The organism is Devosia sp. LjRoot16, assembly GCF_964252795.1.
Lineage (GTDB): Bacteria > Pseudomonadota > Alphaproteobacteria > Rhizobiales > Devosiaceae > Devosia_A.
Genome location: NZ_CAXUPH020000005.1, coordinates 105,912 through 161,491, shown reverse-complemented (window position 1 = coordinate 161,491; position 55,580 = coordinate 105,912). Strand labels below are relative to the sequence as shown.

The 55,580-nt window shown below is 65.4% G+C and carries 55 protein-coding genes (1 of these 55 only partly in view); 21 read left to right on the top strand and 34 right to left on the bottom strand.

The window, feature by feature from the left end; genetic code table 11:
• Both ACSQ23_RS22150 and cls read right to left on the bottom strand, forming a co-directional pair.
• Positions 1 to 1,531: the 5' portion of an alpha/beta hydrolase gene (locus tag ACSQ23_RS22150; RefSeq protein ID WP_436092155.1), read on the bottom strand. It extends 107 nt beyond the left edge of the window; 1,531 of the gene's 1,638 nt are visible here — the first part of the coding sequence; its start codon is at positions 1,529 to 1,531; its stop codon lies beyond the left edge, outside the window.
• A gap of 166 nt (positions 1,532 to 1,697) precedes the next feature.
• Complete coding sequence (gene cls / locus ACSQ23_RS22145; protein ID WP_436091935.1) at positions 1,698 to 3,134, bottom strand: cardiolipin synthase; 1,437 nt, start codon at positions 3,132 to 3,134, stop codon at positions 1,698 to 1,700.
• Positions 3,135 to 3,314: 180 nt separating this feature from the next.
• On the opposite strand from cls, the gene ACSQ23_RS22140 reads away from it, so the two are divergent.
• Positions 3,315 to 4,844 (top strand): alpha/beta hydrolase, encoded by a 1,530-nt coding sequence (locus ACSQ23_RS22140; RefSeq protein WP_436091934.1) that lies wholly within the window; start codon positions 3,315 to 3,317, stop codon positions 4,842 to 4,844.
• A gap of 278 nt (positions 4,845 to 5,122) precedes the next feature.
• On the opposite strand, the gene clpB is transcribed toward ACSQ23_RS22140, so the two are convergent.
• Positions 5,123 to 7,744, bottom strand: coding sequence for an ATP-dependent chaperone ClpB (gene clpB / locus ACSQ23_RS22135; protein WP_436091933.1), 2,622 nt, complete (start codon positions 7,742 to 7,744; stop codon positions 5,123 to 5,125).
• 251 nt (positions 7,745 to 7,995) lie between these two features.
• Here clpB and ACSQ23_RS22130 point away from each other — a divergent pair, with 251 nt between their 5' ends.
• Positions 7,996 to 8,742 (top strand): DUF6058 family natural product biosynthesis protein, encoded by a 747-nt coding sequence (locus ACSQ23_RS22130; RefSeq protein WP_436091932.1) that lies wholly within the window; start codon positions 7,996 to 7,998, stop codon positions 8,740 to 8,742.
• A 54-nt stretch (positions 8,743 to 8,796) separates the two neighbouring features.
• Here the strand turns inward: ACSQ23_RS22130 and ACSQ23_RS22125 are convergent, their stop codons facing one another.
• The 5 genes from ACSQ23_RS22125 to ACSQ23_RS22105 form a co-directional block, all read right to left on the bottom strand.
• Positions 8,797 to 9,459, bottom strand: a complete 663-nt coding sequence (locus ACSQ23_RS22125; protein ID WP_436091931.1) for a DUF4167 domain-containing protein — start codon at positions 9,457 to 9,459, stop codon at positions 8,797 to 8,799.
• 314 nt (positions 9,460 to 9,773) lie between these two features.
• Positions 9,774 to 10,625: a peptide chain release factor N(5)-glutamine methyltransferase gene (prmC, locus tag ACSQ23_RS22120; protein WP_436091930.1), complete on the bottom strand. Its 852-nt coding sequence runs from the start codon at positions 10,623 to 10,625 to the stop codon at positions 9,774 to 9,776.
• 8 nt (positions 10,626 to 10,633) lie between these two features.
• The gene (gene prfA, locus ACSQ23_RS22115) at positions 10,634 to 11,710 is read right to left on the bottom strand and encodes a peptide chain release factor 1 (protein ID WP_055886280.1); all 1,077 of its coding nucleotides are present in this window, start codon (positions 11,708 to 11,710) and stop codon (positions 10,634 to 10,636) included.
• Positions 11,711 to 11,716: 6 nt separating this feature from the next.
• Positions 11,717 to 13,981: a phosphoenolpyruvate--protein phosphotransferase gene (ptsP, locus tag ACSQ23_RS22110; RefSeq protein WP_055886283.1), complete on the bottom strand. Its 2,265-nt coding sequence runs from the start codon at positions 13,979 to 13,981 to the stop codon at positions 11,717 to 11,719.
• Positions 13,982 to 14,046: 65 nt separating this feature from the next.
• Positions 14,047 to 15,318: an aspartate kinase gene (locus tag ACSQ23_RS22105; RefSeq protein ID WP_055886287.1), complete on the bottom strand. Its 1,272-nt coding sequence runs from the start codon at positions 15,316 to 15,318 to the stop codon at positions 14,047 to 14,049.
• 133 nt (positions 15,319 to 15,451) lie between these two features.
• Here ACSQ23_RS22105 and ACSQ23_RS22100 point away from each other — a divergent pair, with 133 nt between their 5' ends.
• Positions 15,452 to 15,829 (top strand): nuclear transport factor 2 family protein, encoded by a 378-nt coding sequence (locus ACSQ23_RS22100; RefSeq protein ID WP_436091929.1) that lies wholly within the window; start codon positions 15,452 to 15,454, stop codon positions 15,827 to 15,829.
• A 45-nt stretch (positions 15,830 to 15,874) separates the two neighbouring features.
• Positions 15,875 to 16,621 (top strand): bifunctional 2-polyprenyl-6-hydroxyphenol methylase/3-demethylubiquinol 3-O-methyltransferase UbiG, encoded by a 747-nt coding sequence (gene ubiG / locus ACSQ23_RS22095; RefSeq protein ID WP_436092154.1) that lies wholly within the window; start codon positions 15,875 to 15,877, stop codon positions 16,619 to 16,621.
• An 86-nt stretch (positions 16,622 to 16,707) separates the two neighbouring features.
• On the opposite strand, the gene ACSQ23_RS22090 is transcribed toward ubiG, so the two are convergent.
• From ACSQ23_RS22090 to ACSQ23_RS22065, 6 genes are all read right to left on the bottom strand, one after another.
• Positions 16,708 to 16,953, bottom strand: a complete 246-nt coding sequence (locus tag ACSQ23_RS22090; protein WP_436091928.1) for a hypothetical protein — start codon at positions 16,951 to 16,953, stop codon at positions 16,708 to 16,710.
• Positions 16,954 to 17,066: 113 nt separating this feature from the next.
• Positions 17,067 to 17,918 (bottom strand): aldo/keto reductase, encoded by an 852-nt coding sequence (locus ACSQ23_RS22085; protein ID WP_436091927.1) that lies wholly within the window; start codon positions 17,916 to 17,918, stop codon positions 17,067 to 17,069.
• Positions 17,919 to 18,056: 138 nt separating this feature from the next.
• Positions 18,057 to 18,482, bottom strand: coding sequence for a DUF1178 family protein (locus ACSQ23_RS22080; RefSeq protein ID WP_436091926.1), 426 nt, complete (start codon positions 18,480 to 18,482; stop codon positions 18,057 to 18,059).
• Positions 18,479 to 19,342, bottom strand: coding sequence for a carbon-nitrogen hydrolase family protein (locus tag ACSQ23_RS22075; protein ID WP_436091925.1), 864 nt, complete (start codon positions 19,340 to 19,342; stop codon positions 18,479 to 18,481). Before ACSQ23_RS22075 ends, ACSQ23_RS22080 begins: the two co-directional genes overlap by 4 nt.
• A gap of 10 nt (positions 19,343 to 19,352) precedes the next feature.
• Positions 19,353 to 19,607: a glutaredoxin 3 gene (gene grxC / locus ACSQ23_RS22070; RefSeq protein WP_055886312.1), complete on the bottom strand. Its 255-nt coding sequence runs from the start codon at positions 19,605 to 19,607 to the stop codon at positions 19,353 to 19,355.
• A gap of 33 nt (positions 19,608 to 19,640) precedes the next feature.
• A complete protein-coding gene (locus ACSQ23_RS22065; RefSeq protein ID WP_436091924.1) occupies positions 19,641 to 20,378 on the bottom strand; it encodes a ComF family protein in 738 nt (245 codons plus the stop codon).
• 138 nt (positions 20,379 to 20,516) lie between these two features.
• On the opposite strand from ACSQ23_RS22065, the gene ACSQ23_RS22060 reads away from it, so the two are divergent.
• The gene (locus ACSQ23_RS22060; protein WP_436091923.1) at positions 20,517 to 21,371 is read left to right on the top strand and encodes an SAM-dependent methyltransferase; all 855 of its coding nucleotides are present in this window, start codon (positions 20,517 to 20,519) and stop codon (positions 21,369 to 21,371) included.
• Between the two features lie 12 nt (positions 21,372 to 21,383).
• Here the strand turns inward: ACSQ23_RS22060 and ACSQ23_RS22055 are convergent, their stop codons facing one another.
• From ACSQ23_RS22055 to ACSQ23_RS22035, 5 genes are all read right to left on the bottom strand, one after another.
• On the bottom strand, positions 21,384 to 21,584 hold the full coding sequence (locus ACSQ23_RS22055) for a Flp family type IVb pilin (RefSeq protein ID WP_436091922.1): 201 nt from the start codon (positions 21,582 to 21,584) through the stop codon (positions 21,384 to 21,386).
• Between the two features lie 9 nt (positions 21,585 to 21,593).
• The gene (locus ACSQ23_RS22050) at positions 21,594 to 21,992 is read right to left on the bottom strand and encodes a (deoxy)nucleoside triphosphate pyrophosphohydrolase (protein WP_436091921.1); all 399 of its coding nucleotides are present in this window, start codon (positions 21,990 to 21,992) and stop codon (positions 21,594 to 21,596) included.
• Positions 21,989 to 22,753, bottom strand: a complete 765-nt coding sequence (locus tag ACSQ23_RS22045) for a GNAT family N-acetyltransferase (protein ID WP_055886326.1) — start codon at positions 22,751 to 22,753, stop codon at positions 21,989 to 21,991. Before ACSQ23_RS22045 ends, ACSQ23_RS22050 begins: the two co-directional genes overlap by 4 nt.
• A complete protein-coding gene (gene argJ, locus ACSQ23_RS22040; RefSeq protein ID WP_436091920.1) occupies positions 22,753 to 23,985 on the bottom strand; it encodes a bifunctional glutamate N-acetyltransferase/amino-acid acetyltransferase ArgJ in 1,233 nt (410 codons plus the stop codon). The genes ACSQ23_RS22045 and argJ overlap by 1 nt, the downstream gene beginning before the upstream one ends.
• A 148-nt stretch (positions 23,986 to 24,133) precedes the next feature.
• Positions 24,134 to 24,430 carry a hypothetical protein gene (locus ACSQ23_RS22035; protein ID WP_436091919.1) on the bottom strand — a complete coding sequence of 99 codons (297 nt, stop codon included), beginning with the start codon at positions 24,428 to 24,430 and terminating at the stop codon, positions 24,134 to 24,136.
• A gap of 125 nt (positions 24,431 to 24,555) precedes the next feature.
• Between ACSQ23_RS22035 and ACSQ23_RS22030 the strand changes: the two genes are divergently transcribed.
• Positions 24,556 to 25,149: a TetR/AcrR family transcriptional regulator gene (locus ACSQ23_RS22030; protein WP_436091918.1), complete on the top strand. Its 594-nt coding sequence runs from the start codon at positions 24,556 to 24,558 to the stop codon at positions 25,147 to 25,149.
• Positions 25,150 to 25,202: 53 nt separating this feature from the next.
• Here the strand turns inward: ACSQ23_RS22030 and ACSQ23_RS22025 are convergent, their stop codons facing one another.
• Complete coding sequence (locus ACSQ23_RS22025) at positions 25,203 to 26,144, bottom strand: peptidylprolyl isomerase (RefSeq protein WP_436091917.1); 942 nt, start codon at positions 26,142 to 26,144, stop codon at positions 25,203 to 25,205.
• Positions 26,145 to 26,347: 203 nt separating this feature from the next.
• On the opposite strand from ACSQ23_RS22025, the gene secA reads away from it, so the two are divergent.
• The 3 genes from secA to ACSQ23_RS22010 all read left to right on the top strand — a co-directional run bounded on the left by secA (position 26,348) and on the right by ACSQ23_RS22010 (position 32,418).
• The gene (secA, locus tag ACSQ23_RS22020) at positions 26,348 to 29,122 is read left to right on the top strand and encodes a preprotein translocase subunit SecA (RefSeq protein WP_436091916.1); all 2,775 of its coding nucleotides are present in this window, start codon (positions 26,348 to 26,350) and stop codon (positions 29,120 to 29,122) included.
• A 194-nt stretch (positions 29,123 to 29,316) separates the two neighbouring features.
• The gene (locus tag ACSQ23_RS22015; protein ID WP_436091915.1) at positions 29,317 to 30,762 is read left to right on the top strand and encodes a hypothetical protein; all 1,446 of its coding nucleotides are present in this window, start codon (positions 29,317 to 29,319) and stop codon (positions 30,760 to 30,762) included.
• Positions 30,763 to 30,777: 15 nt separating this feature from the next.
• Positions 30,778 to 32,418, top strand: a complete 1,641-nt coding sequence (locus ACSQ23_RS22010; RefSeq protein ID WP_436091914.1) for a hypothetical protein — start codon at positions 30,778 to 30,780, stop codon at positions 32,416 to 32,418.
• A 221-nt stretch (positions 32,419 to 32,639) separates the two neighbouring features.
• Here the strand turns inward: ACSQ23_RS22010 and ACSQ23_RS22005 are convergent, their stop codons facing one another.
• On the bottom strand, positions 32,640 to 33,284 hold the full coding sequence (locus ACSQ23_RS22005; protein ID WP_436091913.1) for a Vgb family protein: 645 nt from the start codon (positions 33,282 to 33,284) through the stop codon (positions 32,640 to 32,642).
• 35 nt (positions 33,285 to 33,319) lie between these two features.
• Positions 33,320 to 34,540 (bottom strand): helix-turn-helix domain-containing protein, encoded by a 1,221-nt coding sequence (locus ACSQ23_RS22000; protein WP_436091912.1) that lies wholly within the window; start codon positions 34,538 to 34,540, stop codon positions 33,320 to 33,322.
• A gap of 101 nt (positions 34,541 to 34,641) precedes the next feature.
• On the opposite strand from ACSQ23_RS22000, the gene ACSQ23_RS21995 reads away from it, so the two are divergent.
• Together ACSQ23_RS21995 and ACSQ23_RS21990 are read left to right on the top strand one after the other, a co-directional pair.
• Positions 34,642 to 34,890, top strand: a complete 249-nt coding sequence (locus ACSQ23_RS21995) for a DUF1127 domain-containing protein (RefSeq protein WP_436091911.1) — start codon at positions 34,642 to 34,644, stop codon at positions 34,888 to 34,890.
• Positions 34,891 to 34,917: 27 nt separating this feature from the next.
• On the top strand, positions 34,918 to 35,868 hold the full coding sequence (locus ACSQ23_RS21990; RefSeq protein WP_436091910.1) for an SRPBCC family protein: 951 nt from the start codon (positions 34,918 to 34,920) through the stop codon (positions 35,866 to 35,868).
• Between the two features lie 200 nt (positions 35,869 to 36,068).
• On the opposite strand, the gene ACSQ23_RS21985 is transcribed toward ACSQ23_RS21990, so the two are convergent.
• The 5 genes from ACSQ23_RS21985 to ACSQ23_RS21965 form a co-directional block, all read right to left on the bottom strand.
• Complete coding sequence (locus tag ACSQ23_RS21985) at positions 36,069 to 36,974, bottom strand: DMT family transporter (protein WP_436091909.1); 906 nt, start codon at positions 36,972 to 36,974, stop codon at positions 36,069 to 36,071.
• 240 nt (positions 36,975 to 37,214) lie between these two features.
• On the bottom strand, positions 37,215 to 37,820 hold the full coding sequence (locus tag ACSQ23_RS21980) for a hypothetical protein (RefSeq protein WP_055886363.1): 606 nt from the start codon (positions 37,818 to 37,820) through the stop codon (positions 37,215 to 37,217).
• A complete protein-coding gene (locus ACSQ23_RS21975; protein ID WP_056003272.1) occupies positions 37,793 to 38,548 on the bottom strand; it encodes a murein L,D-transpeptidase in 756 nt (251 codons plus the stop codon). Before ACSQ23_RS21975 ends, ACSQ23_RS21980 begins: the two co-directional genes overlap by 28 nt.
• Before the next feature lie 41 nt (positions 38,549 to 38,589).
• Positions 38,590 to 39,618, bottom strand: a complete 1,029-nt coding sequence (locus tag ACSQ23_RS21970) for a L,D-transpeptidase family protein (protein ID WP_055886370.1) — start codon at positions 39,616 to 39,618, stop codon at positions 38,590 to 38,592.
• 126 nt (positions 39,619 to 39,744) lie between these two features.
• Positions 39,745 to 40,704: an acetyl-CoA carboxylase carboxyltransferase subunit alpha gene (locus tag ACSQ23_RS21965; protein ID WP_055886383.1), complete on the bottom strand. Its 960-nt coding sequence runs from the start codon at positions 40,702 to 40,704 to the stop codon at positions 39,745 to 39,747.
• 191 nt (positions 40,705 to 40,895) lie between these two features.
• On the opposite strand from ACSQ23_RS21965, the gene ACSQ23_RS21960 reads away from it, so the two are divergent.
• Positions 40,896 to 41,225 (top strand): hypothetical protein, encoded by a 330-nt coding sequence (locus ACSQ23_RS21960; RefSeq protein ID WP_056003277.1) that lies wholly within the window; start codon positions 40,896 to 40,898, stop codon positions 41,223 to 41,225.
• 3 nt (positions 41,226 to 41,228) lie between these two features.
• Here ACSQ23_RS21960 and ACSQ23_RS21955 read toward each other — a convergent pair whose 3' ends face one another.
• From ACSQ23_RS21955 to ACSQ23_RS21945, 3 genes are read right to left on the bottom strand one after another with little or no spacing between them, the layout of a single operon-like run.
• Positions 41,229 to 41,795 carry a YdcF family protein gene (locus tag ACSQ23_RS21955; RefSeq protein ID WP_436091908.1) on the bottom strand — a complete coding sequence of 189 codons (567 nt, stop codon included), beginning with the start codon at positions 41,793 to 41,795 and terminating at the stop codon, positions 41,229 to 41,231.
• Between the two features lie 21 nt (positions 41,796 to 41,816).
• Complete coding sequence (locus tag ACSQ23_RS21950) at positions 41,817 to 42,728, bottom strand: site-specific tyrosine recombinase XerD (protein WP_056003283.1); 912 nt, start codon at positions 42,726 to 42,728, stop codon at positions 41,817 to 41,819.
• The gene (locus ACSQ23_RS21945; protein WP_082528489.1) at positions 42,725 to 43,036 is read right to left on the bottom strand and encodes a hypothetical protein; all 312 of its coding nucleotides are present in this window, start codon (positions 43,034 to 43,036) and stop codon (positions 42,725 to 42,727) included. The genes ACSQ23_RS21950 and ACSQ23_RS21945 overlap by 4 nt, the downstream gene beginning before the upstream one ends.
• 145 nt (positions 43,037 to 43,181) lie before the next feature.
• Between ACSQ23_RS21945 and ACSQ23_RS21940 the strand changes: the two genes are divergently transcribed.
• Together ACSQ23_RS21940 and aroB are read left to right on the top strand one after the other, a co-directional pair.
• Entirely contained in the window at positions 43,182 to 43,775 is a 594-nt protein-coding gene (locus ACSQ23_RS21940; protein ID WP_055886404.1) for a shikimate kinase, read from the top strand.
• Positions 43,768 to 44,886, top strand: a complete 1,119-nt coding sequence (gene aroB, locus ACSQ23_RS21935; RefSeq protein ID WP_436091907.1) for a 3-dehydroquinate synthase — start codon at positions 43,768 to 43,770, stop codon at positions 44,884 to 44,886. The genes ACSQ23_RS21940 and aroB overlap by 8 nt, the downstream gene beginning before the upstream one ends.
• On the opposite strand, the gene ACSQ23_RS21930 is transcribed toward aroB, so the two are convergent.
• Positions 44,870 to 46,381 carry an FAD-dependent monooxygenase gene (locus ACSQ23_RS21930; RefSeq protein ID WP_436091906.1) on the bottom strand — a complete coding sequence of 504 codons (1,512 nt, stop codon included), beginning with the start codon at positions 46,379 to 46,381 and terminating at the stop codon, positions 44,870 to 44,872. The genes aroB and ACSQ23_RS21930 overlap by 17 nt on opposite strands.
• Before the next feature lie 207 nt (positions 46,382 to 46,588).
• On the opposite strand from ACSQ23_RS21930, the gene ACSQ23_RS21925 reads away from it, so the two are divergent.
• Positions 46,589 to 47,431, top strand: coding sequence for a 5'-3' exonuclease (locus ACSQ23_RS21925; RefSeq protein ID WP_436091905.1), 843 nt, complete (start codon positions 46,589 to 46,591; stop codon positions 47,429 to 47,431).
• A 3-nt stretch (positions 47,432 to 47,434) separates the two neighbouring features.
• Here ACSQ23_RS21925 and ACSQ23_RS21920 read toward each other — a convergent pair whose 3' ends face one another.
• A complete protein-coding gene (locus ACSQ23_RS21920; protein WP_056003300.1) occupies positions 47,435 to 48,475 on the bottom strand; it encodes an OmpA family protein in 1,041 nt (346 codons plus the stop codon).
• A gap of 173 nt (positions 48,476 to 48,648) precedes the next feature.
• Positions 48,649 to 48,915, bottom strand: a complete 267-nt coding sequence (locus ACSQ23_RS21915; protein ID WP_436091904.1) for a BolA family protein — start codon at positions 48,913 to 48,915, stop codon at positions 48,649 to 48,651.
• Between the two features lie 51 nt (positions 48,916 to 48,966).
• Between ACSQ23_RS21915 and ACSQ23_RS21910 the strand changes: the two genes are divergently transcribed.
• The 6 genes from ACSQ23_RS21910 to ACSQ23_RS21885 all read left to right on the top strand — a co-directional run bounded on the left by ACSQ23_RS21910 (position 48,967) and on the right by ACSQ23_RS21885 (position 54,870).
• Positions 48,967 to 49,608: a J domain-containing protein gene (locus ACSQ23_RS21910; protein WP_436091903.1), complete on the top strand. Its 642-nt coding sequence runs from the start codon at positions 48,967 to 48,969 to the stop codon at positions 49,606 to 49,608.
• A 221-nt stretch (positions 49,609 to 49,829) separates the two neighbouring features.
• Positions 49,830 to 50,807, top strand: a complete 978-nt coding sequence (gene cobS, locus ACSQ23_RS21905; RefSeq protein WP_055886431.1) for a cobaltochelatase subunit CobS — start codon at positions 49,830 to 49,832, stop codon at positions 50,805 to 50,807.
• Between the two features lie 14 nt (positions 50,808 to 50,821).
• Positions 50,822 to 51,571, top strand: a complete 750-nt coding sequence (locus ACSQ23_RS21900) for a class I SAM-dependent methyltransferase (RefSeq protein WP_436091902.1) — start codon at positions 50,822 to 50,824, stop codon at positions 51,569 to 51,571.
• A complete protein-coding gene (gene cobT, locus ACSQ23_RS21895; RefSeq protein WP_436091901.1) occupies positions 51,571 to 53,460 on the top strand; it encodes a cobaltochelatase subunit CobT in 1,890 nt (629 codons plus the stop codon). Before ACSQ23_RS21900 ends, cobT begins: the two co-directional genes overlap by 1 nt.
• A complete protein-coding gene (locus ACSQ23_RS21890; RefSeq protein ID WP_436091900.1) occupies positions 53,457 to 54,488 on the top strand; it encodes an esterase-like activity of phytase family protein in 1,032 nt (343 codons plus the stop codon). Before cobT ends, ACSQ23_RS21890 begins: the two co-directional genes overlap by 4 nt.
• A 10-nt stretch (positions 54,489 to 54,498) precedes the next feature.
• Positions 54,499 to 54,870: a YybH family protein gene (locus ACSQ23_RS21885; protein ID WP_436091899.1), complete on the top strand. Its 372-nt coding sequence runs from the start codon at positions 54,499 to 54,501 to the stop codon at positions 54,868 to 54,870.
• A gap of 13 nt (positions 54,871 to 54,883) precedes the next feature.
• On the opposite strand, the gene ACSQ23_RS21880 is transcribed toward ACSQ23_RS21885, so the two are convergent.
• Positions 54,884 to 55,570, bottom strand: coding sequence for a queuosine precursor transporter (locus tag ACSQ23_RS21880; protein ID WP_436091898.1), 687 nt, complete (start codon positions 55,568 to 55,570; stop codon positions 54,884 to 54,886).
• Positions 55,571 to 55,580 lie beyond the last annotated feature (10 nt).

Here is a 55,580-nt window from a genome sequence, read left to right as displayed (position 1 = left end):
CCCGCCAGGCATCGATGTAATCGGCTGGCGCATAGTCGTGGCCATGCCCCGGCGGCGGCTCGAGCGCCAGCGCCATGTCCATGCCGAGCTGCAGGAATGTGACGACCGGATACCAGTTGAGGATCGGCGAAACGTCCGGCCCGCGTTCGCCCTTCAGCCAGTCCGGCTCGCGATGCAGCGACGTGTAGCTGAAGAACACGATCGGATCGCTGGCATGCTGCAGGAAGGCGATGCGCATCGGCCCCCACGGCACCCCGGGAACATCGAGACCGCCACCCTGGTTGGTGAAGCGGATGGTGGTCTGGTTGCCGAATTTCGGCAGCCACTCGGGCGTGCCCGCCTGCCGGTTGCTGGTGGCCCAGCGCCAGATGCCGCTGGTAAAGGGCGGGCCAACCCACAGCGCCCCCTGGAACGGATCCTGCAGCACATCGAAGAACTGCGTCGAGGCCTGCGAGGCGTGGGCGCCGAGGCTGAGGCCGTTGAGATAGAGTTTCGGTCGCTTGTCGTGCGGCAGCTTGGTCCAGTAGCCATAGACCACGTTGAAAAGCGCCTGCGCTGCCTCGGTGCCGTATTCCGGCTCGACCACCAGCGACAGCGGGCTGAGAAGGTACGAGTATTGCAGCGACACCGAAGCGATGTCGCCCGCCATCAGGTATTCGAGCGTATCCATGCCGGCCGGATCGACCCAGCCGGTGCCAACCGGCGTCACGATCAGCAGCACCGAGCGATCGAAGGCGCCGATCCGCAGCATCTCCTCCAGCGCCAGCCGCGCCCGCGCCTCAGTGGTTTCGGCTGAACGGAGCCCAACCGAAACCCGCAATGGCTCGAGCGCCGGGCGACCGATCACCGCTTCGATCTCGGTCTTGCTCGGCCCGGAATCGGCATAGATGCGCCCGTCGCGCCCGATCGTGCTCCACTCGATCAGCGATTGGGCACTGCCCGATCTCAGCGAATCGGTCGGCGGCGTGCCGAACTGGCCCGCAACACCGTCGAGCTGGAGGAAGAACGCATCGGCGGCGCGCAGCGCCCCGCGCAGCAATACGCCGTTGAACAGCGTGGTCGCGAGGATGCCGACGACAACCAGGCTCCCCACCAGCGCAACGCGCTGCGGCACGTAGCGCACCAGCCAGCGCGAGAAGAAGCCGACCCCGTATGCAAGGAGCTTGCCGGTGTAGATGAGGATGGCCGCCGGCAGCAGCGCGATCAACAGGACTGAGATCGGCAGGCCCGCTTCGACCGGCTGCATGCCCATGATCTGGCGCACCGAGTTCTGCCAGCCGGTGGTCTGGTAGAGGCAGGCGGCCATCAGCACGAGGCAGCCGGCGGTCACGGCGATCTTCAGCCAGTGGGTGTATTTCGACACCGGGAGTTTGAGGCCCATGTAGCTCCACAACCACTCGAGCGCGACGCCGATACCGTAGCCGATGCCGAAGGCACAGCCCGACAGCAATCCCTGGATCAGCGCTTCACGCGGCAGCAGCGACGGCGTCAGCGCCAGCGAGAACAGGATCGAGCCGACCACCAGCCCCATCTCGGAGAAGCCATCGAGCAGCCGCTTCAAGGACGCCGGTACCTGCACATCACGCCTCCTGCCGCCGCCCGGTCGCCCGGGTCATGGCTCTCGCTGAACTTGCCGCTGCGCTACCGCCAACCGATCAACATTGGGCCCGCAATTTAGTACGATTGCCGGTGACTGCTCAGAGCACCGGCCCAAGCATCGCCACGGTATTGTTCCAGATCCGCCGCGTGCCGCCCCATGCTTCCACTTCCGCGGCATGCACCAGCACAGACGCCTCGATATAGCTCTGCTGGCGTTGCCGCAGCGCCGCGGTGAGCGCTGTGTCGGCGATCAGCATGTTGTTCTCGAAGTTCAATTCGAAACTGCGCCGGTCCATATTGGCCGAGCCAATCAGCGCCAGCTCGCCATCGACCGTGATGGTCTTGGAATGTAACAGCCCGCCCCGGTATTCGCGGATGATCACGCCGGCCTCGAGCAGCTCGGCGTAATAGCTGTGGCTGGCGGCTGCCACGACCCAGGAATCGTTGCGCTCGGGCACGATGAAGGTGGTCTCGACGCCGCGATAGGCGCTGGCGCAGAGCGCCGCCTGGATGGTTTCGTCGGGCACGTAGTAAGGCGTGGTGATTACCAGCTCGCGCCGCGCCGCATTCATCACCGAAACGAAGATTTCCGGCATCGCCGAGGGGCGGACGGTGGCGCCGGTGCCGATCACCTGGGCAACGAAGCCGGGCGCGGCTGGCGGCAGCGGGCGCTGCAGCAACTGGGTCAGGTCGTCCTCGCCATGCCCCATCCAGTCCGACGCGAACAAATGCTGGTTCTGCCGGGCAATCGGTCCTTCGAGCCGCACCATCACATCGACCCATGGCGCGAACTTCGCCTTGGGGGCGAAGGCGGCATCGGCGCAGTTCTGGCTACCGCAATAGGTGACGGCATTGTCGACGACGACGATCTTCCTGTGGTTGCGCATATCGAGCCGCCCCCAGATCGCGCCGATCAGCGGGTTGCCGATCGGCATGGCGCGGGCAAGCTGTACGCCGGCCGCCTGCATGGCGCGCCAGTGCTCGGAGCGGATCATCGTGCGCGAGCCGACATCGTCGGCCATCGCCCGGCAGGCGACGCCGCGCAGCGCCGCCCGCTGCAGCGCTGCGACGATCTTGAGCCCATTGGTGTCGGGCAGCCAGATATAGAACAACAGGTGCACGTGGTCGGTGGCAGTGTCGATATCGGCGACCATCGCCTCGATCGCCGCGTCCGAACTCTCGAGCAGTTGCGCCCTGTTGCCGGCAACCGGCGGATAGCCACTGACCGAAGTGCCGGCGCGAAACAGCGGCAGTGTCCCCTCCGGCAGTTGCGCCTCGACACCGGGCGTGCCGAACGGTGGTGGCAGCGTCTCGAAGGCCTTACGAAGCCGTGCGGTGCGGGTGCGTCCGATATTGGTTTCGCCCACCAGCACATAAGCGATCATCCCGACCAATGGCGCGATGACGATGATCATCACCCAGGCGAGACGCGACACCGGTTCGCGATAGGGCCTGAGCAAGGCGCGGCCGACGAAGAACAGCTGCAGGCCGATTTCCAGCGCCAGCAGCAGCAACGCGACCGTCGATCCCTCCATGCGCCTGCCCCCTTGCTCACCACCTCACGGAGACAATGGAATGATCAAGCTCAGAAAGTCGACAGGTGAGCTGCCGCAGTCGACTAAAATCGTCGTCAATCGGCATTAGGCAAGTTTAGACGGCCCCGCTGATACTGTGCTTTTGTAGTTCGGCCAGCCAATGAGGGGTCGCAGCAAGCAATGAGCGAGCAACATCGCCGTACGCCTCCGCCGCGCCATGGCGGCTGGGCCGTCATCGCCGGCCTCGCCTTCGCCATCGTCGCGCTGCTGTCGGTGCCGCTTTCCGGCGTCGCCATCAACGAGCTCGTGGCCAGCCCGCAAGGCAGCGTCAGCTGGCTGACCCTGTTCGTCGGCGTCGGGCTGACCGGCGCAGTGTTCTGGTGGCTGCTGCTGATCCGGCCGCGCCGCTACACCCTGTTGCGTGGCGCCATCGCCGGCGTGCTGGTGGCGTTCTTTTCCTATCCGGTGGTGCTGACACTGGCCGATCTGCTGCGCCGCGGCAGCCTCGATCCCGAGACCTATGCCAGTCGCGGCAACAACCTGCTGCTGCGCACCATCATCACCCAGCTGACCACCGGCTTTGCCTCGACGCTGGCGCTCGCCTTCGTCGGCATCGTGCTGGTGCTGGCATTGCACCGCCGGCATCCGGAGACGATTCCGCAGCGCGACCGGCGTGGCTTCTGGCGCAGCGTGCCCAAGCTGGCGGCAGGCCTCGCCTTGTTCCTGGTGGTTGCACTGGTCGGCGCCTTCGCGGTGCTGACACTGCTGCCACTCGATACCGAGAGCCTCAGGGCCAACGCCGCAGCGAGCACCCCGGCCACCAGCTACGACGAAGCGGTGGCGAAAGTCGAAGCGGTGCGGGCCGAGGAAAAACAGCTGCCGCTCAATCCGCGCTGCCTTTCGAACCTCCTGACACACGGCCGCAAGGTCGAGCGTGTCGTGGTGTTCTTCCACGGCCTGACCAACTGCCCGGCGCAGGCCGAACAGCTCGGCACCAAGCTCTTCGCGCTCGGCTACAATGTCTACCTGCCGCGCATCCCGCAGCATGGCGACGCCGACCAGATGAGCCTGGTGCTCGCCAATCTGACGGCTGAAGAGCTGGTCGCCGTCGGCAACCAGGCGACTGACATCGCCCAAGGCCTCGGCGACGAGGTAGTCGTCACTGGACTATCGGCCGGCGGCATTATTGCCGGCTGGATCGGCCAGCATCGCGCCGATGCCGACCAGTCGATCGCCATCGCGCCGTTCCTCAGCCCCAACCTGGTGCCCGGCTGGGCCAACCACGCAGCAACCGCCCTGTTGCTCAACGCCCCCAACGCCATGGTGTGGTGGGACCCGGCGACCCGCGACAACCCACCGGGCATGACCTACGCCTATCCGCGCTACGCCACCCACGGCCTGGCGCAGGCGCTCCGCCTCAGCATCGCACTGATGGACACCGCCGCCGCGAAAGCCCCGCTGTCGCCGGGGCTGGGCATGCTGATCAACGAGGCCGATGACGCGGTGAGCAAGGCCAAGATCGAGGAGTTGGTGCTCCACTGGCAGGACCACGGCGCCGAGGTGAACGTCGTGCGGCTGCCGCTGGCGCTGGAGCTCGGGCACGACCTGATCGACCCGCACCAGCCCACCGGCGATCCGGATCTCGTCTACCAGGTGATGGTCGACATGATGAACGGGGTGACGCCGGCGGTTCCCGAGAATGTTCAGTAGGTAGAGCGTTGCACGATTGGGCTGCGCCGGCGATCGTGGGTGGCGCGACTCTTGCCCCAGACACCGGCTGTCATCCCAGCGAAAGCTGGGACCCATTTCGCCACCCGCGCGACAGGGGAGTTGGGTCCCAGCTTTCGCTGGGATGACACCGTAGGCGGGGTGATTGCAGTGGGTCAGCAGGTTCAGGACCGAGCCCAACTGCCGTGCCGGTGCGGTGAAAGTGCCAAAAGCCCACCACCCAATGAGAAAGGGCCGGTCACTGGACCGGCCCTCATGCGTTACGCCGCGGCGTCGATTCCCGGCGCTTCGGCGGCGCCGCTGCCGAGCCGCAGTCCGCGCTCGCCGGCATCGATCACCACGCTCTGCCCGTCGCTGACCCGGCCCGCGAGGATTTCCTCGGCCAACCGGTCCTGCACTTCGCGCTGGATCACCCGCTTCAGCGGGCGGGCGCCATAGGCGGGGTCATAGCCTTCATTGGCCAGCCACTCGCGGGCCGCCTCGGTGAGCTCGAGCGAGATGTCGCGCTCCTTGAGCAGCCCACGCAGGCGCCCGAGTTGGATGTCGACGATCGCCCCCATATGGTCGCGCTGCAAGCGGTGGAAGACGATGATGTCGTCGATCCGGTTGAGGAATTCCGGCCGGAACGAGGCCTTCACCACATCCAGCACCTTGCCGCGCACCAGTTCGACCGATTCGCCGTCCTTGAGGTTGACCAGATACTCCGACCCCAGGTTGGAGGTCATGATGATCAGCGTGTTGCGGAAATCCACCGTCCGCCCCTGCCCGTCGGTCAGTCGCCCATCGTCGAGCACCTGCAGCAGGATGTTGAAGACATCCGGATGCGCCTTCTCGATCTCGTCGAACAACACGACCTGGTAGGGCCGGCGGCGCACCGCCTCGGTCAGTACCCCGCCCTCGTCATAGCCGACATAGCCCGGAGGGGCGCCGATCAGCCGGGCGACCGAGTGCTTTTCCATGAACTCGCTCATGTCGAGCCGCACCAGCGCATGTTCGTCGTCGAACAGGAACTGCGCGAGGCTCTTGGTGAGCTCGGTCTTGCCGACGCCGGTTGGCCCGAGGAACATGAACGAGCCGATCGGCCGGTTCGGATCCTGCAGGCCCGCCCGGGCGCGTCGCACGGCCTTCGCCACGGCTTCGACGGCCTCGGCCTGGCCGATAACCCGCTTGCCGAGTTCCTTCTCCATGCCGAGCAGCTTTTCGCGCTCGCCTTCGAGCATGCGGTCCACCGGGATGCCGGTCCAGCGGCTGACGACGCCGGCGATGTGGCTGGGCATCACCACTTCCTCGACCATCGGGTTATCGGGCTTGCCGTCGCCATTCGGATCGTCGGCCGACTTGATACGCTTTTCGAGATCGGGGATGACGCCATAGGCCAGCTCGCCCGCTTTCGCGAGGTTGCCGGTGCGCTGCGCCAGCTCGAGATCGGTGCGCGCCTTGTCGAGCTCTTCCTTGAGCTTCTGGCTCCCCTGCATCCGCTCCTTCTCGGCCTGCCAGCGCGCTGAGAGCGTATTGGCCTGCTCCTCGAGGTCGGCGAGCTCCTGCTCGAGGCGCCCAAGCCGGGTCTTCGAGCCCTCGTCGGTCTCCTTCTTCAGCGCCTCGCGCTCGATCTTCAGCTGCATGATGCGGCGATCAAGTTCGTCGAGCTCTTCGGGCTTCGACTCGGCCGCCATACGCAGCCGCGCCGCTGCCTCGTCGATCAGGTCGATCGCCTTGTCCGGCAGGAACCGATCGGCAATGTAGCGCTTCGACAGGGTCGAGGCGGCAACGATGGCCGAATCCGAAATCCGGATGCCGTGGTGCAGCTCGTACTTTTCCTTGAGGCCGCGGAGGATCGAGATCGTATCCTCGACCGTCGGCTCATCGACGAATACCGGCTGGAAACGACGGGCCAAAGCCGCGTCCTTTTCGACGTGCTTGCGATACTCGTCGAGCGTCGTCGCGCCGACACAGTGGAGTTCACCGCGGGCGAGAGCCGGCTTCAAAAGGTTCGAGGCGTCCATGGCGCCGTCGGTCTTGCCCGCGCCGACCAGCGTGTGCATCTCGTCGATGAACAGGATGATCTGCCCATCGGCCGACGAGATCTCGTTGAGCACGGCCTTCAGCCGCTCCTCGAACTCGCCGCGATATTTCGCGCCGGCGATCAGCGCGCCCATGTCGAGCGACAGCAGCGACTTGTTCTTCAGCGATTCCGGCACGTCGCCGTTGACGATGCGGATAGCGAGGCCCTCGACGATGGCGGTCTTGCCGACGCCAGGCTCGCCGATCAGCACCGGGTTGTTCTTGGTGCGGCGGGACAGCACCTGCACAGTGCGGCGTATCTCCTCGTCGCGGCCGATCACCGGATCGATCTTGCCCTCGCGGGCCGCCTCGGTGAGGTCGCGGGCATATTTCTTCAGCGCGTCATAGCTGTTCTCGGCCGAAGCGGAATCGGCGGTGCGCCCCTTGCGTATCTCGTTGATCGCCTCGTTCAGCCCCTGCGGCGTGACGCCGGCCGAAGCGAGGATCTTGCCCGCATCGGTATCCTTCTCGACCGTCAGGGCGAGCAGCAGCCGTTCGACCGTGACGAAGGAATCGCCAGCCTTCTGCGCCGCACTCTCGGCGGTCTCGAAGACGCGCGCCAACTCACGGCTCAGATAGAGCTGGCCGGCATCGCCGGAGACCTTCGGGATTTTCTTGAGGGCAGCCTCGGTCTCGGCCCGCGCGATCCGGGCGTCGCCGCCGGCTTTGGTAATCAGCCCCGCGGCCATCCCCTCGTCGTCGTCGAGCAGCACCTTCAGCAGGTGGAGCGGCGCGAATTGCTGGTGACCTTGGCCAAGCGCCAGCTGCTGCGCATTCTGGATGAAGCCGCGCGCGCGCTCGGTGTGTTTCTCGATATTCATTCAACTCTCCTCGTCTGGCACGTCGGATCGCCCTGAATGAGGCACGTATCCAACGCCTGAAGCGTTGATTTGGCTCAAACGAAACCGTTGGAGGATCGATCAAACCAGATCAAGACCCGAGGCCCGCTCAGCGGCGCTCCCTGGTCTCGACGCTGATATGGGGAGCCTTTCGATTGAGAAAAGAGCCAACCCACGTTGCTGCAGCAAATGTCGCTGCTAGACTGCTCGAAAGCTTCGAGGAGGCCACGCCCATGTCAGCCGTCGCAACCCTGCAGAGCTATGTCGAACGGCATTTCGTCGAGCTGGCGGAACTCGCTGACCGCGCCGGTGCCGACATGGCCACCGTTGCAGGCCTTGTCGCCGCCGGCGCCGCACCAGAGCCGAGCTACCGGATCTGGCCCAACGGCGCCTTCTCGAGCCCGATCGGCGGGGCCCATGGCGGCGAGCCCCAGGGCCTCCCGACCGACTGGTATGCCCCCGCCGCCGTCTGGTGGATCCGCCGGGCCCTCGGCATGAGCTTGGCGCCAGCCGAGATCGCCCAGCGCTTTGCCGCCGATTTCGTTGTAGAGTTCGTCACGCAGCTCAGCGCCCTGTCCGATGGGCAGCTGGCTTACCCCGATGTCTATGTCGGTGGTGTGCTGTCTCGAGACGCAGCCGCAGCGCTGGCCGCAGCCGAATGGGCCGACTGGATCAATGGCGGCTACGGCGTGTGCCTCCGGCACTGGAGCGCTGCCGATGCGATCGCCAAGATGCTGCAGCGCGGCCGCATCATCGCCCTGACCAATGGCGCAACCCGCGAAACGCTTAGCCCATCCGACCGGCTGGCATTGCTTGAGGCGCTGGAGCGGCTCGAAGCCGTGATACTGCCGTTTGCGCCGCACCAGCGCCCGAGCGGTACGCCCGGCTTGTGGATCGACCGCATCCTCAAGCGCTACGGCCTTGGCCGTCCGACCGGCGACGCCCCAGCAGAGCCGGCGACGTTACGGCTCTGTGCCTGACAAAAAAGGCCGGGATCGCTCCCGGCCTTATGTCTTTCCAAGGCGTTCTTCGACCTATTCTGCCGGTGTATTTCCGGCCGTGAGGAAGGCCGGCAACTCGCCGACGTCAGGCTGCGGGGCGCCGGCGGGATCGGCCCCGCCTTCACCGCCCTGCCCGCGCGACCGGCGACGCGGCCGGCGATCGCGGCGGCGCGGCTCGCCATCGGCCGGCGGCGCCTCGCCTTCGGCGGCAGCCGGCGGCGCGGCGGCGACAGCGGTCTCGACCACGGCCATCACCACCGGCTCACTGCCGGGGATCGGCTGCTGCTGCGGTTGCTGCTGCTGGTCGTGCTGCTGCGGCTGCTGGTTGAACTGGCGCGGCTCGGGCGACGCGAACCGATCGTTGATCGGCGCGAAATCGTCGTCGTAATCGTCCTCGTCCGCCTGCTGACCGAACTGGTCGCGCTGCTGGTTCTGTGGCTGCGCGGCCGACAGGATGCGGAAATAGTGCTCTGCGTGCTGCAGATAGTTTTCAGCCATGACGCTGTCGCCGGAGGACTGAGCGTCGCGGGCGAGCTGCAGGTATTTCTCGGCGATGTGCGAGGCGTTGCCGCGCACCTTCACGTCCGGGCCGTTGCTCTCGTAGTTACGGCTCAACGGGTTGCCGTGTTTACGGCCACCATTGTTGTTCCGACCACGGGAGCGGTTCTTGTTGTTCTGTTGGTTGTTAGGTCTCATCGTCTCTTTTCAAGCCTTGGAAAAGAATACTGAAGGCAACATGGGGACATCGGCACCGGGGGCCGCAGGCGCAATATCCAGCGCGGGCGGTCTCGTTCCAGCAGTACCTGAGCTATCGCGTGTTGAACCACTTTTTGCTCATCAAGGCGTCTCGGTTCCTCGTCCGAGAATCGAACACTGCCAAATGCAGCTTCGCCGATGAGCGGGTGGCCGTCACCTTGGCGCGATCTCGACCGCACCGTTGACAGCACCCGGAACCTATCTGGTTCGCCCTGCCTTTCCAAGCACAAAATATGGGCGGCCCTAACGGATACTCAAGAGGCAGCGTTGAGACGGGCCACCACCATGCGATCGAGCCCCGCCAGATCAGGCGCCACTTCGACCTCGGCAAAGCCGGCGCCAACGAAGATATCGCTGACCGTGTGGCCCTGGCCGGAGCCGATCTCGAGCAGCAGCACACCCTCGGCCGCAAGGAACAATCCGGCCTCGGCGGCGATCGCCCGGTAGGCCGCGAGCCCATCCGGCCCGCCATCGAGCGCCAGCCGCGGATCGTGCTCGCGCACCTCGGGCATCAACCCGGCAATGACCCCGCTCTCGATATAGGGCGGGTTCGAAGTGATGAGGTCGAAGCGTTCGCCCGGCTCGAGCGGATCGAACCACGAGCCTTTGAGCGTGGTGAAGCGGCTGCCCACGCCATGCCGGTTGGCATTGAAGCGCGCCATCTCCAGCGCCTCGGCCGAGAGATCGACGGCCACCGCGGTGACATCGGAATACTCGGTCAGCAGCGAAATCGGGATGCAGCCGGTGCCGGTGCCCAGATCAAGGATGCGCGGCCTGTCGAGCGCCCCGATCACCTCGAGCCCGCGCTCGACCAGGAGCTCGGTCTCGGGGCGCGGCACCAGGGTCGCCGCGTTGAGCTTGAAGCTCAGCCCCCAGAACTCCTTCTCGCCGAGAATGCGCACCACCGGCTCGCCCTTGAGGCGGCGCGCGGCAAAGGCCTCGAGCGTCTTCAGCTGCTTTGCCGGGACCGCCTCGCGCTCGCGATTGACCAGTTCCAGCCGGTCCATCTCGAAGGCCGCTTCAGCAAACAGCCGGGCATCCAGTTCCGCCGTGTCGATGCCGGCTTTCCGGAACAGGTCGCGTATCCCCCGCCATGCTGCGCCCACGCTGAGTGTCAGGAAATCCCCTCCATGGCGGCGAGCTGCGCCGCCTGGTTTTCGGTGATCAGCGCCGAGATCAGCTCCTCGAGCGCATCGCCGGCAATCACCTTGTCGAGTTTGTAGAGCGTCAGGTTGATCCGGTGATCGGTGACCCGTCCCTGCGGGAAATTATAGGTCCGGATGCGTTCCGACCGATCGCCCGAACCGACCTGCTCCTTGCGCGCTTCCGACCGCGCCGTGTCGCGGGCGTTGCGCTGCTCTTCATAGAGCCGCGCCTGCAACACCTTCATGGCGGTGGCGCGGTTTTGATGTTGGCTCTTCTGGCTGGCGGTGACCACGATGCCCGACGGCAGGTGGGTGATGCGCACCGCCGAGTCGGTGGTGTTGACGTGCTGGCCGCCGGCGCCGGACGAGCGCATGGTGTCGATGCGGATATCCTCGGCCTTGATGTCGATGTCGATCTCTTCGACTTCCGGCAGCACCGCGACAGTCGCAGCGGACGTGTGGATGCGCCCCTGCGTTTCCGTCGCCGGCACGCGCTGCACCCGGTGCACGCCGCTCTCGTATTTCAGCTTGGCGTAGACGCCCTTGCCGGTGATGTTGGCGACCACTTCCTTGTAGCCGCCGACTTCGCCCGGGCTTTCTTCCAGGAGGCTGAACTTCCAGCCCTGGAGGTCCGCGTAGCGCTGGTACATCCGCAACAGGTCGCCGGCGAACAGCGCCGCTTCATCGCCGCCGGTACCGCCGCGCACTTCGAGGATGACGCTTCTCTCGTCGGCGGCATCCTTGGGCAGTAAGAGGATGCGGATCTCGGCCACCGCCTGCTCGATCCTGGGCTTCAGCTCGCCGATCTCGGCGGCCGCCATCTCGGCCATTTCCTTGTCACCCGACCCGGCCAGTTCCTCCGCCGATTCGAGATCGGCGAGCAGCTTCTGGTAGGCCTGGATCGGCCGCACCACCGGCTCGAGCTCGGCATATTCCTTGCTCAGTTTGACGAACTGCTCGGCTGACGGTCCCGACGACAAAGCCGCCTCGATCGAATCAAAGCGCTTGGTCAGCGCGTCGAGCTTGTCCTGCGGAAGCGTAGCCATGAAAACCTAGATCACCAGCCCCTGCCGGCCGGCCCAGTCGAGCAGCAGCTCGCGGATACTGGGGCCATGCGCGCCTTCGAGCAGGGCGGCAGAGATGGAATTGCGAATGGGCGTGAGTTCGGTGCCAAGGATCATCTCCTTGATCGGACCGATGGAAGGCGGGCTCATCGAGAGCTTGGTCATGCCGATCGAGAGCAGCGCCAGCGCTTCGACGGTGCGGCCGGCAAGTTCGCCGCACATGGTCAGCGGCACGTTGTAGCGCCGCGCCATGTCGACGATGTGCTTGAGCGCCCTGAGCCGCGGCAGCGCGATCGGATCGTACGACTTGGCGACGCGCTTGTTGCCGCGGTCGGCGGCGGTGAGGAACATCACCAGGTCGTTGGAACCGATCGAGACGAAATCCGCCTCGGGCAGCACCTGGTCGAGCTCCCAGAGCAACGACGGCACCTCGATCATCGCGCCGAGCTCCAGCTTGCTCGGCACCGTCTGGCCGGCATGCTTCATGCGCTCGAGTTCCTTGTTGACCACCAGCCGGGTCTGCCGGAACTCCCAGGCATCGGTGACCATGGGCACGAGGATCTTCATCGGCCCGCCATTGGCGGCCTGCAGCAGGGCGCGGATCTGGATGCGCAACAGCCCTTGCCGGTCGAGCGCCAGGCGCAGCGAGCGGAACCCCATGGCCGGGTTCTCCTCGGCCTCGTAGCGCAGGTACGGGATCACCTTGTCGCCGCCAATATCGAGCAGGCGGAAGACGATGGGCTTCCCCTCGGTGAGCCGGATCGCCTCGGCATACAGTTCGACCTGCTCCCTCAACCGGGGGAGCCGCGAGGCGATCATGAACTGGAGTTCGGTGCGGAACAGCCCGACGCCCGAGGCACCGGTATCCTGCAGCATCGGCAGGTCGGCGACGATGCCCGAGTTGTGCAGCAGCGTGATCTCGTGACCATCCCTGGTGATGGCCGGCTTGTCCTTGAGTTCGAGGTAATGCGCCCGGCGCTTGGCCCCCAGCCGCACCTTGTCGACATAGACCTGGATCATGTCCGGGGTCGGCCGCAGGTACACCGTGCCCTGCTGCCCATCGACGATGATGTCGTCACCCGTCTCCGACATCGAGACGATGTTCTCAGCCTGCCCGACCGCCACGAGGCCCAGCGACTTGGCGACGATCGCCACATGCGAGATGGCGGCGCCCTCCTCCAGCACCACCGCCCTGAGCCGGGTCCGGTCATACTCGAGCAGATCCGCCGGCCCCATGTTGCGGGCGACGAGGATGGCGTTCTCGGGCAGGTCCTTCTTGCCGGTGGCGCCGTCGCCGGTGAGCACGCGCAGCAGCCGGTTGGCGAGATCGTCGAGGTCGTGCAGCCGATCCTTGATGTAAGGGTCGGTCGACCGCATCATCCGGGCGCGGGTATCGTTCTGCACCCGCTCCACCGCCGCCTCGGCGGTGAGGCCGTTATTGATCGCCTCGGTCAGCCGGTCGACCCAGCCGCGATCGTTGGCGAACATCCGGTAGCTCTCGAGGATCTCGCGGTGATCCGAGAACGACTGCATGTCGCCATGGCTGAGCATCTGGTCGATCGAGACCCGCATCCGGTCGAGCGCAGCCGACAGGCGCTTCAGCTCGACCTCGGTATCCTCGGCGACGAAATTGGTGACGACGACACGCGGGTCGTGCAGCACGACCTTGCCCAGCGCCACCCCGTCGGTGAAGCCGTTGCCGGCGAACTGCCGCGGCCGCCTGAGGTCGATATCCTGGCCCGGCTTGATCAGCGCGTCGAAATCGGCGGTCGACATCATCTCGGCGAGCAAGGTCGCCGTGGTCAGCATCGCCTCGATCTCGTCTTCGCCATAGGCATGCGAATCGCGGTTCTGCACCACCAGTACGCCCAGCGTCTGGCCGGCGCGCAGCACGGGCACGCCGAGAAAGGCCTGGAACGGATCTTCGCCGGTTTCCGGGCGGTAGGCGAAGGCCGGGTGCGCCGGAGCGTTGTCGAGGCTGAGCGGCTCGGCCTGCGCCGCGATCAGGCCGACGAGGCCCTCGCCCAGCCGCAGCGTCGTCATGTGCACGGCGGTGGCGGCGAGGCCGCGGGTGGCGAACAGCTCCAGCGCGCCGTCGTCACGCAGCACGTAGAACGAACAGACGTCCGCGTGCATGTTGTCGGCGATGAGACTGACGATCTTGTCGAGCCGAGCCTGCGAAGCCAGCGGCTCCGCCATGGTTTCGCGCAACTGCTTCAGGAGCACGCGCGGCCCGCTGATCGCTATGGCCATAGTTCCCGCCCGGCGGCCCGGCGCCGCCCTATCGCCAGCGGCGCCGTGACCGGGGTCTAGGCGTCTCAGGCGTCCTGCTTGTCCAACCCGTAATACGTATGGAGCGCGCGAACCGCAAGTTCGGCATACTCGTCATCGATCAGCACTGAGGTCTTGATTTCCGAAGTGGTGATCAGCTGGATGTTGATCGACTTGTCGGCCAGCGCCTTGAACATCGAGGCGGCAACGCCCGCATGGTTGCGCATGCCCACCCCCACCACCGAGACCTTGGCGCCGCCCTTGGCGCTGGTCAGCGTGCGATACTCGAAGCGCCCGGCCTCGCCGGCAGCCTTCAGCGCCTTGACCGCCTTGTCGTGCTCGGCATCGGGCACGGTGAAGGTGATGTCGGTGGTCGAGCCATCCTCGGAAACGTTCTGGACGATCATGTCGACGACAATGGATTCGTCACTGAGCGCGCCGAAGATCGCCGCGGCAACGCCCGGCCGGTCCTTGACGTCGCGCAGCGTGATCTTGGATTCGGCCCGTGCCAGGGTAACGCCCGAAACGATCTGCTTTTCCATGATCTCTTCCTCATCGCATACGATTGTGCCGGGAACCCCCGGCGTGCCGTCCGGCGCGATCTGTGGCGCATTCGGATCGTCGAAAGTGGAACGGACGGTGAGGCGCACCTTATGCGCCATCGCCATCTCGACCGAGCGGATCATCAGCACCTTGGCGCCGAGCGAGGCCATCTCCAGCATCTCTTCGAACGAGATCTTGGAAAGCCGCTTGGCCTTGGGGGTGATGCGCGGGTCGGTGGTGTAGACCCCATCGACATCGGTGTAGATGTCGCAGCGATCGGCCTTCACCGCGGCGGCGACGGCCACCGCACTGGTATCGGAACCGCCACGGCCCAGCGTCGTCACCCGGCCCGACGGCGCAACACCCTGGAAGCCGGTAATCACCGGCACCACGCCATCGGCGAAGCGCTTTTCGAGTTCGGTCGGATCGATCTCGACGATGCGGGCGGCGCCATGCGCGTCGTCGGTCTTGATCGGCACCTGCCAGCCCTGGAACGAGCGCGACGGGATGCCCATCTCGCTCAGCACCACCGCCATCAGCCCGGCCGTCACCTGCTCGCCCGAGGCGACCACGGCGTCATACTCGCGCGCATCGTGGAGTTTTGAGGCGTCGTTGACCCAGCCGACCAGCTCGTTGGTTTTACCCGACATGGCCGAGACCACCACGGCGACCTGGTTGCCGGCGTCGACTTCACGCTTCACATGCAGCGCCGCCTGACGGATGCGCTCGACCGAGGCGACCGAGGTGCCGCCGAACTTGACTACGATACGGCCCAAGGCCCCTACCCCGACTGTTGCCCGGCTGAACCCGCCGGTACGCTCAGAATTCGGCCGGGGACATGCCACAAACAGCCGGGGTTATCAACTGCGGGGACGTCACCTATAGCTAGGCAGGCTGGAGGCCGAACCGATGACTATCGAGATTGCTCGGCAGGCGCTGGAGACGATCAGTCGGCGCATGCGCGACAGGGACCCGGCAATTGCAGACCTTTTTGTGCCCCATGCGCTGCTTGTTGGCTCCGGGATGGGCGAAATCGCCCGTGGCCGGGCGGCCATCGCCGCACTGTTCGCCGGCATCCACGCAAGGGATTACACGGTTTCATGGGATTTTCCTGAGCTCGACAGCCGTGGCGACGCGGCACGCGTCTGGCTGTTCGCCGAAGGTCATGCGGTAATAGCCCGGGCCGGCGGTTTGGACCGCCTGCCCTATCGACTTGCCGCCGTCCTCGTCGCCGAGGGTGATGATTGGTGCTGGGAGCTGTTCCACGGCTCTGAGCCGGGGCACTAGCCTGCGCCGAAGCGTCCCCTTGCGGCCGGTGCCTGAGCGACGGATATATCTGACATGACCGACACCACCATCAATCCCGAAGAGATCGCCAAGTTTGCCGCCATGGCCGACGAGTGGTGGGACCCCAAGGGTAAGTTCAAGCCGCTGCACAAATTCAACCCGGTGCGGCTGGGCTATGTGCGCGACAAGGTGATCGCCCATTTCGGCAAGGACAGCACGGTGCGCCGCCCGCTCGAGGGCGTGCGCATCCTCGATATCGGTTGCGGCGGCGGGCTATTGAGCGAACCGTTGGCCCGGCTCGGGGCGACGATGGTGGGGATCGATGCCGGCGAAAAGAACATCCGCATCGCGGAACTGCACGCCCAGCAGTCGGGGCTAGAGATCGACTATCGCGCCGTGACGGCGGAGGCGCTCGATGCCTCGGGCGAGCGGTTCGATGTGGTGCTGAACATGGAAGTGGTGGAGCACGTCGACAATGTGCCGCTCTACATGAAGAGCTGTGCGAGCCTCGTAAGACCCGGCGGGCTGATGTTTACCGCCACCATCAACCGCACGCCGCGCGCCTATGCGCTGGCGATCGTCGGGGCCGAGTATGTGCTCGGCTGGCTGCCCAGGGGCACCCACGATTTCTCAAAATTCCTGACGCCGGATGAGATCTCGACGCTCTGCACCCGCAATGGCCTGAAGACCATCGACAAGACCGGCGTGGTGTTCCATCCGCTGGCCGACGAATGGCGGCCGAGCCGCGATCTGGGCGTCAACTACATGGTGCTGGCGGCAAAGCCCGCCTGAAGCGCCTGGAGCGTTTTCAGGAAAAGTTGCAGACTTTTCCTCCTCGGACTTGATCCGGGGATCGAAAGCGCGACCAAATCAAAGACTCAGCCGATGACAAGCGTTTCGCGACCATAGGCCAGCGTGATGGTGCCGCGGATCGGGTGGCCCGCCAGGTCTTCATCCCAATAAAGGAACCAGCGGCCGGCGCCGTAGCTGCGGTCGAGCGCGTCTTCGATGGCGACATCGAACGGCTTCAGCGCCTTCAGCGCTGCCGACGCGGCCTCGCTCATCACGGCGCGGATGGCGCCGCCGGTGGCGGTGACCGCGGGGGTCAGGGTGGAATGGTGCATTCTATCCTCCTTGGCGCCCGGAAGCGCCGTTTGTGGAGGCCAATCTGCGTCGGCGGGCTTGAACCATGACTGAACGGCGCGTGTCAGGCGCCGTTCAGGAGGCTGAAGCGCATTCAGCGCTGGTTGAGCGTCGCAAAATCCTCGTCGCTGAGCACGATCGCGGCCGCCGCGGTGTTCTCCTCGAGGTGCTTCACCTTTCCGGTTCCGGGGATCGGCAGCATCACCGGTGAGCGCTTCAGCGCCCAGGCGAGTGCGATCTGGCTCGGTGTCGCGCCATACTTTCCGGCGATCGCCTGCTCGGCCGCACCCGGCCCCCGCTCGCCGCCGAGCGGCGCCCACGGGATGAAGCCGATGCCGTTGGCTTCGCAATAGTCCAGCACCGCATCGCTGCCGCGCGCCGTCGGGTTGTAGCGGTTCTGCACCGTGGCCACCGGGAAGAACCGCCGCGCCGCCTCGATTTCCTCGACCGTCACTTCGCTGAGGCCGGCGTGGCGCACGAGGCCATCGGCAATGAAGCCGGCAATGGCGTCGAACTGCTCGTCGCGCGGGATTGTCGGGTCGATCCGGTGCAACTGCCACAGCTCGAGCCGGTCGAGCTTGAGCCGGCGCAGGCTCATCAGCACGCCTTGCTTGAGAAACTCCGGGCGGCCGAGGATTGGCCAGGAGCCGGGCCCATGTCGGGTAAGGCCGGATTTGGTGGCGACGATAGTGCCCCTGCCATAAGGCGCCAGTTCCTCGCCGATCAGCTGCTCGCTGACATAGGGACCGTAGCTTTCGGCGGTGTCGATGAAGTTGATGCCGAGTTCGGGCACGCGCCGCAGCGTGCGTCGCGCTTCCTCCGGGTCATCGGGCTCGCCCCAGATGCCGGGACCGGTGACGCGCATGGCGCCGAAGCCGAGGCGATTTACGATGAGGTCGCCGCCAATGGCGAACGTGCCCGAAAGGGCAGCGTCGGGAGTAGACATGTAGGAAATCTCCGGGGGAGTCTGCTGGGAAGGAGATCCCAAGACTGCATCCATCGGCACTTGCCGATCAATCCTGCCCTTAGGAGCAGTTGACGGCCAAATCCTTGAGCTGTCGCACTTTCGAGGTAGAACGGCGCGCTAGTTCGCTTCGTCCGGCACATGCGGCAGCGGCAGGAAATCGACGCCGTCGTCGATGAGTTCGGCCACTTCGTCACGGGTCGCTTCGCCGTAGATGCCGCGCGGGTCGGCTTCCTTGAAGTGGATCTTGCGGGCTTCCTCGGCGAACTTGTCGCCGACATAGTCGGCCTCGCTGGTGACCTTCTTGCGCATCACGCGCAGCATTTCACGGATTTCGGCCTGCTGCGGATGACCGCTCGACAGCGAAAGCTTGTCGGAGTTCATCCGCGACACCGCCGGCGCCATCAGCGCCTTGTCCACCCGCACCGAATTGCAGACCGGACAGGTGACGATGCCACGAGCCGCCTGCTCGTCGTAAGCCTCGGCGCTTTTGAACCAGGCGTCGAATTTGTGGGATCTGTCACAGATGAGCGAGTAGCTGATCACGCCGATACGTCCTCTCGGGCGAATAGGGTGGGGCCCGAAGCGTCGAGGGTTAGCGAAAACCTTCGTGCGTTGGCAAGCGCTGGAACCTTGCCGCGAGCGTCATCCACCGCTGATAGCTCGATATCGGCGATGGCGATGCCCGGACCGTCGCCACCGAGCTCGCTGACGATCCTGCCCCAGGGATCGATGATCATCGAATGGCCCCAGGTGGAGCGGCCGTTCTCGTGCGTGCCGGCCTGCGCCGCGGCGATCACCCATGAGCCGGTCTCGATGGCGCGGGCCCTGAGCAGCACTTCCCAATGCGCTTCGCCAGTCGGGACGGTGAACGCGGCAGGCACCGCAATCACCTTGGCCCCGGCTTCCGCCAGCGCCCGGTGCAGCGCCGGAAAACGCAGGTCGTAGCAGATGGTCATGCCGAGCGGGAAGCCCGGCGCCTCGGTCACCACCGCGGCGTCGCCACCGGCATAAGTCTCGCTCTCGCGATAATTCCTGAGCCCGGGGAGCGTCGCGTCGAACAGGTGGATCTTGTCATAAGTCGCGGCGATCGCGCCGTCGGGACGGAACAGCACCGAGCGGTTGGCAAAGCGCCCGTCCGGCAGCGCCACGGCGAGCGAGCCGAGATGGAGGCTCACGCCGAGCCGTTTCGCGATATCGCCAATCCGGGCAATCGCCGGGTTATTCTCCCACGGCCCGGCGACGGCTTTGAGCCCGTCACGATTCTCGGCGAACACCACCGAGACTTCCGGCGACAGCAAATAGGTCGCGCCCTGCCCCGCCGCCTCGCTGGCCAACCGCTCGAGCTGGTCGAGGTTGGGGCCGGGCTGGGTGCCGGAATTCATCTGCAGGGCGGCGACGCGCATTCAGCCAGTCCTAATTCGTGAGCAGCGGGTCGAGCTGGCCGCGGCGGTCGAGCGCCGCCATGTCGTCATAGCCACCGACATGGGTTTCGCCCACGAAGATCTGCGGCACGGTGCGGCGGCCATTGGCGCGCTGCACCATTGCCATGCGGACGTCGGGGTCGTCGGCATCGACCTCCTCGTAGCTCACGCCCTTTTCGTCCAGCAGCGACTTGGCTGCATGGCAATAGGGGCACCACTGGGTCGTATAGATTTCTACCTTCTTCATCTCGCCTACAAAAACGCTGGGGTTTGTTGACTTCTATATGGGGAGTTCCGCGCCCGTCACAACGTGTGCGAACGAGATCACATCGATTTTGATCACTCCGGCCCGCTTCAGCTCACGGGTGATGGCTTTGACGGTCGAGCCGGTGGTGATGACGTCGTCGACCAGCACCACGCCGCGCCCCTTGAGCCGGCGCAGCGCTTCGGCATGTGCGGTGAAGGCGCCGGCGACGTTGCGTTGGCGCGCATCGTTGGAAAGCCCGACCTGCTGCCGGGTGCGGCGGCTGCGGGCGACGAGCCCGGTATCGACGGAAAGTCCAGTAAGGCGCGCCAGCGCCCGGGCCAGTTCAGTCGATTGGTTGTAGCGGCGCTCGAACTGGCGCCAGCGATGGAGCGGCACCGGCACGAGGACCGGTCCTTCCGCCCAGAACTCTGTCCCAGCCGGGTGCATCAGCCGGGCGCAGAACCCGGCCAGTTCCGGCCTGTCGCCATACTTGAGCCGGCTGACGATAGCGCGCGCCACCTCGTTATAGAGCACGGCGGACCGCGCCCGATCGAAGGGCGGTGGATCGGCGATGGCCTCGGCCGAGCGGGCATCGGGGCCGATCGAGACCTCGAACGGCAGGCCCAGCACCGGGCACCAGGGCCGGGTAATCGGCCGGAGGCTGGCAAAGCAGCGCGGACAGAGCGCCGCGTGTGCGGCGGTCGGCGCCCCGCAATCGAGGCAGGTCGGCGGATAGACCAGATCGAGCAATGCGCCACCCAGCCGCGCCATGGCCGCCGATCCCGCTTTGACTTTGCCTTGCCCCAATTCCATAACGCCGCAGTCTAAAGCGGGAACCGGAGAAGTTGCGAGACCTTTCCGGCTCGATCCCGTGACCAAACCAAGCTCGAACTCAGTGCGGATCGACGAATGGCCCTGCTCCCGAAGGTTTTCGACCGCACGCTGATCGCCGAGCACCTGTCGCGGCGCCCGGCCGAGCCGGATGATTTCGTCACTCAGCTGGCGCTCGATGACCTGGCCTCACGGCTCATCACCGTGTCGCGCGATTTCGAGCAGGCGCTGATCATGGCGCCGGATGGCGCGCGCCTGCCGCTGATGGGCCGCTCGGCCAACGGCGCCTTCGCCTTCGAGCGCGTCTCGACGGTGCTGGGCTCGCCCGATGCGCCGCAGGTCGATCCCGAGGCATTGCTGCTGCCGCGTGAGGGTTACGACCTGATCGTCTCGCTGTTCGACCTGCAGGTGATCAATGACGTGCCGGGCTTCCTCGCGCGCATCCGCGCTCACCTCCGGCCTGACGGACTGATGATCGCCGCGGCGCTCGGCGGCGACAGCCTGACCGAGCTGCGCCAGGCGTTCCTGCGCGCCGACGCCGAAACCTCCGGTGGCGCCTTCGCCCGGGTCGCGCCATTCATCCCGCTGGCCGACGCCGGCGGCCTGCTGCAACGCTCGGGCTATGCCCTGCCGGTTACCGACCTCGAGACTTATCCGATCCGCTATGGCGACCTGCTGCGGCTGATGCGCGAGCTCAAGGGACTCGGTGCGCAGAACCCGCTGGCCGACCGGCCCGGCCGCATGGCGACCAGGACCCTGATCGCCGCTGCCGGCGCCGCCTATGCCGAACTCGCGGGCGATCCGGATGGCCGCGTACGGGCAACGCTGGAAATCATCTGGCTCAGCGGCTGGGCCCCGCACGAGAACCAGCAAAAGCCGCTGCGCCCGGGCAGCGCCACGGTGCGGCTCAAGGATGTCCTGGGAAAGAGTTAGCGGGTGCTGCGCCTAGATGTCTTCGATATTGTCGAGCTGTTCGACCGTGCGGCCCGACACATAGTCGAACATCGAAATGACGCTGGTGCCGGTCAGGGACATGGCGACGAGCGCGCCAATCGCGATCAACCCCGCAATCAGACCATACTCGATTGCCGTCGCGCCGCCGTCATCGGCGACGAAGCGTCTGATCTGACAGCAAACACCCCTCATCGCCCACCCTCAGAGCAGATCGCAGAGCGGAGCGATCAGCGGTTCGTCGGCCGGAGGCATCGGGTAATCGCGCAGCTGCTGCGGGCGCACCCACTTCAGGGCGGCGTGTTCGCGAGCCTGCGGCACTCCTTGCCACTTACGACAGACGTAAAGTGGCATCAGAAGATGAAAGCTTTCGTAAGAGTGAGACGCAAAGCTTAACGGAGCAAGGCACGCGCTCTGGGTGGAAATACCGAGTTCTTCTTCCAGTTCGCGGATCAATGCCGCCTCTGGACTTTCCCCCGGCTCGAGCTTGCCGCCGGGGAACTCCCACAATCCCGCCAGCTGTTTGCCTTCCGGTCGCTGGGCGATCAGCACCCGCCGGTCGGCATCGATCAGCGCGCAGGCGACAACGAGCTGGATCTTCACCCGCGGCCCCAATCCGGCGCGCGCCGGTAGCTGTAGGGGTAGACTTCACCGAAGCCGAGCGAGCCATAAAGGTTGAGTGCCGGGGTATTGCTGGCCAGCACCTGGATGGCCGAATGGGTAGCGCCCTTCGAGCGCACCCAGTTAAGCGCCGCGCCCATCACTGCCCGGCCATAGCCCATGCCGCGCGCATTGGGGTGGGTGACGACGTTGAGATAGATGCCGATGCCACTCGCGACCGCCGCCAGCGCCGCCGCCACCGGCAGGCCGGCCTTGTGATAGACCAGCACACCGCGCGCCTCGCAGGCGATATGCCCGAGGATCTCGCTCGCCACGTCGATCGTCGGCTGGTCATAGCCCGACATCTGCGCCTGTGCCCTGATCCATTGCGGATCGGTCGGCTCGAAATAGCGGGCCTGGAAATCGAGCGGGAAATCCTCGTCCGGCATTTCCATCGCCATGACCAGGCTCGGCTCGAATTCCTCCCACAACAGCCCATCGAGCACTTCGACGATCTCTGGTGCAGTGAGCGGGGTCACCCTGAACACCGGCGGGATGCGGTGGCGCTTCGACAGTTCGGCGAGCCGCATCAGGCGCAGCTCGGCATAGCCGCCGTCGCTCGGATCGAGGCAATGGATCGAATTGGCGCGCTTGGTGTAGCCCTGGGCATAGCGCCACAGCCACAGCCCGTCCTGCGCCTGCCGCAGTGCCGGCCATGCCGTAAGGGTGGCGCCTTCGATCTGACTGACGCTGAGTGGGACCATCAGGACCTGTAATCGCCGTTGATGGTGATGTAGCCGTGCGTCAGATCGCAGGTATAGACGGTTGCCGTACCGGCGCCGAGCCCGAGCCCGACCCGCACCTCGATCTCTTCATTCTTCATGTAAGCGCTGGTCGCCGCCTCGTTATAGGCGGGGTCGCGTTCGCCCTGGGTGGCGACGCGGATATCGCCGAAGCTGATCTCGAGCCGGTCCCGGTCGGCCGGCTCGCCGGCCTTGCCCACCGCCATGACGATGCGGCCCCAGTTGGCGTCCTCGCCGGCAATGGCAGTCTTGACCAGTGGCGAGTTGGCGATCGACTGCGCGATGCGGAACGCGCTCTTGTCGCTCTCGGCACCCTCGACGATGACGCTCACCATCTTGGTCGCGCCTTCGCCGTCGCGCACCACATGGATGGCGAGCTCGTGCAGCACGTCGGCCAGCGCCTCGGCGAACACCTCAGCGCGCGGGTCTGAGGCCGAACTGATGGCGGGGATGCCAGCCTTTCCGGTGGCGAAGACGAGGCAAGTGTCGGACGTCGAGGTGTCGCTGTCGACGGTCACGGCGTTGAAGCTCGTGTCGATTGCCGGCTGCAGCAGGCCCTGCAACACACCCGCCGCGATCGGCGCATCGGTGAATACGAAGCTCAGCATCGTCGCCATGTCGGGCGCGATCATCCCCGACCCCTTGGCGATGCCCGAGATCACCACCGGCACGCCGTCGAACTCGACGGTGGCGGTCGCCACCTTGGCGAAAGTGTCGGTGGTCATGATCGCCTTGGCGGCATCCATCCACGGACCAGGCGCCAGGCGGGTCGCCATCTCGGAGGTGACGCCGGCAAATTTCTGCGCATCGAGCGGCTCGCCGATAACGCCGGTGGAGGCAAGGAAGATCTCTTCGGGCGCAACGCCCAGCGCCTTCGAAACGATATCGGCTGAGAGGGAGACCGAAGCCTTGCCCTTCTGGCCGGTAAAGGCGTTGGCATTGCCCGAATTGACCAGTAGCGCGCGGGCCTTGCCGCCCCCGAGATTCTGCCGGCACCAATCGACGGCCGCCGAAGGACACTTCGAACGGGTCAGCACGCCCGCAACAACAGTTCCCTCGTCCATCGAGACGAGCAGCACGTCAGTGCGATTCTTGTATTTGATCCCGGCCTCGGCCGTCGCAAACCGAACTCCCGCGACATCCGGCAGTTCCGGGTAAGTCTTGGGCGCGAGGGGAGAAACGGGATGGGCCATGTTGCGTCCTATGCGGCGACAATAGGCCCATCCGTTTGCCTCAAGCCTTGCTGTGAAGCAAGTCGTTCATTTGCTCATAGCGCTTTCGAATGCGTGTCCCCGCAGAGGCGGGGATTGCGAACTTGTCGGGTTCGCCAAGGCATCAAACTCAGGCCAGCCGGCCCGTCGCGATGAAACTGCCGAAACGCGACTGAATGCCCGGGATGATGAAGTAAACCATGGCGATCACCATCAGGGGCGCGACGACAAAGTTACGCTCCCACACCGGCCAGCCCTCGGTGAACGGCGCCACCAGATAGATGATCCCGGTGATCACCGGGTAGACGGCAACAAGCACCAGCAGCGCCATGCGAGTGCGGGCCGCCAGCGACGGGCGGGCGGGCTTGGCAGGTGCAGCCACGGTGGCAGTGGCGGGTGCGGCAGAGACAGCAGATTGAATGGACATTTCCAGACCCCATATGAACGGTACGGCTCGTTACATAACGAAACGGAACGTAACGTTCAAGTGGATTCGCGCAGCTGTTTCGTGTATCCCAGCCATGCACCTCCGTGGGGGCTTCAGTGAGAACCATGTCCAGCATCGAGAGCCAGCCGCGCAGATCCATCGGAGCCGCCCGCAACCCGGACAGCCACGAGGCGATCCTTGCCGCGGCCGAGGAAATCTTCTGCGAGGCCGGTTACGCCGGCTTTTCGATCGAAGCCGTGGCGCGGCGGGCCCGAGCCGGCAAACCCACTATTTACCGCTGGTGGCCATCCAAGGCGCACCTGCTGCTCGACGTCTATACGCGGCTCAAGAGTTCGCGCATGCCCGATCCGGATACCGGGACGCTCGAAGGCGACATCCGCACCTTTCTGACCGAGCTGGTGCGCTTCTGGTCCGGCAATACCGGCGGGGTCTACAAGTCGCTGATCGCCGAAGCCCAGGCCGACGACAAGGCCGCCGAGGCGCTGCAGGCCTATTCGATCGAGCGCACGCAGCACACGGCAGGCATATTCGAGCGCGCCAAGGCGCGCGGCGAAATGCGGGCCGATGCCGACAGCCTTGCCGCCTCCGACCTGATGTCGGCCTATGCCTGGAAACTGTTGCTGACCGACCGGCTCGCCGACCAGGCCGACATCATCGACAAGGTCACCTCGATCCTGGTTCGCGGACTCGTCAAATGACAGAACCCCGGCCGAGGCCGGGGTTCTGATCGTCTCGTATCTGGCCGAAGCTGTTACGGTGCGGTGCCGGCAGCGCCTTCGGCGGCCGGCTCGGCCTGCTTCTTGACCGCGGCGGCGAGCGCCGCGTCGGGGATGTCGAGCTTGGCGTCCTTCTTCAGCGCCGCGACCGCCTCGTCGAACGCCTTGAACATCACCTGCTGGCCCAGCTGCTGCTGCACCTGCTCGATCGGCGGAGGCGCACTCATCCGCTTCTCCTCGACCTTGATGATGTGCCAGCCGAACTGGCTCTGCACCGGATCCGAAATCTTGCCCGGCTCGAGCGTGAAGGCCACGGCCTCGAACTCCGGCACCATCATGCCCTTGGAAAAGAAGCCGAGGTCGCCGCCGTTCTGCTTGCCCGAGGGGTCGGTGGTCTTTTCCATGGCCAGCACTTCGAACGGCTTGCCGCCGTCGAGCTCGGCCTTGACCGCCTTGGCCTCCTCTTCGGTGGCAACGAGGATGTGGCGGGCGTGCACTTCCTCGACCGGCTTGAAGTCCTTCACCAGCTGGTCGTAGGCCACCTTCACCGATTCCTCGGTCACCGCGGTCGCAACCTTCTGGGTGAAGTAGTCGCGGCGCAGCGAGCGCTCTTCGAGATATTGCAGGCGGCGCTTGAACAGGTCGGTATCAGCCATGCCGGCCGCCTTGGCAGCCTTGGCCATCACTTTCATGTCAATCAGCACGGTGACGAGGAAGGCGCGACGCTCTTCGGGCGGCACCTGCTGCAGCTCCTGCTGCAGGTCCTCGGCGGCAAACGCCAGGTCTGCCTCGGTAATGGTCTGGTCGCCGATGGTCGCGACCACCGTCTCGGGCGCCGCGGGGGCGGCTGCCGCCGGGGCAGCGGCATCCTGCGCAAGGGCGGCGACGGGGGCGAAGCCAAGCGCTGTGCCGAGCAGCAGCGCACCGGCCAGGGTCTTCAGAACTTTATGGAAACCCCGCGGGGCATGGACATTCATTGGGAATTCTCCTCGGATGGCGCAGAGCCCCCGGCCCGCGGCCGGCGAGGTTTGGCCCATTTGCGTTCCGTTGACAAGCAAAACACCCGCTCTTACATGTCGCACCACTTCAAAGAGTGTTGACGGGTGAGGACCCGCCGCCTGCCGGATGAGATGAAGCGCCTTAGCGCCACCCGGCCCTGAACAATCAAAGGACGACACGAATGGTACTGGCTGCAATCGCCAAGGCGATCTTCGGTTCGGCGAACGATCGGCAGGTGAAGAAGTACCTCCCGAGGGTTGCCGCGATCAACGCGCTGGAGCCCGAGTTCGAAAAGCTCACCGACGAGCAGCTGAAGGCCAAAACCCAGGAGTTCCGCGATCAGCTCGCGGCTGGCAAGAGCCTCGACGATATTCTCGAGCCCGCCTTCGCCACCGTCCGTGAAGCGTCCAAACGCGTGCTCGGCATGCGCCACTTCGACGTACAGCTGATCGGCGGCATGGTGCTGAACAACCGCTCGATCGCCGAAATGAAGACCGGTGAAGGCAAGACCCTGGTGGCGACGCTGGCGGTCTACCTCAACGCGCTGCCGGGCAAGGGCGTGCACCTCGTCACCGTCAACGACTATCTGGTGCGCCGCGACCTCAACTGGATGGGCCAGATCTACCGCTTCCTCGGCATGACCACCGGCATCATCGTGCACGGCCTCGACGACGCCGAGCGCAAGGCCAACTACGCCGCCGACATCACCTACGGCACCAATAACGAGTTCGGCTTCGACTACCTGCGCGACAACATGAAATACAGCCGCGACCAGATGGTGCAGCGCGGCCACGAATACGCCATCGTCGACGAAGTGGACTCGATCCTCATCGACGAAGCGCGCACCCCGCTGATTATTTCCGGCCCCTCGGCCGACCGCTCCTCGCTCTACGAGATGGCCGATGCGCTGATCCCGCTGCTCGGCGAAGGCGATTTCGAAATCGACGAGAAGCAGCGTTCCGCCACTTTCACCGATCAGGGCATCGAGAAGCTCGAGGCCGCTCTGGTCGAGAACGGCCAGCTCAAGGGCGAGAACCTCTACGACATCGAGAACGTGGCGCTGGTGCACCACCTCAACTCGGCTTTGCGCGCCCACAAGATGTTCCAGCGCGAGAAGGACTACATCGTCCGCAACGACGAAGTGGTGATCATCGACGAGTTTACCGGGCGAATGATGCCGGGCCGCCGCTATTCGGAAGGCCTGCACCAGGCGCTGGAAGCCAAGGAACACGTCAAGATCCAGGCCGAGAACCAGACGCTGGCCTCGATCACCTTCCAGAACTATTTCCGCCTCTACAAGAAGCTGGCCGGCATGACCGGCACGGCGGCCACCGAAGCCGAGGAATTCGGCGATATTTACGGCCTCACCGTCACCTCGATCCCGACCAACGTGGCCGTCAAGCGCAAGGACGAGGACGACGCCATCTTCCGTACCGCGGCGGAGAAGTTCGACGAAATCGCCAACCTGATCGCCGATGCGCGTGGTCGCGGTCAGCCGATCCTCGTGGGCACCACCTCGATCGAGAAGTCCGAGATGCTGGCGGAGATCCTCCGCGGCAAGGGCATCAAGGACATCGCGGTGCTGAACGCCCGCCACCACGAGCAGGAAGCGCAGATCGTCGCCGATGCCGGTGTTTCCGGCGCCGTCACCATTGCCACCAACATGGCCGGCCGCGGTACCGACATCCAGCTCGGCGGCAACCTCGAGATGCGCATCGAGAAGGAGGCCGCGGGCCTCGAAGGCGCCGAGCGCGACGCCAGGATCGCCGAGATCAAGCGCACCATCGCCGAGGACAAGGCCAAGGTGCTGGCCGCCGGCGGCCTCTACATCATCGGCACCGAGCGGCACGAAAGCCGCCGCATCGACAATCAGCTGCGCGGCCGCGCCGGTCGCCAGGGCGACCCGGGCCACTCCAAGTTCTTCCTGAGCTTGCAGGACGACCTGATGCGCATCTTCCCGGTCGAGTCGATGGATTCGATGCTGAGTAAGCTCGGGCTCGAGCAGGGTGAGTCGATCACCCACCCGTGGGTCACCAAGGCCATCGAGCGCGCCCAGGCCCGCGTCGAAGCCCGCAACTTCGACATCCGCAAGAACATCCTCAAGTACGACGACGTGATGAACGATCAGCGCAAGGCGATCTTCACCGAACGTCTCGAACTGATGGACAGCGAGGACGTCGCCGAGACCGTCAACGAGATGCGCCACCAGGTGGTGGACGACATCATTTCGAAGGCCATTCCGGAGCGCGCCTACCCCGAGCAGTGGCAGGTCGAGCAGCTGGTCGCAGCCGGCAAGACCTACCTCAATGTCGACCTGCCGGTTGAGGCGTGGACGCACGAGGAAGGCATCGACGTCGAAGCGGTGCGCGAGCGCATCACCAAGATCGCCGACGAGTCCGCTGCCGCCAAGGTGGCCCGCTACTCGCCCGACATCATGCGCCAGGTCGAAAAGTCGATCCTCCTGCAGTCGATCGACGGGCTGTGGCGCGAGCATCTCGTGACCCTCGACCACCTTTCGAAGGTGGTCGGCTGGCGCGGCCTCGCGCAGCGCGACCCGCTGAACGAGTACAAGCGCGAGGCCTTCGAGCTGTTCGAGCAGTTGCTGGCGAGCCTGCGCGAACTGGTGACCACCCAGCTCAGCCATGTCGAAATCCAGATGCGCCAGCCCACGCCGCCGCTGCCGAACTTCGACGGGCTCGACGAAATCCACATCGACCCGACCACCGGCGAGAATGACGCCGATGACGACATCACCGGCACCATGCCGCGCGCCCTCGGGCCCGCCCCGTCGCTGGCGGCCTTTGCCGCCGCCGGCGCTGCTGCCGGCGCCGGCGTGATCGAGGCCGATCCGGCACTCAGGCCCATCGACCCCAAGCTGCTGGTCGGCGTCTCCCGCAACGCCCCCTGCCCCTGCGGCTCGGGCAAGAAGTTCAAGCACTGCCACGGCGCGTTCTGAATAGTTGAAGTAACGCGTATTTAGCACTCGCGCACAAGGGGACGGCAAAGATGCCGTCCCCTTGTGCGCGAGCACGTACCCGTCCGCATTTGCACAGACGGCAAGAGCGTTAACGCTGGTCGCTGGTTGGTCGACGTGACGCCCAATACGATCTACAACGTCACGCCGACACACCCAGTGCCAGACAAGACGACATGATCAAGAACAGTGCCCCTTCGCCCTCTGGCGACAACGTCCCAAGTCCTAGCGCTCGGGTGACGTTACTACGCGAGTTGATTAGGACCCGGAAGCTACTGAAGGAAAGGCTGAACGAACCCGAGATAAGGAGCGCGTTGGAGAACCTCGCAGCGACGGCAGAGACGGCAGAGCCAGACGAAGTGAGACTGGAGGCCGTCTCTACCCTCGGGCGGGCGTCCGAAGTGTCGGTCCCGATACGCGCGGCCGTATCACCGCTCCTTGAGCGACACCTCCATCTACCGCTTCCGCCGGTTGGAGAATGGGGAAACGCCGACGACCGTTTCTACTTGGCCAAAGGAATATCTGCGTCACGCGCGCGGTGGGTCAAGGATTACGCTGCCGTGGAACTAGCACGAGGCGACGTAGACGAAAGGGCTCCTCGGCAAGTGTGGGCTGAACTCGCCATAAACAGGTCAGACACCCTCGCCGACGCGTTGGGGAAGGTGGCCAGTGCCCTAGCCGATCAGTTGGGCTCGTTACCCGATGCAAGCGATACAGCCAATCGAAAGCTGATCCGAATTGCAGAAGCGTTGACCGAGACACTCCTGACAGCAGATGTGCCTGCAGGAGAGGGATTCGGTAAGTCGCTTGGCGCCTTAGCGCTTCAAGGAGGTGGAGGAAAGGGAGCCGAGACGCTGAGGGTACGCGAGGACGCGGCAGTGGCGTACCTCGAGTTGCTGATTCAGATTGTACGTCTCCGCTTTCACGCGCTTCTGGATTCGAACCTCTACAGGGCCGCCGGCACTGTCAGAGGTTGGTGGCGGCCCGCTCGTCCGCCCGACTCCGTCGAACGAAAGGCAGATAGGCTAGTTCAGCTTGCTCTCGAAGGGCTTCACGTTCTTGCTCGCCAAGGGATCCGAGACAAGGAACTACGTCAAGCGTTGGTCGTCGCCTTTGGGCAAGACCGTGTCAACAACGCTGGCCGGACTGTTGGGGAACTGGACCCCAGTCTACCGCCAGAGTTTTCATATTGGCTGGCCACCGGTGGAGAACTGCCGACCGCCCGCGCGAATGTCGCAGTGCGTGAGGTCAACGAGCAGGCGACAGACGAACTGATTGGTCGGCTCATTCTAGCAACTCAGAACCCTGACGTGGGACCACAGGCGTTACGGGCTATCGCAGATTCCGTTGAGGTATTTGAGCCATCGCAGGCTGCCGTTCTCCGGTTGGCTGCAGACAGATCGGCGCTTGTCGACCAGTGGGTCTCAGCCATTGCTGCCAAACGAAGGCTGTCGGCCACAGGAAAACGAGGTGACATTGTTCAGTACGATCCGCTGTTGCATGAAAGCAGCGAGACTCTACAACGATCCGGTCAAGCTAGAGTCGTATCGCCGGGGGTGCTATTGACGATGGAGGGACGATCGCAAGTCGTCATCATGAAAGCGATCGTTGAGAAGGCTTAGAACGAGGGGGTATTTTTGAATCGAGATTTTGCGGTAGACCTGCTCAGTAACCTATTGGAGCGAGCCGAGACAGCCAGAGAGAAGACGTTTCTGACGTCAAGGGAAGTTGAAGCTCTCTCCATTGTGCTGAAGGACTTTGCCAACGGCCAAGCCGGCTCCAGTGTCCCGGCCAGGACGACAGAGGCATCCGAGAGGGTAGACAGCCCCAGAATGAGCGCCGTTCGCTCACGACTGGTAATAGCGGCCGTCAATGACGCCGATATTCCGAGGGACGTGCTCCTGTGTGTGGACTTTGGCACCTCGTTCTCAAAGGCCTTCGCCAGTGTCGACAACGGAACCGACCGGCCCGAACTCGTCGATCTTCCCATTGGGGACGGAAGCGGCGGAGCGCGTCTCGTCACACCGTCTGAGGTGCTGATTGACGACGGCTATATCTACTTTGGCCCACGTGCCCGTCAGCGCCTCAACGAGTCTGAGCAATCTGCCGACAGGCTGATTGACTCCATCAAGCAATACATCACGCTAAACAGCGACGTTTCGACTCTGGGAACGGCCCGCCTCGACCAAACTCAGGACCCAACGCAAAGCCTGTCACGTCGCGATGTATTGGTTCTGTATCTCGCCCACCTCATGCATCTTTCCGAGACTGCCCTTTCGGCGGCTGGCAGGTCACCGAACGTTCGGCGCCGCTTTGCGCACCCGGCATGGCCTGATGGCACCAAAGACAAGAACGAACGTGAGATGCGAAAGATGATGGCCGAGGCGATCGTGCTTGCACGCTCTGTAAATGGAGGCTTTGCGGAAGGCCTTCCGGCCCAGGAAGCACGTATCCTGCTGGATCAACTGAAGGTGGTAGGCGAGGATTTGCTACCCCTAAACCTAATCCATGAGCCGGTTCGCGAAGCGACCGCGGCCGGCGCAGGCGCACTCTTGGGGACGCCAGAAGGTCATCGCGAAAAGTACTTGATTGTAGACATCGGGGCAGGAACGACGGACGTTGCTGGGTTCCACTGCGTCAACAATCCAGATTGGGATAAGTCCCGGGTCTGGGAGATTTCAGGTGCAGCCAAGGCCAAGAACATGGCAGGCAACGTTCTCGACAACGCCCTTCAGAAATTAGCCCTCAGCAAAAGCTCACTGGTTGAGGGGTCAGAGGAGTACAGGCAGGCGGGGTTGGCGATCCGCCGCGACCGACGCATTTTTAAGGAACAGCTGTTCAACAGCAGAAGCGTGATCATTCAGCTCCCAACTGACGAGGCGGTAACAATCACGCTCGATGAATTCTTAGCCTATGGCCCCGTTGTTTCATTTACCACCGCCATTGTGAGTATGGTTGGTGAGGCTGCCTCTGTCGTGCAAGGTGGCGAGGATACGCGCATAAATCTCGTTGCGACAGGCGGCGGTGCTTCGCTGCCGGTTATTAAGCAGTTGGTCGAGAACGGTGTGGATGCCGACGGTCGGCACATCAGTTTCCAACTTAGCGATGCCATTGCCGAAGGGGTCAGGGAAACGAACCCGGACTTGGTGACCCAATATCCCCAGATTGCGGTCGCCCTTGGGGGTTCGCTGCCGACTTTACCCGAGCAACGCGGAGACGTTCAATCCGGGTTCTCCCCTGCCCCAGCTAGGGTCATGGGTCCGATGTACCGTTCCTAAGTCCGGATGCAGGCATGTGAAAAGGATATCGCCGGCCTGTCCTGACCTACGGTTCAGTTCCTGCGCCGCGACCATTGGCGACGTAATCTAATTGCTGCCACGGCGCCTTCTGACACCTTGGCGGCAGCCATACGTAGCCAACTGGCTGGCTCCCTCGCAGACCGGCGCACTTGCCGGTCCGCGCCACGATGCCAAATTCTGTGTCAGAGGGGTTGGGGTTGTCAGGCAGTTGCCGCCTCACGCTTCGGGCGCCGCACCGCCCGCACCGTTCCTACATTATTCCCCCCGCAATAGAACCGGTCGTGCCCATCGGACTCGAGACCGGAGACTCCCTTGCCCGCCGGCATGTCCAGCTGTTCCAGCACTTCGCCCGATTGCGGATCGACGCGCCTCAACTCGCTCTGCCCATCCTCCAGCGTTGCGTGCCAGAGCTCGCCCTCGACCCAGGTCACCCCGGTAACGAAGCGGTTGGAATTGATGGTGCGGAGCACTGCGCCGGTTTCGGGATCAACCTGCAGGATCTGCTTGCTGCGATACTGCCCGACCCAGAGCGAACCCTCGGCCCAGGCAAGACCGGAGCCGCCGCCCGGCGACGGAATGGTCTTGACCACCTGCCCGCTCTGCGGATCGATCTTCTGAATCACGTCTTCGGCCAGCTGGTAGAGGTGCTCGCCATCAAATGTGGTGCCGGCATGTGCCGCGACATCAATGCTTCGCACCGCCTCGCCGCTCTCGGGGTCGAAGGCGTTGATCCGGTCGCCCGAGGCGAACCACACATTGGTGCCATCGAAGGTGACACCCGCCACCGAATCCACCCCGGGGAACGGGCCGTACTCGCGAACAATCTCGGCATGCGCATGCTTCATCGGACTGACCTCTCGCTATTGCTTCGAGTGAACCTCTAGTCGCCTGGCAGCGGACCGGGGAGTAACAAAGCCGTCGGGAAACCCGGCACCGGCGGGGTGATCCAGCGCAGCGCCCGGCCGCGGCCGAACGACTGCGCTTTACCGGCCTCGGCCAGTTGCTCCAATGCCCGCTGCACGGTGCGCGGGCTGGTGCCGAGCGCAATGGCGAGCGCTGAGCTGGCCCAGGCCTCACCATCGGCCAGCAACGCCAACACCCCGGCATGCTGATCTTCCACCGGCGGCGCCAGCACCACGACCTCCCGCGCCGCGACGGGGGCAAGTGTGAAGCCGGCCATGGTAGCGTTGATCTCGGCGATCCCGACCAACTCGGACCGCAACCGCCCCATTTCCACCCGCAGCCGGGCACGGTGCGATTCGTCCGCTTCCTTGCCGCGGAATGCCTCGGCGACCAGCTGGGCTCGCGACACGTCCTTGGGCCACGCTTCGGCCAGCGCGCGCAGCAGCGCAAACAGCACCGGGCGCGTTGCAAGGTGAACGACCACCCCCGCCTGCCGGACCACATTGCGCGTCGCGTCGACCACCAGGGCGCCCGACGCCAGCACCTGTTCGACACCGGCGAGGGTAAGGGCCCGTTCGCCGCCGCCCCCAATCAGCCGCGCTGCCGGCTCGTTCAGCACCCGGGCATCGGCCTCGATCTCGGCGACCAGCGAGTGGATGCCGGCCTGCCGCGCCGCCCCCAGCGCCCGATCGAACGCGGCATGCGCCGGCTCGGTCTGCACCCGCCGCATGGCGATGCCTGCGGTAACCAGCTGGTGCACGGCAACGCTCGCCGGCGGCAGCTGCTGCAGGTCGAGCTGCGCCAGGATCCGCTCGGCCTCGTCCACCCGCCCGATCAGCAGCAGCCGGCGCGCCGCGAGGTTGGCGGCATGCGCGGCGTTGGCCCGATCGCCCTGTGCCTCCAGCACGCGTTGCGCTGTTGCCAGCGCTTCGGGCTGCCAGGAGAGGTCGCGCGACACCAGCGCGATCTCCGCCTCGGCCACCACGCAGCGGGCCCGCGCCACCGCCTCACGGGCATGAAACGCCTTGCCGGCCGCCTTGAGCAGCCCCTTGGCCCGCTCGAGGTCACCCAGCTGCGCCATGGCGATGCCGCGCAATGCCAGCGCCGGCGCGTCGTCGCGCAGCGCCACGCGCTTCAGCGCGCCAAGCGGATCACCGGCCCCGAGCGCCCGCGCTGCGGCGGTGATCAGCGAGTCCATTCAAATCCCGTCACACTTGTCACTCTCACCCCGATCTGCCCCGCGCCTAGGTTCCGTTCACCGACGAGGAACGCAACCCCTCCAACAACGGGAGATCAGCCATGACCACCCTCGAACTCTATGAAATCGCTGCAGACAAGTCCCGCCAAAGCAGCGTCATCGGCGGCCTGATGAAACTGGCCCTGCGGCTCGCCACCTGGCGGGCCCGCCGCCGGACTGTCCTCAGGCTCGCCACCCTGGACGCCTTCCAGCTCGCCGATATCGGCCTCGACCGGGCCGATGTCGAGGACGCCCTCGACGGCGACGCCCGCCGGCTCTGGGCCCGCATCCGCCAGCGCAACGCCAGCTGACCCACCCCTCACGCCAGGAGAACTGCAATGCAAGACAAGCACTACACCACCACCATCACCGTCAAACAAAGTCCTGAAGCGGTCTTCGCCGCCATCAACAATGTGCGCGGCTGGTGGTCTGAGGACGTCGAGGGCAGCACCGCCATGCTCGGCGATGTCTGGTTCTACCACGCCAGGGACCTGCACCGCTGCACCCTCAAGGTCGTCGAGTGGCTGCCGAACCAGCGCGTCGCCTGGCGCGTGCTCGACAACCATTTCAGCTTCACCGCCGACAAGACCGAGTGGATCGGCACCACCATCGCCTTCGATATCGAGCCGGTCGGCGAGGGCGCGCGGTTGACCTTCACCCATGTTGGCCTGGTGCCCGACTACGAGTGCTACGACGTCTGCCACGATGCCTGGGGCACCTATATCCGCGGCAGTCTCAAGGCCCTCATCACCTCGGGCAGCGGCCAGCCCAATGTCGGCGCTGCCATCACCGCCAACGAACCCACGCTTGCTACCCAAGGAGACCACGCCATGAACGACACCAGCTTCACCACCGCGTTCACGGTGGACCAGAGCCCCGAAGCGGCCTTCGCCGCTATCATCGATCCACGCGCCTGGTGGAGCGGCGAGTTCGAGGGCGGCACCAAAAAGCTCGGCGACGTGTTCAGCTACCGCTACCAGGACTTCCACTATTCCAAGCAAGTCGTGACCGAACTGGTACCCAACAAGCGGGTCGCCTGGCAGGTAGTCGAGGGCACGCTGAGCTTTGTCGAAGACAAGACCGAGTGGGTCGGTACCACCATCATCTTCGACATCGGCTTGAAGGACGGCAAGACCGAGGTGGTGTTCACCCACGAGGGCATCGCCCCCTCGGTCGAGTGCTATGACACCTGCTCGGACGCCTGGACCTCGCTGATCCAGGGCAGCCTCAAGCAGCTGATCCAGAGCGGCAAGACCGAACTGATCGAGCTGGCCGCGCCGGCTGTGTGAGCAGCGACACTGTTCGATGTTGCGACGAGTCAAACGGCTGCCCGGTGGTTGACTGACCCCCACCCTTAATCCCTCCCCGCAAGGGGGAGGGAGACGCAAACTGAAGGGGTCGTGTGAGGGTCTCCCTCCCCCTTGCGGGGAGGGGACAGGGGTGGGGGGCAGCCCGCACCAGCGTTAGAGGGTTCAACAGAGGGTGCCCCCTAAGGCGTATCCACCACTTGCCGTCGCGGCCGCCGCTCGCTCCAGGCGAGCACCAGCCCCGCGACGATCACTAGCGCGGCGCCGAGGAACACCACTTCGGCCGGCTGTTCGCCCCAGAACAGGAAGCCGAAGACGAAGCTCCAGATCAGCGCGAAATACTCGACCGTGCCGAGCACACTCGCCGGCACCAGGCGCGCCGATTCCACCAGCACATATTGCGCCGTGCCGCCGACGATGCCAGTGGCGACCACGATGGCGATCTGCAGCGGGTCCATGTCGGTCCAGAACGGGATCGAGGCCAGCCCCATCACCAGCGTGTAGAACAGGTTGAGCGAGAAGATCAGCACCATCGAGCTCTCGGATTTCGAGATGGTGCGCATCAGGATCATCGCCACCGACCAGAAGAAAGCCGCGCCCAGCACCATCAGCGCCGGAATGCCGAAGCTCAGCCCGGCCGGATTGCAGGCAATCAGCACGCCGAAAAACCCGATCGCCGAGGCGCCGACCCGCGCTAGCGTCAGTTGCTCCTTGAGGAAGATCACCGCCAGGATGATCGTCAGCACCGGCGCGAAATAGTAGAGCGTCGTCATCTCGGCGAGCTGCAGCTCGCGCCCGGCCGAATAGTACATGCACCAGGCCGCCAGCGTCAGGATGGCGCGCAGCAGCAGCATCGGCTTGTTGCCCGAGCGGATCAGCTCCAGCACCAGCTTCCGCCGCCCGATGATGAGGCAGATCACGACGATGACCAGGCTGCGCACGAACAGGATCTGCACCACCGGCAGCGCATGGATCACTGCCTTCACCAGTGCATCGTGCACCGAGAACAGCGTGTAGGCGAAAATGCCAAGCGCCATGCCCTTGAGCGAGGCGGACTGATGCGCGGACGTGGCAGCAGGTGAGGACACGAGGGACTCGGAGTGGCAGCAGAGGCAAATGCCCGCGCTAGCTCTAGCGGGTCAACACATTGCATGCACCGGCAAACTTTGAGCGGGGGCACTGCAGCTCCCCAAACTCGGTGTCATCCCAGCGAAAGCTGGGACCCAACTATCCGCTGGTGCGGGTGGTGAGATGGGTCCCTGCTTTCGCAGGGATGACACGCGGTGGGTGTGGAAGCATCGCACCGCGGGAACGCTGCTCCTCCACCGTCAGGTGCAGGTCACCCGCACCTCGGCAAAACCAGCCTCGTCGGCCGAGAACACCATCACCGTGCAGCTGGTGCCGGCAATGGTGCCGAAACCGGTCTCGACCACCTGGCCGACGCCATCCATGGTGACCGTATCGGCCGTGATCAGGCCGGTCTTTATCACCGCCTTTGACTGGCAGATCGGATAGCTCTCACCCGGCGTCACCATGAAGCGGGTACCGAGCGGGATGCAGTCGGTGGTCGGCAGGTTCGGGTCGATCTCGGCGGTCTCGGCGCTTGCGTCCGGGGCGCCGGGCAGAGCGGCGGGGGCCGCCGCGACAGCAGCCTGTTGCGCCGTCCACTCGCCCTCGAGCTTCACCATCCGGTCCTGCAGGGCCAAGAGGCCCGCCGCGGTGCCGTCGTCGACGGGCGCCGTCACGGCCTCGGCACGCTTGGCGAGCTCATCTACCGAGCTGCGCAAAGCCACCACCGCCTCGGTCACCGCCTTGGTCTTCATGTCGGTATTGAGCTGCACGGCGACAGCCCCGGCCAGCGCCACCAGGCCGACGATGGCGGCGAGGAACGGGATCAGCCGGTCGATCAGGACCAGGCGGCGATAACGGCGCATTCCGGCCCCTCCGCGTCTGCGCCAAAGCGATATTCGCCCCGGCAGGCTGCCACCCTGGGCGGGGTGCCCACCGCCTCGAACAGGTCGTGGCCGGCCTTGAGATTACGCCAGAACGGCGCCCAGGTGTTACCGCCCTCGGCGGCCAGCGCCATGGCCGTCATGCGGAACGGGAAGACGTGCACGTCGACGGCGTCCTGACCATGGCTCAGCGCAGCTTCGACCACCGCATAGACCTCGTCGACGTTTGGATCGGTGATGGCGTAGCAGCCGATCGAGGAGCAGCCGCCATGCACCATCAGCGCCGAGCCGGTGCGGCCAAGCTGCCGGTCGAAAGCATTGGGAAAACCGAGGTTGAAGCTGAGGTGATGGCGCGAATTGGGGTTCAGCTGGCTCTGCGCCACCCGGTAGAAGCCCTCCGGTGACTGCTTGTCGCCTTCCTTGAGCTTGGGCCCGAGATCGCCCGAGAATTTGCAGATGTCATAGTCGCGGAACAGCGCATAGCGCCCGCCGGCGCGCTGCAGCCACAGCTCCAGCTTGTGCTCGCGCTTGAAGATGCGGACATACGCCCTGTCGCCGAGCGCAAACCCGGCTGCCGTCAGCTCGGCAACGAACTGCGTGCGGTCATAGACGCGCTCGGTGGCGATGTCGCGATCTCCCGTTCGTTCGGTGAGCACGAAGCGCCCAACCAGCGCCGCCGAGAGGAGCAGGACCCCGATCGCGATGGCCATGCCAACATGGGAGCGACGGGACCGCATCGCAAGATGACCGTCTACGCTCGATGCAGGCGCGGCAGCGGAATCGGCGCCACCTTGCTCGGGTCGATCACCCCGGTCTCGGCGCCGCCGCCAAACATGCCGCCGAAGAAGCTGCCTATCGCCTCGCCACGCGCCTTCGCCGCAGCCTTCTCGTCAGCCGCCTTCTGCGCCTCGGCTGCAGCTTTGGCGGCCTTGTCGGCGAGGTTGGCGACTTCCTTGGCCATCGCCGCCTCGTCGGCGGCGGCCTTGGCCTTTACCGTATCCGGCACGTTCTGCGCTACCGTCACCGGGCAGCTGCCCAGCGCATCGAGCGCCGTGCCGCCTGGCACGTCGAACACGTATTCCTTGTTGCAGACATCCCAGGACACCGGCGCCTTCGAGATCTCGAAGCGGTCGTAGCCTTCCTTGATGTCCTTCCAGAAGCTCATGTTCGGATTGTCGGCATGCTTGGCGAGGTTCTGCGCCGACATGCGGAACGGATAGATCTGCAGCTGGAACGAGGCGTTGCCGCCTTTGAAGCTCTCGCGCGCCAGCGCATAGATCTCGGCGATCGACTCGTCAGTCATCGAGTAGCAGCCACGCGACGAGCAATCGCCGTGTACCATCAGGTCGGAACCGGTGCGCCCGTAGGCGCGGTCGAACTTGTTGGGAAAGCCGGTGTTGAAGGCCAGGTAATAGTTCGAGTTCGGGTTCATCAGGCCGGGCGTGACCGTGTAGAAGCCCTCGGGCGACTGGCGGTCGCCTTCCTTCACCTTCGGGCCGAGTTCGCCCGACCAGGCGCAGATCTGATAGGATTTGAACAGCTTGAAGGCGCCGGAACTGGTCTGCTTCCAGACCTCGAGCTCCGAGCTTTCCTTGAAGATGCGGACCATCATCGCCGCTTCCGGCGACGAGCCAAGACCGGCGAGCCGGCTGACGGTCTCCTGCTTCAAGGGCGCCATCGCCTTGGCGTTGCCCGGCTTCAGACCGCCGCAGCCGGCAAGCAGCGCGGCCACGCTGATGGCGGCGCCAACAAGAAGGATGGAACGGAGCGTTCTGCCCAAAGTCAGCTACCCGAAATGCTTGTCTGCCCGAACAATCGGGTTACGAGCGGACGGTTACCATGTGGTAAGCCGGCATGGTTAACGGCCCGTTTACTATTGGCTTCATGCCCGCTGCTTCAGTGCCAATCAACTCAAATTGGTGCCGATCGCGAGGAATTTGTCACGCCTGTGTTCCCGGACCTCCAGTCGCCCCCGTGTGCCCGGGAAATCGGTCAGAAACTGGGTGATGGCGCGTGCGGTCGAGGCCATCACCTCTGCGTGATGGCGGTGCGCGCCACCGGCCGGCTCCGGGATGATGCCGTCGATCACCCCGAGCCCGAGCAGGTCGGGCGCGGTGATCTTCTGCGCCGCCGCCATATCGGGGGCGCGGGCTGCGTCACGGAACAGGATCGCGGCGCCCGGCTCGGGCGAAATCACCGAGTAGATGGCGTTCTCGAGCATCAGCACGCGATTGGCCGTGGCGATGGCGATGGCGCCACCCGACCCGCCCTCACCGATGATGATGGCGATGTTGGGAATACCGAGCTGCAGACAGCGCTCGGTCGAGCGCGCGATCGCCTCGGCCTGGCCGCGCTCCTCGGCGCCGATGCCCGGATAGGCGCCGGCGGTATCGACGAACGACACCAGCGGGATATCGAAGCGGTCGGCCATGTCCATGATGCGCACCGCCTTGCGGTAGCCTTCGGGCCGCGCCATGCCGAAATTGTGCTTCAGGCGGCTCTCGGTGTTGGAGCCCTTCTCCTGCCCTAGGATCGCCACCGGCTGCCCGTTGAAGCGGCCAAAGCCGGCCTGCAGCGCCGGATCCTCGGCGAACTTGCGGTCGCCGGCCAGCGGTGTCCACTCCGAAATCAGCGACTTGATGTAGTCGGAAAAGTGCGGGCGCTGCGGATGGCGCGCCACCTGCGTCTTCTGCCAGGGGGAAAGCTTCTTGTAGATATCGACCAGCGCCTCGTCGGCGCGGGCCGAGAGGCGCGTCACCTCTTCATCGATGGACACGGCCTGATCGGACGTGGCGAGGGATTTGAGCTCGGCGATCTTGCCTTCGAGATCGGCGACCGGCTTTTCGAAATCGAGATAGGACTGCATCCAACCCGCCAGATAGAGGAAGGGCGTCAACTCGCGCCCTAAAGTGGCCGGAAAGTGGCGATGCGGCCCGGCCGAGTCAAGCATCGAGCGGTGGCCGGGGACCCATTCCACCGCTCTGTCACGCCGCGTTAACCAATGCATGACGCATTCATGACAACGCTGGAGCGAACGACCGGAACCATCCTTCGACCATGACGACCTATGCCCTGGTGAGCGTTGGCTGCCCGCATTGCAGCGGCCAGTTCCTCGAAAACGCCAAGCTGGTACGCCCCGACGGCGACGCCTGGTGTCCGCATTGCGAGAAACTGTTCACGCTGGATCCTGGCAACCTGGCGACCCGCCGTACCCTCGCCGAAGCCAAGGCCGCCCGGCGCCGGCGTAAGGAGCGGCTTACCGAGCTGCGCGCCACCTGGAGCGACGTCCCTGCTGCACCGCCCAAGCCGATGCTGATGGGTGACGTACTGCGTGCGCTGGACGAACTGCTCGACCGGCTCGACGGCCTCACCCACAAGCGCTCCTGAGACCTACTGGCCCGTGATCCGGTAGACCAGGGTGAACCACACCTCGCGCGCCAGCATTGGCAATTGCGTGCCCAGCGTCTGGTAACGGCTGGTCGGCGTCGCCGCAGGCCAGGCATCGATCCCCAGCTCGCGCGCCATGGTAACAGCGCGCCTCAAGTGCAGCGGATCGCTGACCACCAGCACCCGGGCCAGCTGATGCTCGGCCAGGATCGGTGCGGCGAAGTCGATGTTCTGCCTGGTCGTCCGCGACTGCGTTTCGACGAGGATCGCCTCGGCTGGAATGCCCGCCGCCATCGCCCACGCCCGCCCGGCCTCGGCCTCGCCGACCGCATCGTACGGGTTCTTGCCGCCGGTCATCACCAGCGTCCGCACTTTGCCGGCCTTGTAGAGCGCGACCGCGTGCCTGAGCCGCTCCGCGAACACCGGCGTCGGATGATCCCCGGCCACGGCCGCACCCAGCACCAGCGCCGCATCGGCGGGACCGGGATTGCTGCTGTTGCCGAAGCTCCAGATGTCAAAAGCGATCCACGCCACAACGAGCACCATCGCCGCAGCGACGAGGCCAAGCACACCGAACAGCAGGCGCAGCTCTCAGCCCTCCGCCAGCGGATGGTGCGCTTCGACCAGCGATTTCAGCTTCTCGTCGAGGACGTGGGTATAGATCTGCGTGGTCGAGATGTCGGAATGCCCGAGCAGCGTCTGCACCACTCGCAGGTCCGCGCCGCCCGCCAGCAGGTGGCTGGCAAAGGCATGCCGCAAGACGTGCGGCGACACCCGGGCCACGGAAATCCCCGCCCGGCCAGCCAGCCGCTTGAGTTCCCGCGCAAACACCTGCCGGCTGAGATGGCCGCTCTCGCCGCCCGCTGGAAACAGCCACACGCCGGGCTCGAGCCGCGTCAGATACGCCTTCACCGCATCGCGCGCCCGATCGGTGAGCGGTACGATCCGCTCCTTGCCGCCCTTACCGCGCACGGTGAGAAAGCTGGCGTCGCGCATCACCGCGGCCCGCTTCAGTTCCACCAGCTCCGATACGCGCATGCCAGTGGCGTAAAGCAGCTCGAGCAGCAGGTAGAGCCGCCCCGCCATGGCGCGCTCCGCCTCGCTCACCTCCGGCGCTTCGATCTCGGCTTCCGCAAGGCTCAGCAGCCGATCGATCTCGGCGATCGACAGCACCTTGGGCAGGCCTCGCCTCGCTTTGGGCGAAGCGATGATTCGCGTCGGGTCGTCGCCGCGCACCGCATCGGCGGCGAGGAACTTGTGGAACTGCCGGATCGCCGAGAGCTTTCGCGCGCTCGAGGAGGCGGCTATGCCCTCGGCTTCGAGGAAGGCGAGATACTCCGTCACCTGTTCGCGCCCGGCCGCGGTCGGTCCGGTGCCGCGACGCGCCAGGAACCCGCAATAGTCGCCAAGATCGCGGCGATAGGCATCGATGGTGTTTTTGGCCGCGCCGCGCTCGGCGCTCATCATCTCGAGGAACGCGTCGACCAGATGGCCGCCGCTCATTCGATTCCCTGTTGCCGGGTCACCACTTCACCCTCCTCGGCCGGTGCATCGCTGGCGGGCTCGACCGACAGCGCCGGCTCTTCGGCAGCGGGCGGCGCGGCCGCCGGTGCTTCAGGTTGACGCGTGGTGTTGATCTCGCGTCGCACCAACGGGTCGCGCTGCGTCGAGGGCACCAGGTCGCGCGCCGGAATGCGGATGGTCACGTCCTTGTCGCGCGGCTGGACGATGGCGACGAGCGCGAACATGGCCCCGTAGCCCAGTCCGACCAGGACCAGCAGGATGACGATCAGACGAATGAGAGTCGGCATGGCAATCCGCTTTTGTCACGCTACGGGCCAGTCTCCCCTGTTTGCTGGATGCGATCAAGGGTGCGCTAACCATAGCCGTCCGACCATAGCGGGCATTGACTTTATGCCGCCCTAACGCTTCAAACCGGCCGAACAGGGAAATGCGATGTCACGCGACGGCCCGACCACACGCGACGACCGGCGCGAGGATCTGCAGCGGCTCCTCGGGCACCGCCCGATCGTCCTGATCGGCATGATGGGCGCCGGCAAGACCACGGTCGGCCGCCGCCTCGCCGCCCGCCTCGGCCGCCACTTCGTCGACAGCGACGAAGAGGTGGAGAAGGCTGCCGGCATGACCATCGAAGACATTTTCCGCGCCCATGGCGAGGCCGATTTCCGCGCCGGCGAAGTGAAGGTGATCGCCCGGCTGCTGAAAGACCACAACATCGTGCTCGGCACCGGCGGCGGTGCCTTCATCAACCCCGAAACCCGGGCCCTGGTGAAGGAAGCGGCGATCTCGGTATGGATCAAGGCCGATTTCGAGCTGTTGTTCCAGCGCGTCTCGCGCCGCTCCAACCGGCCGCTGCTGAAGACCGCCAACCCGCGCGAAACCCTGCAGAAGCTGATCGACGTGCGCTATCCGGTTTATGCCGAGGCCGACGTCACCATCGTGTCGCGCGACGTGCCGCAGGACCAGGTGGCAAGCGAAGTGATCGACGCCGTTTTGGCGCACCTGAGCAGCGAGACGCCCAATGGCTGAGCCGACCACCGTCCACGTGCCGCTGGACGAGCGCGCCTACGACATCCTCATCGGCAATGGGCTGATCGACAATGCCGGCGCCCTGCTCAAGGCCAGGTTCCCCGGGCGCCGCTTCGGCATCGTCACCGACACCGAAGTCGCCATCGCCCAACTGCCGCGGCTCACCGCCTCGCTCGATGCAGCCGAAGTCGGCTACACCACGGTGGTGCTGCCCAATGGCGAAAGCACAAAGTCCTTCGCCCGGCTGGGCGAAGTGGTCGAGGCGATTCTCGCAGCGCGGCTGGAACGCGGCGACCTGATCATCGCGCTGGGTGGCGGCGTCATCGGCGATCTCGCCGGCTTCGCGGCGGCGATCGCGCGGCGCGGCATGGATTTCGTCCAGGTCCCGACCTCACTGCTGGCGCAGGTCGATAGCTCCGTCGGCGGCAAGACCGGCATCAACTCGCCGCACGGCAAGAACCTGATCGGCGCTTTCCACCAGCCCAAGCTGGTGCTGGCCGACCTCGACGCGCTCGACACTTTGCCGCCACGGCAGCTCGCCGCCGGCTATGCCGAAGTGGTGAAATACGGGCTGATCGACGACGAGCCGTTCTATTTCTGGCTCGAAGACAACCGCCGCGAGATCTTTGCCGGCAACGCTGCGTTGCGCGCTGAAATGGTGGCGCGCTGCTGCGCCGCCAAGACCCGCTTCGTGCTCGCCGACGAGAAGGAGACCGGGGTCCGCGCCCTGCTCAATCTCGGCCACACCTTCGGCCACGCGCTCGAATCGGCCACCGGCTATTCCGACCGCTTGCTGCATGGCGAAGGCGTCGCCATCGGCATGGTGCTGGCGCATGGGTTTTCGGCCAAGCTTGGCCTCGCCCCCAGCCAGGATACCGGCCGCATTGCCCAGCACCTGAGCGCCGCGGGCCTCCCGACCCACATCAACGATATCCCCGGCGAGCTGCCCGATACCGATTACCTGATGAACGCCATCGCCCAGGACAAGAAGGTGGTGCGCGGCGCCCTCACCTTCATCCTGACTCACGGCATCGGCCGGGCCTTCATCGAGAAGCATGTCGACCCGGCCGCCGTGCGCGCCTATCTCGAAGAGGTCAGGAGCGGCCGTTAGGCCGCCCGAACCAGGTGGCCAGCGCCTCGGCCAGCCCCTGCCCGGCGGCGTCTCCGACCCACGCCACATAGCCGTCGGGGCGGATCAGCACGGCCTCAGGTGCAGTGACCACTCCGAGGTCCGGCAGCTCCCACGCGCCGTCATATGCTGCGTCGACAACCTGTACCCGATCCGCCCACGACGCGATGTTGAATGCCGAGGGCGTGCCGAGGTTGAGCAGCAGCGGCCGTGCCGCGTGCAGCAGCGCGGAGGTTCGCTTCGGGCCGCCGGCCGTAGCAAGATCGAGATCCGGCATGCGGCGCCCGAGCAGCGGATGGCCTTCGCCGAGCTCGTAGCGGATCCCGAGCCCGATCAGGTCGGCGGCCACACGCCGGCGCGGCTCCTCCATCTCCAGCAGCTCCGCCATGGTCTCGCGCAACGCCTTGGTGCGATCATCCTCACGCCGCAGCGCCACCGCAGCCATGGTGTAGCGGAGCACCCTGGCCCCGACCGGGTGCCGTTCGGCGTGGTAGCTGTCGAGCAGGCTCTCGGGCGACGTCCCCTTGATCACCTGCGCCAGCTTCCAGCCGAGGTTCACCGCGTCCTGCACCCCGGTCTGCAAGCCCATGCCGCCATCGGGCGGATGGATATGCGCCGCATCGCCCGCGACCAGTACCCGCCGCTCGCGGTAAGTCGCCGCCTGTCGCGCCGCGTCGGTGAAGCGGGTGATCGAGGTCGGGCTGTGGATGCCGTAATCGGTGCCGTAAACGCCGATCAGCGCCTCCTGCACCTCGGCCAGCGTCGGCTCGCCGGTCTTGCCCACCTCCCGCTCGGTCACCAGCACGCGGACAGGACCGCTCTTGGCAAAGATGATCTGACCATCGCGGATCTCGTATTCGGCCCGGCCGATGGAATGAATTCCGGTGGCATCCCGGCGAATGCCCAACTCCGGTGGTTCCTCTGCCAGTTCCGCTTCGGCAATCAGGTTGCTGGTGGTGGGGTCCGAGCCGGGGAACTCGATCCCCGCCACCTTGCGCACGAGGCTCCGCCCGCCGTCGCAGCCGACGAGATATTGCGCCCGCAACGCACCGTCGTCGCTGAGCGCAATGTCGATGCCGGCCTCGTCCTGCGTAAAGTCGGTCACGGCGACACCCCGATAGATCGGCACCTCGAACGTGTCGATCCAGCCGCCGAGGATCCGCTCGACGTGGTTCTGCCAGAGGCCGAGGGTGTAGGGGTAACGCGTCGGGAAACCGCTGAGGTCGAGGCGCACGCCGGCAAACCCTACCGCCTGCGCCACCTGCCCTTCAGCGAGGAACCGGTCGGCAATGCCGCGCTGCTCGAAGCTTTCGAGCGTGCGGGGATGCAGCCCGCCGGCGCGTGAGCCGACGACGTCCCCACTCGACCGTCGTTCGACGATCGCCACGTCGACACCGGCGAGCGCCAGCTCTGCGGCCAGCATCAGCCCGGTCGGGCCGCCGCCGGCAATCACCACCTGATGTTCGGACTTGCGCATCTTTGTCTCCGTTCAGATCTGACGAGGACACGCCTTTTACGGGATGGTCGGGGTCTTGAAGCAAGCCCCTTGTGCGTTACATATCAGTATGGGCAGAGGGCGAGATCGCGCTTTGCCACCCCTCCCTGACATGTATCCTGCCACCGAGCGCGAGACGCTGGGCACGATTCGAGCCCGCGCCGCGCCAAAAGACGCCGAGGGAAAACCATGTCCGATCGCCGCCCGCTGCTCGTCATCGACGGCGACTCGTTCGCCCACCGCGCCTATCACGCATTGCCCAAGACGGTACGGCGCAAGGGCGATCGCGGTGGTGGCGCCATTGTCGGCTTCGCCAACTACCTGATCCGGCTGTACGAGGCCGAGCAGCCGCGCGCCGTGTTGGTCGGCTGGGATACGCTCGCCGAACCCAACTGGCGGGCGCTGGAATTCGCCCCCTACCAGGGCGGCCGTATTTTCGAGGATGAGATCGTCGAGCAGCTCGAGGTGTTGCCTCAGGTCGTCACCGCCTTCGGCTTCGTCTTCGGCAAGGCGGGCCGCTTCGAGGCCGACGATTTCCTCGCTACCGCCGTGGCGATGGAGGAGAAAGCCGGCGGCACGGCTTTGGTCGCGACCAGCGATCGCGACGCCTATCAACTGGCCTCCGACCGAACCACCATCCTCGCGCCGATCAAGGGCGGCGAGATCGCCCGCATCGACCCGGCCGGCGTGCGCGAGCGCTATAAGGTGGAGCCCCGCCAGGTACCCGATTTCATCGCGTTGCGCGGCGACCCCTCCGACAAGATCCCCGGCGCCAGGGGCGTCGGCGAGGCCACGGCGGCGAGCCTCCTGCAGCGCTACCCGGATCTCGAAGCGATGATCGCCGACAACCGCTTCCCCACCCAGGCCGATGATCTGCGGCTCTATAAGCGCATCGCCACCATGGTGACAGATGCGCCGCTGCCGCCAGTGGCGGACGCCAAGCCGACCTGGGGCAAGGCGGCCGCGCTGGCCCGCGACTGGGAGCTCAACAACCTCGCCGATCGGCTGCAGCAGCTAGCCGACAAAGCTTAGCTGTTACGGCGCGACCGAGATCACCACGCGACGGTTGGCGTAGAACGTCTCGCCGAACTGTTCGGTGGCGCCGGCGCCGGTGGCCGACACCTTCTCGAACTTCAGCCCGGCCTGCTTGAGGTAGGCCAGGACGTTCTGCGCCCGCTCGATGGCGAACAGCGCATTGGTGGCGTGGTTGCCGGCGCGGCTCGAATAACCGGTGACCAGCACCTTGCATTTCTGCTCGCCGATATCGGCGACGATCTGGTCGAGCCGCTCCATCAGCTTGGGGGTGAGGTCGTTCGAACTCTCGTTGAAGCCGACGACATTGTAGAGCTCGTCGCGGTTGCAGGCCGGATTGGCAGTCGGTTCATCTGCTGCGGCGAGGCTCGCGGTGGCGACCGGCTTATCCCCCTCGCCCGTTTCCGGCAGTTTCAAAGCAGTCACCGCTACGGGCGCCTTCACCGCCGCTGGTTCCTCGGCCACCGCCGCGACCTCAGTCGTCACCGGCTCGGCTACCGGCTGCGCCGCGGCAATCGTCGCGTCGGGCAGCGGCCAGCCGCCGGTGGGCGCGCGCGACACGCCCTCCACGTTGCCGTCCTTCAGCACCAGGAACTCGCCCAACAGCTCGTTCTCGGTACTGGCTGTGGTGCCCTGCGTCGAAAGTCCAGACACCGTCACGGCGCGGCCGTTCACTGCTACGGCGGCGAGATAGAGGTTGCGGTCGCGGTTCGAGCCGTCGCCGCCATAGGCCTCGTTCACCAACCGCACCCGGACCTCGCCGCCCGGCTTGAACAAATCCTCGGGGATATCGAAAGCGAAACTCTGCACATACGGGGTCTTGTCGGCGGCATCGGCAAAGCGGCCGGCGGTGGCGGTGTCGATGGCGGCGTTCACTGCGCCCTCACCCAGCACCTTGCCGTCGAATGTCACCTCGAACTTCGGCGGCCCGTCATAGGCCTCGCCGCCAATGATCAGCTGCAAGCTGCTGCCCGCGGCCAAGGCACCCGGCACTGCGCATAACGCAAAGGCGGTCGCGAGGACCGCCGTCTTCAAAGTGGACATGTCGCCCTCCAGTCTGTCTGCAGACATCACTGCTAGGCAACGCCTTGGGCGATAGTTCGGAGACAAAGCGGCAGCCTGCCATGGCTTCGCCCGGCTTTGGCCGCAAAGCGGCGCACCGGTTGCAGCGCCGGGGCGCGGCACCCATATGTGCCGCATCCAACAATACCAGACGATCAGGCCGTGGGGGCGACCACCTCAACGGCCAGCGCATGGACGCCGGCTTTCAGCTCGGCGTCGAGCGCCTCCATCACGGCACGATGCTGTGCGAGGCGTGACTGGCCGGTGAACATTGGAGAGGCGATCCGGACGCGGAAATGCGTCTCGCCGCCCTCCCGATAACCGCCGTGCCCCCTATGTTTCTCGCTCTCGTCGATCACTTCAAGATGGGTCGGCGTGAATTTGACCGAAAGTTTTTCTGCAATCGTGTCTCGAACGGACATATGGATACCGGTTCAGTTTGAGGCGTGGCTGAGGCCCCGTAACTAGGATTGATGAAGCTGGATTCCAAGTATTTTGACCGCATCCGGATCCGATCTCGGCACCCGGAACCCGAAGCGCGCGCCGAAGTGCCGGCCTGCGGATGGGAGGGTTGCGACCAGCCCGGACTCTACAAGGCGCCCAAGGGCAACCGGGCCGTGGGGCAGTACCACCACTTCTGCCTCGAGCACGTGCGCCACTACAATCAGGTGTTCAACTTCTTCGCCGGCATGAAGCCCGAGGAGATGGAATCCCAGCTGCACGCCGAAAAGGAAACCGACGGCCGACCGAGCTGGGGGTTCGGCGCCAAGCCGGGCGCCGGTACCGGTCCGCGCATGCCGCGTGGCGCGCCGCGTGACCCGACCGCAAAGCGTGTCAACGACCCGTTCGGGGTATTCGCCCGTTATGCCCGCCACCAGCAGCGCGCCCCGGCCGAAGAGCGGGTAAAGCCGCTGCACGAGCAGGACCGCCGCTCGTTGGAGACCCTGGGCTTCAAGGGCTACGTCAAGGCCGAGCAGATCAAGGCCGCCTACAAGGCGCTGGTGAAAGTCCACCACCCGGACGCCAATGGCGGCGACAAAAGCTCCGAGGATCGGCTGCGTGCCATCATCGCCGCCTACGCGCACCTCAAGTCCAAAGGCTTTGTCGGGCGCTGACACCCGCTTCCTGCGGCGTCAGTCGGATGAATCTTTGTTATGGCGGTATTTGCGCCGCCAATAGATGCCGGCAAGTGCCCGTCGACGCGGCACATTGCGCCCGTGCCCGGCTGTCGCCAGATTGTCGCGCAGCCCTACCCCCGGGCACCCGATGCTGCTATAGAGCCCGGCAACCGCCAAGGCAGCCGTCTTGACCTATTTCCTTCCGCGAGCCTCGTGAAATGCCTGAATTCAACAATCTGCCGAACAAGCAATATTCCGTCCGCGAAACCTTTGGCATCGACAGCGACATGAAGGTCATGGGCTATGCGGAAACCGATCCGCATGTGCCGCCGCTGGATCCGGACTATCTGTTCGACCGCAACACCACCCTGGCGATCCTTGCAGGCTTTGCCTTCAACCGCCGCGTCATGGTGCAGGGCTACCACGGCACCGGCAAATCGACCCATATCGAGCAGGTCGCGGCGCGCCTGAACTGGCCGCTCGTCCGCGTCAACCTCGACGCCCACGTCTCGCGTATCGACCTGGTCGGCAAGGACGCCATCGTCCTCAAGGACGGCAAGCAGATCACCGAGTTCCGTGACGGCATCCTGCCCTGGGCCGTGCAGAACAACATTGCGCTGGTGTTCGACGAATACGATGCCGGTCGCCCCGACGTGATGTTCGTGATCCAGCGCGTCCTCGAGACGCAGGGCCGGCTGACGCTGCTCGACCAGAACCGCGTCATCACCCCGCACCCGGCCTTCCGGCTGTTCGCGACCACCAACACCATCGGCCTCGGGGATACGTCGGGCCTCTATCATGGCACCCAGCAGATCAACCAGGGCCAGATGGACCGCTGGTCGATCGTCACCACGCTCAACTACCTGCCGCACGACAAGGAAGTCGGGATCGTCCTCGCCAAGGCCAAGACCTATACCGGCGAGAAGGGCAAGAAGACCGTCAACAACATGGTCCGGCTAGCCGATCTCACCCGCCAGGCCTTCATCAACGGCGACCTGTCGACGGTGATGAGCCCGCGTACGGTGATCACCTGGGCCGAGAACGCCGAGATTTTCGGCGACCTCGGCTTCGCCTTCCGGCTGACCTTCCTCAACAAGTGCGACGAGCTCGAACGCCCCGTGGTGGCCGAGTTCTATCAGCGCGTGTTCGGCGAAGACCTGCCGGAATCGGCTGCCAACCTGGCGGTGACTGCCTGAGCTGGAGGCCCATGGTGGCCCAGAACATCTACGACGACCCGAAATTCCTTGCCGGGTACAGCGAATTCCCGCGCTCACGTGATGGCCTCGAGGCCACCAGCGAGTGGCCGGCGCTGCGCGCCCTCTTGCCGGAGATCGCCGGCAAGCGCGTCGTCGACCTGGGCTGCGGCTTCGGCCAGCTGAGCCGCTGGCTCGGCGACGCGGGCGCCCGTTCCGTCCTCGGCATCGACCTCAGCGAAAAGATGCTGGCGCGAGCTGTGGCCGAGACCAGCAATCCGGCCGTCACCTATGCCCGCGGCAACCTCGACGAGCTGGTACTGGCGCCCGGTAGCGCCGAGCTGATCGTCAGCTCGATGGCGCTGCATTATGTCGAGGATTTCGGCCGCATCGCCGGAACGCTGTACGGCGCGCTGGCGCCCGGCGGGCAACTGGTGTTTTCCGTCGAGCACCCGATTTATGCCGCCCGCGCCGAGCCCGAATGGGTCGCTGCCGCCGATGGGCGCCAGGCTTTCGCCATCGCCGACTACCTGGTCGAGGGCCGCCGCGTCACCAACTGGATCGTCGACGGCATCGTCAAATTTCACCGCACCATCGGCACCATGCTGAACATCCTCAGCGGCGCCGGTTTTGAGTATCGCGCCGTCAACGAGTGGAAACCGTCGGACGCACAGTTCGCCGCCCATCCGGAGTGGCGGGCGACCGAGCTGACCCGCCCGATGTTCCTCTTGATGTCCCTGACCAAGCCTGCCCAACGAGAACACTGATGGCCCCTCCGCCGCGCTCCAAGCAGAACAAGCCCGACACCACTGCCCCGTTCAAATCGGCGATGGGCGCCGCGGTGCGCGCCATTGGCGGCAAGCGCGACCTCGAGGTGAGCTTCACGGCCGATCGGCCCATCCTCACCGCCGACAAGGCGCGGCTCGCCAACCTGCCGCGCCTGCCAACGCCGCGCGACATCGCCATTGCCCGTGGGCAAGGCGACGCCATGGCCATGCGGCTCGCCAGCCACGATCCCGAAACGCATCGCAAGCGCGCTCCCGCCGAGCCGGAAGCCCGCGCCGCCTATGATGCGCTGGAGCAGGCCCGCGTCGAGGCGCTGGGCTGCATCCGCATGCCCGGCATGACCGGCAACATCCACGAAATGCTGGAAGACCGGCTGTTCCGCCAGAACTTCGCCGAGGTCAACGACAAGGCCGACGCTCCGCTGGCCGAGGCGCTGGGCCTGATTCTGCGCGAACGCGTCGCGGGCGTCGCCATCCCGCCCTCGGGCAATGCCATCGTCGAATTGTGGAAGAAAGAAATCGAGCAGCGCGCCGGCAACTCGCTGACCACGCTCCTCACCAAGTTCGAGGACCAGGAGCTGTTCAGCCGCGCCACGCGGCAGCTGCTGCGCGACCTGAGCCTCGTGCCCGACAGCGATCTCGACGACGGCGACAGCGACGATTCCGAGCAGGGTGACGACCAGGAGCCGGAGCGCGGCCAGGACGACGAGAAAAACCCCGAGCAGGGCGAGGGGGAGAGCGAGGACGCCGAGGCGGACGAGGATCAGACCCCCGGCCAATCCGAGCAGGAAGGCGAAGTCGAAGGCGCGGAGATGGATTTCTCCGAGACCGACGAGGACGACAGCTCCGAGTCGGGCGAAGACCAGCCCAATCCGCCGCCGCCCGGCGCCAATGCCAAAGAATTCCAGAACGTCTTCAACTACAGGATCTTCACCCAGAAGTTCGACGAGGTGGTGCGGGCCCCCGACCTCTGCCCGCCCGAGGAGCTGGACCAGTTGCGCACGCTGCTCGACAAGCAGCTCGAGAACCTCGCCGGCGCCGTGGCGCGGCTCGCCAACAAGCTGCAGCGGCGGCTGATGGCGCAGCAGAACCGCAGCTGGGAATTCGACCTCGAAGAGGGCCTGCTCGATACGGCGCGTTTGACCCGCGTGGTCACCGATCCGCTGCAGGCGTTGAGCTTCAAGGTCGAGCGCGACACCGATTTTCGCGACACCGTGGTGACGCTCCTGCTCGACAATTCCGGCTCGATGCGCGGCCGCCCGATCACTATCGCGGCGATCTGCGGCGACATCCTCGCCCGCACGCTCGAGCGTTGCGGCGTGAAGGTCGAGATTCTTGGCTTCACCACCCGCGCCTGGAAGGGCGGCAAGAGCCGCGAGGCCTGGCTCGAGGCGGGGCGTCCGCCCAATCCGGGCCGCGTCAACGACATCCGTCATATCATCTACAAGGCGGCCGACGAGCCCTGGCGGCATGCCCGCCGTAACCTCGGCCTGATGATGCGCGAGGGGCTGCTCAAGGAGAACATCGACGGCGAAGCCCTGCAATGGGCGCACAAGCGCCTGCTCGCCCGGTCCGAAAATCGCCGCATCCTGATGGTGATCTCCGATGGCGCGCCGGTCGACGACTCGACCCAGAGCGTCAATGCCGGCAACTATCTCGAGGCCCACTTGCGTCAGGTGATCGAAGACATCGAGACCCGCTCCGCCGTGCAGCTGGTGGCGGTCGGCATCGGCCACGACGTCACGCGCTACTATCGGCGCGCCGTAACGCTGCTCGACGCCGAGGAGCTGGCAGGGGCGCTGACCGATGAGCTCGCCTCGCTGTTCGATGAGGAGGCGCCCGGCGCCTTCCGCAAGAGCCGATACGGATGACCGCAGCACGGCGTGCCTCGCGTCTCGCCGGAGCGGCACTGCTGATCGCAAGCGCAGGCGCCGCACTGCTGGTAGCGGCTGGGCTGGGCGCCCGGGCCGATGACGAGACGGTGACCTCGGTGCCGCTCTCGACCTTTATGGGCGCGGGCATCGGCCAGCGCGTGCAGAGCCTTGTCTGGCGCGGCGGCATCGAGATGCAAAGCCAGACCGACACCTTCGGCGGTCTTTCCGGCCTCGGCTTCACCGGCCCCGACGGACGGCTGGTCATGGTCTCGGATCGCGGCAATTTCGTTTCCGGCCAACTGCTCTACGACGAAGCGGCGCGGCCGATGGGGCTGATCGGCGTCAAGGTCGAGCCGATCCAGAATTCCAAGGGCAAGGAACTGCCCCGCGCCTATTCGCGCGATGCCGAGGCGCTGGCGGTGATCGTCCGCGACGGCCAGCCGAGCGCCGTGCGCGTCGGCTTTGAAAACCTCACCCGTGTCGCCGACTTCACCCTGGTCGACGGCGTGCCGCAAGGCGCCGCCCGCGAGGTCAACATCCCCAAATGGCTGAGCGACACCCGCACCAACGAGACGCTGGAAGCGGTCTGCATCGCCCCCGCCGACTCGCCGATATCAGGCTCCACCCTGCTCCTTACTGAAGGCATCATCGACGATGACGGCCAGCACTCGGCATACCTGCTCGGCCAGAACGACAAGGGCCCGCTGAGCTACATCTCGGGCGATGGCACCAACCCCACCGACTGCGCCTTCATGCCCAATGGCGACCTCCTGGTGCTGGAGCGCGGCATTGCGCTCCTCGCCTTCCAGATGCGGCTGGTCCGCATCCCCGCCGCCGAGGTGAAGGCCGGCGCCCATATGAAGGGCGAGCAGCTGCTGCACGCCGCCGGCGGCGACATCGACAACATGGAAGCCCTCGCCGTCCACAGCGCCCCGGATGGCACCACCCGCATCACCCTGGTGTCGGACAACAACTTCAACGACTGGGAACGCAACCTGCTGCTGGAGTTCAGCCTGCCGGACTGAGGAGGTCGGGATGTCGGCAAGGGACGTGCTTGAGGCCTACACCGACCGCATCAACCGCCAGGACTTCGACCTCCTGATCGACCTCATCGCGCCCGATGCGACGTTCTGGTTCTCGAACGGCACCTATAGCGGCATCGCCGCGATCCGCGCGGCGTTCGAAGCGACCTGGCGAGCGATGGGGCCGAGCGAGCGCTACTGGCTCGATGAGCTGGAGTGGATTGCCGAAGGCGACAGTGCTGCGGCCTGCACCTACCGCTTCAACTGGGAAACCACCGTCGACGGCAAACGCCAGTCGGGCTCGGGCCGTGGCACCACGGTGCTGAAGCGGCTGGGCGACCGCTGGTGGATCGCCCACGAACACCTGAGCCGCTGGCCGGACTAGGTCAGAGCCGGCTCTAAGCCGCGACCTTGAGCGGCGGCAGCGGCATCAGCTTGCCCATCAGCATCCGGTAAGGCGCCAGCAGCAGCAATGCCGCGAGGAACTTCACCAGGAAGTCACCAGCCGCTAGCGAGAACCACAGCGGCACCTCGGGCCCGAGGCTGAGGAACGGCGCCGGAAAGCCCAGCGAGCCATCCTGTGCCCCATAGATACCGTCGACAAAGCCGAATGACGGCGCGAAGGCGATGGAAAAGAAGATCGCCGTATCGAGCAGCGAGCCGAACAGCGAACCGGCGAGCGGCGGCAGGAACCAGTTCCTGCTGGCCCTCAGCCGCGAGAACACCGAGATATCGAGCAACTGCCCGATGAGGAACGCCGTCACCGAGGCGGTAGCGATACGCGCCGTGGTAGCCGGAGTTCCCCCGGCATTCCACGGCAGCGGGTTGAAGCTCAGGTAGAACGACAGCGCCACCGCCACGACGAAACCGCACACCACCACGAGGCGGGCCCGCGCCGCGCCGTCATAGCGGTTGACGAGGTCGGTGACGAGGAAGGCAAAGGGGTAGGTGAAGGCGCCCCAGGTGAGGAGATCCTTGAGGTTGATCGGGCCGAGCGCGGCGTCAACCGGGTAGAGCACGAGAATGTTGGACGCGGTGACGACCACGACCATGGCCGCGATGGCCGCGACAAAGCGAGCGAGCATATCCTGCACC

Coding starts and splice junctions, on each gene's coding strand:
- cls (WP_436091935.1), bottom strand. CDS start 3,134: ATGGAGGGATCGACGGTCGCGTTGCTGCTGCTGGCGCTGGAAATCGGC.
- ACSQ23_RS22140 (WP_436091934.1), top strand. CDS start 3,315: ATGAGCGAGCAACATCGCCGTACGCCTCCGCCGCGCCATGGCGGCTGG.
- clpB (WP_436091933.1), bottom strand. CDS start 7,744: ATGAATATCGAGAAACACACCGAGCGCGCGCGCGGCTTCATCCAGAAT.
- ACSQ23_RS22130 (WP_436091932.1), top strand. CDS start 7,996: ATGTCAGCCGTCGCAACCCTGCAGAGCTATGTCGAACGGCATTTCGTC.
- ACSQ23_RS22125 (WP_436091931.1), bottom strand. CDS start 9,459: ATGAGACCTAACAACCAACAGAACAACAAGAACCGCTCCCGTGGTCGG.
- prfA (WP_055886280.1), bottom strand. CDS start 11,710: ATGGCTACGCTTCCGCAGGACAAGCTCGACGCGCTGACCAAGCGCTTT.
- ptsP (WP_055886283.1), bottom strand. CDS start 13,981: ATGGCCATAGCGATCAGCGGGCCGCGCGTGCTCCTGAAGCAGTTGCGC.
- ACSQ23_RS22100 (WP_436091929.1), top strand. CDS start 15,452: ATGACTATCGAGATTGCTCGGCAGGCGCTGGAGACGATCAGTCGGCGC.
- ACSQ23_RS22090 (WP_436091928.1), bottom strand. CDS start 16,953: ATGCACCATTCCACCCTGACCCCCGCGGTCACCGCCACCGGCGGCGCC.
- ACSQ23_RS22085 (WP_436091927.1), bottom strand. CDS start 17,918: ATGTCTACTCCCGACGCTGCCCTTTCGGGCACGTTCGCCATTGGCGGC.
- ACSQ23_RS22075 (WP_436091925.1), bottom strand. CDS start 19,342: ATGCGCGTCGCCGCCCTGCAGATGAATTCCGGCACCCAGCCCGGCCCC.
- grxC (WP_055886312.1), bottom strand. CDS start 19,607: ATGAAGAAGGTAGAAATCTATACGACCCAGTGGTGCCCCTATTGCCAT.
- ACSQ23_RS22065 (WP_436091924.1), bottom strand. CDS start 20,378: ATGGCGCGGCTGGGTGGCGCATTGCTCGATCTGGTCTATCCGCCGACC.
- ACSQ23_RS22060 (WP_436091923.1), top strand. CDS start 20,517: ATGGCCCTGCTCCCGAAGGTTTTCGACCGCACGCTGATCGCCGAGCAC.
- ACSQ23_RS22055 (WP_436091922.1), bottom strand. CDS start 21,584: ATGAGGGGTGTTTGCTGTCAGATCAGACGCTTCGTCGCCGATGACGGC.
- ACSQ23_RS22045 (WP_055886326.1), bottom strand. CDS start 22,753: ATGGTCCCACTCAGCGTCAGTCAGATCGAAGGCGCCACCCTTACGGCA.
- argJ (WP_436091920.1), bottom strand. CDS start 23,985: ATGGCCCATCCCGTTTCTCCCCTCGCGCCCAAGACTTACCCGGAACTG.
- ACSQ23_RS22035 (WP_436091919.1), bottom strand. CDS start 24,430: ATGTCCATTCAATCTGCTGTCTCTGCCGCACCCGCCACTGCCACCGTG.
- ACSQ23_RS22030 (WP_436091918.1), top strand. CDS start 24,556: ATGTCCAGCATCGAGAGCCAGCCGCGCAGATCCATCGGAGCCGCCCGC.
- ACSQ23_RS22025 (WP_436091917.1), bottom strand. CDS start 26,144: ATGAATGTCCATGCCCCGCGGGGTTTCCATAAAGTTCTGAAGACCCTG.
- secA (WP_436091916.1), top strand. CDS start 26,348: ATGGTACTGGCTGCAATCGCCAAGGCGATCTTCGGTTCGGCGAACGAT.
- ACSQ23_RS22015 (WP_436091915.1), top strand. CDS start 29,317: ATGATCAAGAACAGTGCCCCTTCGCCCTCTGGCGACAACGTCCCAAGT.
- ACSQ23_RS22005 (WP_436091913.1), bottom strand. CDS start 33,284: ATGAAGCATGCGCATGCCGAGATTGTTCGCGAGTACGGCCCGTTCCCC.
- ACSQ23_RS22000 (WP_436091912.1), bottom strand. CDS start 34,540: ATGGACTCGCTGATCACCGCCGCAGCGCGGGCGCTCGGGGCCGGTGAT.
- ACSQ23_RS21995 (WP_436091911.1), top strand. CDS start 34,642: ATGACCACCCTCGAACTCTATGAAATCGCTGCAGACAAGTCCCGCCAA.
- ACSQ23_RS21990 (WP_436091910.1), top strand. CDS start 34,918: ATGCAAGACAAGCACTACACCACCACCATCACCGTCAAACAAAGTCCT.
- ACSQ23_RS21980 (WP_055886363.1), bottom strand. CDS start 37,820: ATGCGCCGTTATCGCCGCCTGGTCCTGATCGACCGGCTGATCCCGTTC.
- ACSQ23_RS21975 (WP_056003272.1), bottom strand. CDS start 38,548: ATGGCCATCGCGATCGGGGTCCTGCTCCTCTCGGCGGCGCTGGTTGGG.
- ACSQ23_RS21965 (WP_055886383.1), bottom strand. CDS start 40,704: ATGCAGTCCTATCTCGATTTCGAAAAGCCGGTCGCCGATCTCGAAGGC.
- ACSQ23_RS21960 (WP_056003277.1), top strand. CDS start 40,896: ATGACGACCTATGCCCTGGTGAGCGTTGGCTGCCCGCATTGCAGCGGC.
- ACSQ23_RS21950 (WP_056003283.1), bottom strand. CDS start 42,728: ATGAGCGGCGGCCATCTGGTCGACGCGTTCCTCGAGATGATGAGCGCC.
- ACSQ23_RS21945 (WP_082528489.1), bottom strand. CDS start 43,036: ATGCCGACTCTCATTCGTCTGATCGTCATCCTGCTGGTCCTGGTCGGA.
- ACSQ23_RS21940 (WP_055886404.1), top strand. CDS start 43,182: ATGTCACGCGACGGCCCGACCACACGCGACGACCGGCGCGAGGATCTG.
- aroB (WP_436091907.1), top strand. CDS start 43,768: ATGGCTGAGCCGACCACCGTCCACGTGCCGCTGGACGAGCGCGCCTAC.
- ACSQ23_RS21930 (WP_436091906.1), bottom strand. CDS start 46,381: ATGCGCAAGTCCGAACATCAGGTGGTGATTGCCGGCGGCGGCCCGACC.
- ACSQ23_RS21925 (WP_436091905.1), top strand. CDS start 46,589: ATGTCCGATCGCCGCCCGCTGCTCGTCATCGACGGCGACTCGTTCGCC.
- ACSQ23_RS21920 (WP_056003300.1), bottom strand. CDS start 48,475: ATGTCCACTTTGAAGACGGCGGTCCTCGCGACCGCCTTTGCGTTATGC.
- ACSQ23_RS21915 (WP_436091904.1), bottom strand. CDS start 48,915: ATGTCCGTTCGAGACACGATTGCAGAAAAACTTTCGGTCAAATTCACG.
- ACSQ23_RS21910 (WP_436091903.1), top strand. CDS start 48,967: ATGAAGCTGGATTCCAAGTATTTTGACCGCATCCGGATCCGATCTCGG.
- cobS (WP_055886431.1), top strand. CDS start 49,830: ATGCCTGAATTCAACAATCTGCCGAACAAGCAATATTCCGTCCGCGAA.
- cobT (WP_436091901.1), top strand. CDS start 51,571: ATGGCCCCTCCGCCGCGCTCCAAGCAGAACAAGCCCGACACCACTGCC.
- ACSQ23_RS21890 (WP_436091900.1), top strand. CDS start 53,457: ATGACCGCAGCACGGCGTGCCTCGCGTCTCGCCGGAGCGGCACTGCTG.
- ACSQ23_RS21885 (WP_436091899.1), top strand. CDS start 54,499: ATGTCGGCAAGGGACGTGCTTGAGGCCTACACCGACCGCATCAACCGC.
- ACSQ23_RS21880 (WP_436091898.1), bottom strand. CDS start 55,570: ATGCTCGCTCGCTTTGTCGCGGCCATCGCGGCCATGGTCGTGGTCGTC.